At 50.5% G+C, this 54,804-nt stretch carries 57 protein-coding genes, 1 other RNA gene and 1 other annotated feature; of the genes, 18 read left to right on the forward strand and 40 right to left on the reverse strand.

Annotated features, from left to right (window positions below):
• From FEK47_RS20585 to FEK47_RS20655, 15 genes are all read right to left on the reverse strand, one after another.
• Positions 1–1,395 (reverse strand): autotransporter outer membrane beta-barrel domain-containing protein (locus tag FEK47_RS20585; RefSeq protein WP_138183357.1); only part of this gene is annotated, 1,395 nt, incomplete at its 3' end.
• A 622-nt stretch (positions 1,396–2,017) separates the two neighbouring features.
• Entirely contained in the window at positions 2,018–3,556 is a 1,539-nt protein-coding gene (gene emrB, locus FEK47_RS20590; RefSeq protein ID WP_130217219.1) for a multidrug efflux MFS transporter permease subunit EmrB, read from the reverse strand.
• A 16-nt stretch (positions 3,557–3,572) separates the two neighbouring features.
• The gene (gene emrA, locus FEK47_RS20595) at positions 3,573–4,745 is read right to left on the reverse strand and encodes a multidrug efflux MFS transporter periplasmic adaptor subunit EmrA (RefSeq protein WP_001295175.1); all 1,173 of its coding nucleotides are present in this window, start codon (positions 4,743–4,745) and stop codon (positions 3,573–3,575) included.
• Between the two features lie 126 nt (positions 4,746–4,871).
• Positions 4,872–5,402 carry a multidrug efflux transporter EmrAB transcriptional repressor EmrR gene (emrR, locus tag FEK47_RS20600; protein WP_000378441.1) on the reverse strand — a complete coding sequence of 177 codons (531 nt, stop codon included), beginning with the start codon at positions 5,400–5,402 and terminating at the stop codon, positions 4,872–4,874.
• A gap of 90 nt (positions 5,403–5,492) precedes the next feature.
• On the reverse strand, positions 5,493–5,828 hold the full coding sequence (gene ygaH / locus FEK47_RS20605) for an L-valine transporter subunit YgaH (protein ID WP_130210894.1): 336 nt from the start codon (positions 5,826–5,828) through the stop codon (positions 5,493–5,495).
• Entirely contained in the window at positions 5,818–6,555 is a 738-nt protein-coding gene (gene ygaZ, locus FEK47_RS20610) for an L-valine exporter subunit YgaZ (protein ID WP_130210896.1), read from the reverse strand. The genes ygaH and ygaZ overlap by 11 nt, the downstream gene beginning before the upstream one ends.
• Before the next feature lie 123 nt (positions 6,556–6,678).
• A complete protein-coding gene (locus FEK47_RS20615) occupies positions 6,679–7,863 on the reverse strand; it encodes an MFS transporter (protein WP_135487402.1) in 1,185 nt (394 codons plus the stop codon).
• A gap of 452 nt (positions 7,864–8,315) precedes the next feature.
• Positions 8,316–9,308 (reverse strand): glycine betaine/L-proline ABC transporter substrate-binding protein ProX, encoded by a 993-nt coding sequence (gene proX, locus FEK47_RS20620; protein ID WP_001216525.1) that lies wholly within the window; start codon positions 9,306–9,308, stop codon positions 8,316–8,318.
• 56 nt (positions 9,309–9,364) lie between these two features.
• Positions 9,365–10,429, reverse strand: coding sequence for a glycine betaine/L-proline ABC transporter permease ProW (gene proW / locus FEK47_RS20625; protein ID WP_130208067.1), 1,065 nt, complete (start codon positions 10,427–10,429; stop codon positions 9,365–9,367).
• Positions 10,422–11,624 carry a glycine betaine/L-proline ABC transporter ATP-binding protein ProV gene (proV, locus tag FEK47_RS20630; RefSeq protein ID WP_130221558.1) on the reverse strand — a complete coding sequence of 401 codons (1,203 nt, stop codon included), beginning with the start codon at positions 11,622–11,624 and terminating at the stop codon, positions 10,422–10,424. The genes proW and proV overlap by 8 nt, the downstream gene beginning before the upstream one ends.
• Before the next feature lie 356 nt (positions 11,625–11,980).
• A complete protein-coding gene (gene nrdF, locus FEK47_RS20635) occupies positions 11,981–12,940 on the reverse strand; it encodes a class 1b ribonucleoside-diphosphate reductase subunit beta (protein WP_135487403.1) in 960 nt (319 codons plus the stop codon).
• A gap of 138 nt (positions 12,941–13,078) precedes the next feature.
• Positions 13,079–15,223, reverse strand: a complete 2,145-nt coding sequence (gene nrdE / locus FEK47_RS20640) for a class 1b ribonucleoside-diphosphate reductase subunit alpha (protein ID WP_135487404.1) — start codon at positions 15,221–15,223, stop codon at positions 13,079–13,081.
• Entirely contained in the window at positions 15,196–15,606 is a 411-nt protein-coding gene (gene nrdI, locus FEK47_RS20645) for a class Ib ribonucleoside-diphosphate reductase assembly flavoprotein NrdI (RefSeq protein WP_000080944.1), read from the reverse strand. The genes nrdE and nrdI overlap by 28 nt, the downstream gene beginning before the upstream one ends.
• Positions 15,603–15,848, reverse strand: a complete 246-nt coding sequence (gene nrdH / locus FEK47_RS20650; protein ID WP_001223227.1) for a glutaredoxin-like protein NrdH — start codon at positions 15,846–15,848, stop codon at positions 15,603–15,605. The genes nrdI and nrdH overlap by 4 nt, the downstream gene beginning before the upstream one ends.
• Positions 15,849–16,055: 207 nt before the next feature.
• Positions 16,056–16,487 (reverse strand): carboxymuconolactone decarboxylase family protein, encoded by a 432-nt coding sequence (locus FEK47_RS20655; protein ID WP_000209788.1) that lies wholly within the window; start codon positions 16,485–16,487, stop codon positions 16,056–16,058.
• A gap of 87 nt (positions 16,488–16,574) precedes the next feature.
• On the opposite strand from FEK47_RS20655, the gene FEK47_RS20660 reads away from it, so the two are divergent.
• Complete coding sequence (locus FEK47_RS20660) at positions 16,575–17,909, forward strand: PLP-dependent aminotransferase family protein (protein ID WP_135487405.1); 1,335 nt, start codon at positions 16,575–16,577, stop codon at positions 17,907–17,909.
• Positions 17,910–17,964: 55 nt separating this feature from the next.
• Here FEK47_RS20660 and FEK47_RS20665 read toward each other — a convergent pair whose 3' ends face one another.
• Positions 17,965–18,294 (reverse strand): DUF883 domain-containing protein, encoded by a 330-nt coding sequence (locus tag FEK47_RS20665; RefSeq protein WP_001295174.1) that lies wholly within the window; start codon positions 18,292–18,294, stop codon positions 17,965–17,967.
• A 151-nt stretch (positions 18,295–18,445) separates the two neighbouring features.
• Between FEK47_RS20665 and FEK47_RS20670 the strand changes: the two genes are divergently transcribed.
• Positions 18,446–18,790, forward strand: coding sequence for a DUF2002 family protein (locus tag FEK47_RS20670; RefSeq protein ID WP_130221564.1), 345 nt, complete (start codon positions 18,446–18,448; stop codon positions 18,788–18,790).
• A 37-nt stretch (positions 18,791–18,827) separates the two neighbouring features.
• On the opposite strand, the gene alaE is transcribed toward FEK47_RS20670, so the two are convergent.
• The gene (gene alaE / locus FEK47_RS20675) at positions 18,828–19,277 is read right to left on the reverse strand and encodes an L-alanine exporter AlaE (RefSeq protein ID WP_064529915.1); all 450 of its coding nucleotides are present in this window, start codon (positions 19,275–19,277) and stop codon (positions 18,828–18,830) included.
• 662 nt (positions 19,278–19,939) lie between these two features.
• Here alaE and stpA point away from each other — a divergent pair.
• On the forward strand, positions 19,940–20,341 hold the full coding sequence (gene stpA, locus FEK47_RS20680) for a DNA-binding protein StpA (RefSeq protein ID WP_064529914.1): 402 nt from the start codon (positions 19,940–19,942) through the stop codon (positions 20,339–20,341).
• 46 nt (positions 20,342–20,387) lie between these two features.
• Here the strand turns inward: stpA and FEK47_RS20685 are convergent, their stop codons facing one another.
• Both FEK47_RS20685 and FEK47_RS20690 read right to left on the reverse strand, forming a co-directional pair.
• The gene (locus tag FEK47_RS20685; RefSeq protein ID WP_135487406.1) at positions 20,388–20,912 is read right to left on the reverse strand and encodes a rhodanese family protein; all 525 of its coding nucleotides are present in this window, start codon (positions 20,910–20,912) and stop codon (positions 20,388–20,390) included.
• A 9-nt stretch (positions 20,913–20,921) separates the two neighbouring features.
• Complete coding sequence (locus FEK47_RS20690) at positions 20,922–21,221, reverse strand: metalloregulator ArsR/SmtB family transcription factor (RefSeq protein WP_130208087.1); 300 nt, start codon at positions 21,219–21,221, stop codon at positions 20,922–20,924.
• 182 nt (positions 21,222–21,403) lie between these two features.
• Here FEK47_RS20690 and FEK47_RS20695 point away from each other — a divergent pair, with 182 nt between their 5' ends.
• Positions 21,404–21,562 carry a YqaE/Pmp3 family membrane protein gene (locus FEK47_RS20695; RefSeq protein ID WP_000508177.1) on the forward strand — a complete coding sequence of 53 codons (159 nt, stop codon included), beginning with the start codon at positions 21,404–21,406 and terminating at the stop codon, positions 21,560–21,562.
• Between the two features lie 82 nt (positions 21,563–21,644).
• Positions 21,645–22,091 (forward strand): potassium binding protein Kbp, encoded by a 447-nt coding sequence (gene kbp / locus FEK47_RS20700; RefSeq protein ID WP_064529911.1) that lies wholly within the window; start codon positions 21,645–21,647, stop codon positions 22,089–22,091.
• Positions 22,092–22,097: 6 nt separating this feature from the next.
• On the opposite strand, the gene csiR is transcribed toward kbp, so the two are convergent.
• The 8 genes from csiR to smpB all read right to left on the reverse strand — a co-directional run bounded on the left by csiR (position 22,098) and on the right by smpB (position 31,302).
• The gene (csiR, locus tag FEK47_RS20705) at positions 22,098–22,757 is read right to left on the reverse strand and encodes a DNA-binding transcriptional regulator CsiR (protein ID WP_130217237.1); all 660 of its coding nucleotides are present in this window, start codon (positions 22,755–22,757) and stop codon (positions 22,098–22,100) included.
• Between the two features lie 20 nt (positions 22,758–22,777).
• Positions 22,778–24,178, reverse strand: coding sequence for a GABA permease (gabP, locus tag FEK47_RS20710; protein ID WP_130217239.1), 1,401 nt, complete (start codon positions 24,176–24,178; stop codon positions 22,778–22,780).
• Positions 24,179–24,504: 326 nt separating this feature from the next.
• Positions 24,505–25,785 (reverse strand): 4-aminobutyrate--2-oxoglutarate transaminase, encoded by a 1,281-nt coding sequence (gene gabT, locus FEK47_RS20715; protein ID WP_135487407.1) that lies wholly within the window; start codon positions 25,783–25,785, stop codon positions 24,505–24,507.
• Between the two features lie 13 nt (positions 25,786–25,798).
• On the reverse strand, positions 25,799–27,247 hold the full coding sequence (gene gabD / locus FEK47_RS20720) for an NADP-dependent succinate-semialdehyde dehydrogenase (protein ID WP_000772848.1): 1,449 nt from the start codon (positions 27,245–27,247) through the stop codon (positions 25,799–25,801).
• Positions 27,248–27,269: 22 nt separating this feature from the next.
• Positions 27,270–28,538 (reverse strand): L-2-hydroxyglutarate oxidase, encoded by a 1,269-nt coding sequence (gene lhgO / locus FEK47_RS20725; RefSeq protein WP_135487408.1) that lies wholly within the window; start codon positions 28,536–28,538, stop codon positions 27,270–27,272.
• A gap of 19 nt (positions 28,539–28,557) precedes the next feature.
• Positions 28,558–29,535: a glutarate dioxygenase GlaH gene (gene glaH / locus FEK47_RS20730; protein WP_135487409.1), complete on the reverse strand. Its 978-nt coding sequence runs from the start codon at positions 29,533–29,535 to the stop codon at positions 28,558–28,560.
• Between the two features lie 707 nt (positions 29,536–30,242).
• Positions 30,243–30,605: a transfer-messenger RNA gene (ssrA, locus tag FEK47_RS20735) on the reverse strand.
• 214 nt (positions 30,606–30,819) lie between these two features.
• Complete coding sequence (smpB, locus tag FEK47_RS20740; protein WP_000162574.1) at positions 30,820–31,302, reverse strand: SsrA-binding protein SmpB; 483 nt, start codon at positions 31,300–31,302, stop codon at positions 30,820–30,822.
• A 170-nt stretch (positions 31,303–31,472) separates the two neighbouring features.
• Here smpB and ratA point away from each other — a divergent pair, with 170 nt between their 5' ends.
• Both ratA and FEK47_RS20750 read left to right on the forward strand, forming a co-directional pair.
• Positions 31,473–31,910, forward strand: coding sequence for a type II toxin-antitoxin system toxin RatA (ratA, locus tag FEK47_RS20745; protein ID WP_001339419.1), 438 nt, complete (start codon positions 31,473–31,475; stop codon positions 31,908–31,910).
• Entirely contained in the window at positions 31,900–32,190 is a 291-nt protein-coding gene (locus FEK47_RS20750) for an RnfH family protein (protein ID WP_064529893.1), read from the forward strand. The genes ratA and FEK47_RS20750 overlap by 11 nt, the downstream gene beginning before the upstream one ends.
• Positions 32,191–32,248: 58 nt before the next feature.
• On the opposite strand, the gene bamE is transcribed toward FEK47_RS20750, so the two are convergent.
• From bamE to nadK, 3 genes are all read right to left on the reverse strand, one after another.
• The gene (gene bamE / locus FEK47_RS20755; protein WP_064529892.1) at positions 32,249–32,593 is read right to left on the reverse strand and encodes an outer membrane protein assembly factor BamE; all 345 of its coding nucleotides are present in this window, start codon (positions 32,591–32,593) and stop codon (positions 32,249–32,251) included.
• Positions 32,594–32,741: 148 nt separating this feature from the next.
• Positions 32,742–34,403 carry a DNA repair protein RecN gene (gene recN, locus FEK47_RS20760; RefSeq protein ID WP_135487410.1) on the reverse strand — a complete coding sequence of 554 codons (1,662 nt, stop codon included), beginning with the start codon at positions 34,401–34,403 and terminating at the stop codon, positions 32,742–32,744.
• An 85-nt stretch (positions 34,404–34,488) separates the two neighbouring features.
• Positions 34,489–35,367, reverse strand: a complete 879-nt coding sequence (gene nadK, locus FEK47_RS20765; RefSeq protein WP_001059169.1) for an NAD(+) kinase — start codon at positions 35,365–35,367, stop codon at positions 34,489–34,491.
• Positions 35,368–35,489: 122 nt separating this feature from the next.
• Here nadK and grpE point away from each other — a divergent pair, with 122 nt between their 5' ends.
• Complete coding sequence (grpE, locus tag FEK47_RS20770) at positions 35,490–36,083, forward strand: nucleotide exchange factor GrpE (protein WP_135487411.1); 594 nt, start codon at positions 35,490–35,492, stop codon at positions 36,081–36,083.
• A 54-nt stretch (positions 36,084–36,137) separates the two neighbouring features.
• On the opposite strand, the gene FEK47_RS20775 is transcribed toward grpE, so the two are convergent.
• Together FEK47_RS20775 and FEK47_RS20780 are read right to left on the reverse strand one after the other, a co-directional pair.
• The gene (locus tag FEK47_RS20775; RefSeq protein WP_010723175.1) at positions 36,138–37,424 is read right to left on the reverse strand and encodes an HlyC/CorC family transporter; all 1,287 of its coding nucleotides are present in this window, start codon (positions 37,422–37,424) and stop codon (positions 36,138–36,140) included.
• 20 nt (positions 37,425–37,444) lie between these two features.
• On the reverse strand, positions 37,445–38,236 hold the full coding sequence (locus FEK47_RS20780) for an inner membrane protein YpjD (protein WP_138183358.1): 792 nt from the start codon (positions 38,234–38,236) through the stop codon (positions 37,445–37,447).
• A 166-nt stretch (positions 38,237–38,402) separates the two neighbouring features.
• Between FEK47_RS20780 and ffh the strand changes: the two genes are divergently transcribed.
• The 5 genes from ffh to rplS all read left to right on the forward strand — a co-directional run bounded on the left by ffh (position 38,403) and on the right by rplS (position 41,903).
• Positions 38,403–39,764 (forward strand): signal recognition particle protein, encoded by a 1,362-nt coding sequence (gene ffh / locus FEK47_RS20785; protein WP_000460035.1) that lies wholly within the window; start codon positions 38,403–38,405, stop codon positions 39,762–39,764.
• Between the two features lie 136 nt (positions 39,765–39,900).
• Complete coding sequence (gene rpsP, locus FEK47_RS20790) at positions 39,901–40,149, forward strand: 30S ribosomal protein S16 (protein WP_000256450.1); 249 nt, start codon at positions 39,901–39,903, stop codon at positions 40,147–40,149.
• A gap of 18 nt (positions 40,150–40,167) precedes the next feature.
• Entirely contained in the window at positions 40,168–40,716 is a 549-nt protein-coding gene (gene rimM / locus FEK47_RS20795) for a ribosome maturation factor RimM (protein WP_000043335.1), read from the forward strand.
• A gap of 30 nt (positions 40,717–40,746) precedes the next feature.
• A complete protein-coding gene (gene trmD / locus FEK47_RS20800) occupies positions 40,747–41,514 on the forward strand; it encodes a tRNA (guanosine(37)-N1)-methyltransferase TrmD (RefSeq protein WP_000264781.1) in 768 nt (255 codons plus the stop codon).
• 41 nt (positions 41,515–41,555) lie between these two features.
• Complete coding sequence (rplS, locus tag FEK47_RS20805; protein WP_000065253.1) at positions 41,556–41,903, forward strand: 50S ribosomal protein L19; 348 nt, start codon at positions 41,556–41,558, stop codon at positions 41,901–41,903.
• Positions 41,904–41,979: 76 nt separating this feature from the next.
• Here the strand turns inward: rplS and FEK47_RS20810 are convergent, their stop codons facing one another.
• The 4 genes from FEK47_RS20810 to FEK47_RS20825 form a co-directional block, all read right to left on the reverse strand.
• Positions 41,980–42,462: an OmpA family protein gene (locus FEK47_RS20810; protein ID WP_064529888.1), complete on the reverse strand. Its 483-nt coding sequence runs from the start codon at positions 42,460–42,462 to the stop codon at positions 41,980–41,982.
• Between the two features lie 15 nt (positions 42,463–42,477).
• A complete protein-coding gene (gene dgcN / locus FEK47_RS20815) occupies positions 42,478–43,701 on the reverse strand; it encodes a diguanylate cyclase DgcN (RefSeq protein ID WP_130217283.1) in 1,224 nt (407 codons plus the stop codon).
• Positions 43,694–44,212, reverse strand: a complete 519-nt coding sequence (locus FEK47_RS20820; RefSeq protein ID WP_130221575.1) for a YfiR family protein — start codon at positions 44,210–44,212, stop codon at positions 43,694–43,696. The genes dgcN and FEK47_RS20820 overlap by 8 nt, the downstream gene beginning before the upstream one ends.
• Before the next feature lie 150 nt (positions 44,213–44,362).
• Positions 44,363–44,725 (reverse strand): DUF2799 domain-containing protein, encoded by a 363-nt coding sequence (locus FEK47_RS20825; RefSeq protein ID WP_135487412.1) that lies wholly within the window; start codon positions 44,723–44,725, stop codon positions 44,363–44,365.
• Positions 44,726–44,936: 211 nt separating this feature from the next.
• Between FEK47_RS20825 and aroF the strand changes: the two genes are divergently transcribed.
• On the forward strand, positions 44,937–46,007 hold the full coding sequence (gene aroF, locus FEK47_RS20830) for a 3-deoxy-7-phosphoheptulonate synthase AroF (RefSeq protein WP_130217289.1): 1,071 nt from the start codon (positions 44,937–44,939) through the stop codon (positions 46,005–46,007).
• Positions 46,008–46,017: 10 nt separating this feature from the next.
• Positions 46,018–47,139 carry a bifunctional chorismate mutase/prephenate dehydrogenase gene (gene tyrA, locus FEK47_RS20835; RefSeq protein WP_135403821.1) on the forward strand — a complete coding sequence of 374 codons (1,122 nt, stop codon included), beginning with the start codon at positions 46,018–46,020 and terminating at the stop codon, positions 47,137–47,139.
• Positions 47,140–47,180: 41 nt separating this feature from the next.
• Here tyrA and pheA read toward each other — a convergent pair whose 3' ends face one another.
• The 4 genes from pheA to bamD form a co-directional block, all read right to left on the reverse strand.
• Positions 47,181–48,341 (reverse strand): bifunctional chorismate mutase/prephenate dehydratase, encoded by a 1,161-nt coding sequence (gene pheA, locus FEK47_RS20840; RefSeq protein WP_130208153.1) that lies wholly within the window; start codon positions 48,339–48,341, stop codon positions 47,181–47,183.
• Positions 48,342–48,363: 22 nt separating this feature from the next.
• Positions 48,364–48,489, reverse strand: a sequence feature (Phe leader region).
• Positions 48,441–48,488, reverse strand: coding sequence for a pheA operon leader peptide PheL (gene pheL / locus FEK47_RS20845; RefSeq protein WP_100229775.1), 48 nt, complete (start codon positions 48,486–48,488; stop codon positions 48,441–48,443). It overlaps the preceding feature by 48 nt.
• A 102-nt stretch (positions 48,490–48,591) precedes the next feature.
• Complete coding sequence (gene raiA, locus FEK47_RS20850; protein WP_000178461.1) at positions 48,592–48,933, reverse strand: ribosome-associated translation inhibitor RaiA; 342 nt, start codon at positions 48,931–48,933, stop codon at positions 48,592–48,594.
• A gap of 270 nt (positions 48,934–49,203) precedes the next feature.
• Positions 49,204–49,941, reverse strand: a complete 738-nt coding sequence (gene bamD / locus FEK47_RS20855; RefSeq protein WP_000197686.1) for an outer membrane protein assembly factor BamD — start codon at positions 49,939–49,941, stop codon at positions 49,204–49,206.
• 134 nt (positions 49,942–50,075) lie between these two features.
• Between bamD and rluD the strand changes: the two genes are divergently transcribed.
• The 3 genes from rluD (at position 50,076) to clpB (ending at position 54,487) form a co-directional block, all read left to right on the forward strand.
• Entirely contained in the window at positions 50,076–51,056 is a 981-nt protein-coding gene (rluD, locus tag FEK47_RS20860) for a 23S rRNA pseudouridine(1911/1915/1917) synthase RluD (RefSeq protein ID WP_115438707.1), read from the forward strand.
• Positions 51,053–51,784 (forward strand): purine nucleoside phosphorylase YfiH, encoded by a 732-nt coding sequence (gene yfiH / locus FEK47_RS20865; RefSeq protein WP_135487413.1) that lies wholly within the window; start codon positions 51,053–51,055, stop codon positions 51,782–51,784. Before rluD ends, yfiH begins: the two co-directional genes overlap by 4 nt.
• Before the next feature lie 129 nt (positions 51,785–51,913).
• A complete protein-coding gene (gene clpB / locus FEK47_RS20870; RefSeq protein WP_135487414.1) occupies positions 51,914–54,487 on the forward strand; it encodes an ATP-dependent chaperone ClpB in 2,574 nt (857 codons plus the stop codon).
• The last annotated feature ends 317 nt before the right edge of the window (positions 54,488–54,804 follow it).

Consider the following 54,804-nt stretch of genomic DNA (forward strand, 5'->3'; position numbering starts at 1 on the left):
GACAATTTTTATCCCTTCAAGCGTACTGGCCCCCTGACCACCGGCATTGTGAACACTCACGCGGGTATGACCAGACGTGTTGCCTTTTACAATTAATTTATCGGTCGCGGAATTATCATCACCGAGTTCGGTACGCATAACTAATAACCCATTATTGGCGGTGTAATCTCCATTAATGGTGAGTGTGGCAGGTGTCAACTTGTCGCCATTTTTTGAGGAAGATAGTGTTGCTGTACCCGCCAAATCCAGTGTATTTAAGGTTTGTGAAAAACCGTCTAAATCGATATTCCCTCCGCTGGAGACGACATAACTGGAGTTCGGACTAAAGGTATCGTTGATACCGGCGCGCAAGGTGCCTTTATTTATATTCGTTTGGCCAGAGTAGGTATTTGCGCCAGTCAACGTCGTGACTCCAGAACCTTCCTGGTTAACTTCGCCTTTGCCAACTATATCTGCAGCCAGGATAAAATCTTCGCTGGAGTGGTTAAAATTAATTTGTGCAGCACTATCCCCGACATCGCTTCCCATATGGATAATCGGCGTCTTAATTGCCCCCGCTTTCTGTTCGGCTTCTCCCTTCGCTCCACCAATGTTTAGAATACCGGTGCTGGTTTCGTCCATTCCAAGCCAGATAAATTGATTCGCGCTGACCGTGGCATTATTACTAACGGTAAGAGTACCCTTTGCATCGTTCTGCAATGAGCCCAATCCACCAAGGGAGATAAACTCATTCACGGCTAATGAAGAATTGTCACCATCAACCAGGGTTTCGCCGTATCCCGTTCCCTGAAAATTCTCCATATTTCCATTAAAGCCAATGATCATATCTTTTGATGCTGTAAGACGACCGCCATGAGTTATTTCGAGTTTACCCGTCCCCTGATCGCCGACCACCACATACGTTGCAGAAACGGAAGAACCCGCACCGTCAATAACAACTTGACCCTGTGCCTGGTAATTAAATTCACCGATTCTGAATTCATTTAAATCGGTGATAGTACTGCCGCTAAGCACCATTAAGGTTCCTGAACCACCATTCGTACCTAAATAAACATCGCGTTCATTAGGCGATGCATGACTAAGCGTTAGATGAGTATTATTTTCTAATTTCATTACCCCGGAGGTAGCATTGCCGATTACGATTTTTGACGTAGTCAGATCCCGCCCGTCTATATTCAATGTTCCTTCACTTTTTGAACCAACATTAAGATAATGAAATTGATCCCAGGCTGATGAATTATTTTCGGATGAGGATAGCGTTACAACATCATTATTGTCGATGGTAACATCACTGTTGATGGTCGTGGGTGGTGTCCATGCCAGTGAAACGGGTATTGATAACACGGTTGAAATAGCTATTGCCAGCGTTGACAAGGGATGCTTTTTGATATTCATAAAGTTCCTTCTCATCCTTATGATTTAATTTTAGATAAATAATGAACTCACAGTAACTACGTAAGAAAATTAGGTTTTAACGTCTTTGGAACAGGTTACTGTTTTATCAAATGAAGAGTAGTGCGTGAAACCAATGTTTATAAATCAGTTTAATTTATGGTTAATTTAATATTAATTTGTTTTGATGATTTAGGAGTTGAGCTAAAAAATAAGCTGCATAGTTTTCTGTAGCAAAAATCTTTAAATATCTTAAATGGTAAAAAATGATAAAAAGAAAAGCGAGGAAAATCATTAAGATGTGTGACGTCGATGTTTTTTAATTTAATATAAATGACGAATTAATTGCATGTTTATTGTTTGCACATCTTCTTAGAAGGGGGTAAATACCAGGATTTTTATCAAAAAAATAATATAAATGTGATTTCTGTGTATCGATGAAATGAATAAAAATATGAGATAAAACACACGATTCTTAAGAAGAATATAAACACATTGTCTATTTTTTCTGATTGCAGAACTGTTTATTAAGCAACCCTCAATAATGGCATAATTTGGCGTTGATTAAACAACTGTTTACAGAATGAGCATATAAAAAAGGGAGCCGCAGCTCCCTTGAACAACCTTAGTGCGCGCCGCCTCCGCCGCCACCTGCGCCAAATGGCGGTTTAGCGAACCACACCAGCCCCAGCAAGACGAGGAATATCCCGGCTGACATCCAGAAGATCTCATTGGCAGAAATAATCAGCCCCTGATTGGTGATCTGCTGAGCAATCCAGCCCGATGCCTGCTGTTGCGTCATCCCCAGACCTTCCAGTTGACTGTACATCGCCTGGGCGTTCGGGTTATACGGGTTCACCGATTCGGTCAACTGAGCATGGTGCATCGACTCGCGGTTAGTCCACATCGTCGTCGTTATGGACGTACCGATAGACCCCGCCAGCGTTCGCGTAAAGTTGGAGAGGCTCGACGCCGCCGCCAGTCGTTCCGGTGGCAGACCAGACAGCGTAATGGTGGTCAGCGGCATAAAGAAGCAGGCCACCGCGAAGCCCTGAATAAACTGCGGCCAGGCCGACGCGCCGAAATCCATACCCGGTTCAAAGGTATAGGCACGCCAGTAGAAGCAGACGGCATACATAATAAAGCTGAAGGTTACCAGTCGGCGCATATCCAGTTTATGCGCGAAGCGGCCGATAATCGGCGACAGGATCACCGGAATAATCCCTACCGGCGCAGAGGCCAGCCCTGCCCACGTCGCCGTGTAACCGTAGACCTCCTGCAACAACTGCGGCAGCAGAACAATCGCGCCGAAGTAGAGCATATAGGCGAGGCTGATACACAAACAGCCGATGGTGAAGTTGCGCGACTTAAACAACGACAGATCGACTATCGGGTTATCATCCGTTAGCTCCCAGACAATCAGGAAGCAGATAGCCACCACTGCCACCACGGTAAGGATGATAATTTCCTGTGATGAGAACCAGTCCAGCTCTTTACCCCGGTCGAGCATAATCTGTAGGCTGCCGATACCAATCACCAGCAGCGCCAGCCCTACGGCATCAATCCGCCGCCGCTCGGTACGGGTTTCACGTCCGCGCAGGGTTTGCAGTGTCATCAACACAACGGCTACGCCAATCGGTACGTTGATGAAGAATATCCAGCCCCAGTGGTAATTATCGCTGATATAACCGCCGAGGATTGGCCCGCAGATAGGCGCGACAATCACCGTCATCGACCACAACGCCAGCGCGATAGAACGTTTGGCAGGTGGGTAGTTATTCAGTAACAGACTTTGCGAAAGCGGGATCAATGGCCCGGCGACAATCCCCTGAATCACGCGGAAGAAGATCAGCATATTCAGACTGCTGGAGACACCACATGCCCACGAAGCAATGGCGAAGGCGATGGTCGACCAGAGGAACAGTTTCACTTCCCCGAAGCGCTTTGCCAGCCAGCCGGTAAGCGGGATCGAGATGGCATTCGCCACCCCGAAAGAAGTGATTACCCACGTTCCCTGGCTGAGCGATGAGCCCAGATTCCCGGCGATAGTGGGGATCGCCACGTTAGCAATGGTGGAGTCCAGCACCTGCATGAATGTCGCCAGCGACAGCGCAATCGTCATAATGACCAGTTGCGCGCCTTCCAGCGGTTTTTGCTGTTGCATCACACGCACCTCTGGATTAGCCAGCGTTAGCTTTTACGATGTCGTCGATCAGTTTATTGACAGGTGCCAGGCTGATTTCACGCGCGGTGCTTACCGCGACCGGTGTGGAGCGTACTTTGTTTGCCAGTACCTGACCGTCACGGTTAGTGGTATTGACGCTCACCAGCGTGGACAAACCGATACGCAGCGGGTATTGCTCCAGCTGTTTCTGGTCCAGTTCGATACGAACAGGCAGACGCTGAACGACTTTGATCCAGTTACCGGTGGCGTTTTGCGCCGGAAGCAGCGAGAACGCGCTACCCGTACCCATATCCAGACCAACCACTTTACCGGTGTATTTCACATCATCGCCGTAAATATCGGTGGTGATGGTGACCGGCTGACCGATACGCATATTGGCAATCTGCGTCTCTTTAAAGTTGGCATCCACCCACATATTGGTGGCTGGAACGACTGCCATCAGCGGCGTCGTTGGGCTAATTTGCGCCCCAGGCTGTACTGCGCGACGGGAGACATAACCAGTCATCGGGCTGACAATACGGGTACGCTCCAGCGCCAGCCAGGCATTACGCACTTCAGTGGCAGCCTGTTGCACGGCAGGCTGATCTTCCAGTTTAGTCCCCAGAATCATCGCCTGATTGGCATTGTATTGTTGAATGGCGACATCCAGCTGCGCCTGGGCGCTGGTGACGGCGTCGCGGGCGTGTTGCAGCTCTTCGCGGCCAATCAGGTTGGCATTGCCCAGTGGCACGCGGCGGTTGTAGTCACTCTGAGCTTTGGCGAGGGCGATTTTCTGCACCTCAATATTTGCCTGCAACTGTTTGCTGTTGATCATCAGTTGGTGGGTTTGACGTACGCTGGAAGCCAGCGCAGTTTTGGCTTTTTCAAACGCCTGGCGAGCATCCGTCGGGTCGAGAGTGACCAGCACATCGCCTTCTTTTACAAAATCGGTGTTATCGGCCCAGACTTTCGTCACACTGCCTGACACCTGAGACATAATTTGAATCTGATTTCCTGCCACGTATGCGTCATCCGTTTCTTCGAAATGACGCAGTACCAAAAACCAATAAATCCCTATCGCTACGGCAATAATAATAAAGAGCAAGGTGAGAAGGAGGAGCAGACGCTTACGTTTGCCGCTCTTCTTTACCGGTTGCTGCGGGGTTTGAGTCTCCGCATTTGCGCTCATAGTATTCTCCACGATCTTCTTAACTCATCGGCTGAGCCGACCTGCTTGCCAAAAAGGCCAGCACGTTGCGATGCTGGCCGGTCAGTTTTTCTTTTATAAGTCTGGATTTTTGAGCGAGATGACGCGTTAGCTCATCGCTTCGAGAACAGCACCGTCTTGTTCCATCTGATCGAGACGGGAGAGCAATTTGCGGGTGATTTGCTCGAGCTGATCTTTTTCTGTTGTGCTGAGCGCGGACCAGAGTTGATGCAGGCAGTTATGCTGCGGCGGTAAAACCTCGCGCAAAAACTCGTGACCTTTTTCCGTTAATTGCAGATGCAGGCAGCGGCGATCGTTATCGCTTTCACGACGTTCGATCCAGCCACGTTTTTCCAGTTCATCGGCAATACGCGTCGCATTGGTACGGGATGATCCAAGAGCACAGCTCAATTCAGAAGGCTGAATACTGTGGTTTTCCTGAGACTCCAGCGTAATCAACGCCATAAACAACGTCTCGTTAATCCCCTGAGCCTTCAGCATTTTATTGCGGTTCTCCAGCAGCTTGCTTTGCATATGCATGCAAAGACGGGTCAGAAGGATCTCCTGATAAGGAAAATCTTCGTGGCGGCTGGCGCGAAATTTTAGCATTTGTTCAATGGGCGTAAACGAACTATCCATTTGGGTATGACCTCATTAATTTCAGCCGATATAGTAACGACAGTGACAAATAAAGTAAATGTATTGTTTTAGAAAAATGATTCTTGTGGTCTATAGAAACGTCATCACTTTCCACGTCAGCCCGTAGGCCAGCGCACTCAATAAAGTGGGAATAATGATGCTGCGTGTTTTATAGAAACTGGCTCCCAGTACCGCAAAACCGACCAGCGTGGGTACGAAACGGCGTGAATCGTGTATCACTTCTGGTGCGGTAGAGACAACCAGCAGAGCGCAAATCGAGGCGATGCCAATGGTGTCGAGCAAAATACCCACTGCGCCACGCTTGGTTGGGCGGGCATTGCCCACTCGCAGGCGTAGGGGTAAATAGCGGAAGCAGTAATTCGCCGCGCCAACCAGTAATCCAAGCAGCAGAACCTCATAGCTCATCAGGTGCTCCTTGCCAGAATGACTGGATTAACGCAGTGAGGCAGCCAAAGACAATGCCTGCCAGAATGGCGACGGGAATAGAAAATAGCGTTACGCCAGCAAGGGCACCAACTAACGCTGCGGTAACGCAAAGAGATTGTTTGCGCTGGAAAGAGGCGAGCAGAAAACTCATAAAGAGTGCCGGCAGCATAAAGCCTAATGCTGCTTCGACGGCTGGATAACCTTGCAGCAAACCGCTGCCCGAAAATGCCCCTATTACCGTACCAAATACCCACGATGACCATGAACTGAAGGCAATGCCGATCATCCAGTTTTCGCTCCAGCGGCGATTATTACGTACTAGTTTTGCCGTTGCTGCGGCAAAAACTTCGTCCGTCAGGCCAAACGCCCACAGTGCGGTTTTCGATTTTTGCAGGCGTTGAACAATGCGGCTACGCAACGATGGACCATACAGTACATGGCGAACATCCATTGCCATAACGGTCAATGCGGCTACCCACAAGCTACTACCAGCTGCCAGCATTGCGGTGATGACAAACTGGCTCGCTCCTGCATAAATAATGCAGGAGAAAAAAACGCTTTCCAGGGGAGAGAATCCCAGACGGGTCGCATTCAGACCAAATGCAAAGGCCACCGGAATATAACTAATAACAATCGGTAAACTGTCTTTGCAGCCTTCCATGAAGGTCGCCGAACCAGAAGCAGGCAGTGGAGTAGGGCTTACCATAGAGTGTACGCTTAACGATTGTTAATATTATTAATAGTCTGGATGAATATCCTAACCTTATCAGACTGATGGGATTCTTAACACCCTTATAAGTGTAAAGCCACGAAAACGGTTGCTGATTGCTTAATTTGCGACTTCCTGACGATGAAAACCTCGCCACCAGACCAGTAAGTTAACCAGGGCAATCGTCGCGCCAGCCAGACAAACGCCAGCCCAACCGGCATGTTGCCAGGCTGAGGCTGAAATTAGCGAACCGGCGGCACCGCCAATAAAGTAGCTGGTCATGTAACCTGCGGTCAGGCGATTACGCGCATCAGGATGAATACGATAAATCACGGTTTGATTGGTGATATGCACGCCCTGCACGGTGAGATCCAGTACCAGAATGCCGATAATTAGCGCCAGTACGGAAGTGTGGCCAAACCAGATCGCCAACCATGAAAGTAACAACAGCAGCAGACCAAACGTTGTTGTGAGATGCGATTTGCCCTTATCGGCAAAACCGCCCGCCGGGCGAGCGCCCAACGCCCCGGCAGCTCCCGCAAGTCCAAACAGACCAATTACGCCATCGCTGTAATTAAAAGGCGGCGCGGCGAGCAAAAAAGCCATTGATGTCCAGAGAATGCTGAAGTTGGCAAAAGTCAGGCAGCCCAGTATCGCGCGGGTGCGCAGGATCTTATCGCTGATAAACATGCTGAAAACGGAACCAAGCAACTGTGGGTAGTTGAGGTGGGTTTCAGATTTCATTTGTGGCAGGCCGCGCCATAACGCCAGTGCCATCAGTGCCATTAACACCGATGCGACCCAAAAGACGGTGCGCCAGCCGCCGAGATTCGCCAGTAGCCCGGCAACGGTTCGTGCCAGCAAAATCCCCAGCAGCAGGCCACTCATAATGGTGCCAACCACCTTGCCGCGTTTGTCCGGTGAAGCCAGCGTCGCCGCCAGCGGAACCAGAATTTGTGCCACGACCGAGAATAAACCGGTTAATGCCGTACCGAGGATCATCATCGCCAGCGACTGACTGCTGGCGGTAATCAACATACCGCCTGCTGCCAGTAAGGTCATGGTGACAATCAGGCGGCGGCGTTCAAACATATCACCGAGGGGAACAAGAAACAGCAGACCTGCGGCATAGCCTAACTGCGCGGCGGTAACAATAAAGCCTGCCGAACTGGCGGAAAGAGAAAAGTTACGCGCGATGGTATCGAGCAATGGCTGTGCGTAATAGTTGCTGGCGACCGCCAGACCGGTGGCGATCGACATTAGCACGATCAGCGCCGGGCTAAGCTCATGATTGGGTTTAGTCATTATTTTTGTTCATCAGGTGATGATTAAGCTGGAAATCAATAATAGCGGATGTTGATGAATATGGGATGAAAGATAGATTGTTGAAATGTGCGGGTAATGGGGAGAGGGTATTTGAAGGTGAAATATGCCACTAAGGCAAATGTTACGTTCACTTTCAGACTATAGCTACTTTGTCACTATTTTGCTGGTGAACGTGCCAGGGTGGCTCAGTCGCCACCACCCTGGCGACCCAGGCTTTTGGCACAAAATCGCCGCTACGCGGTACATTCGACTTATTTCTTACGGCTATCGGGTACGGGCGCGAGGTAACATCCCTGTAAGACGCGCCCTCGCCGCGCATCCCTGCGCGTCGCCCCGGCCTTCAGAAAACGTCTCATCGATTTTCAGCCGGATTAAAACCATCGCTGTAATTGTTTTACTCACATGAGCATTATCTGCGCGGTTATCAATATTTACTTCTGCGCTGCCAGCGCCTCATTCACCCAGCCATCGAACTGCTGCTGGTGGGCTTTGATCCAGCCATCAACGTGGCCCTGAATATCGCCTTCTGAGGCTTTGCCGTCATGCATAATGGCGTTCTGGGCGTTAATATCTGCCACTGGTAACTGCATAATGGCAAACAGTTTCGCTGCTGCCGGGTTTTTCTCGGCCCAGGCTTTGTTGGCAACGATATGCATGGTGCTGACCGGGAAGCCGTAATTCGCACCATTCGGCAGTTTGGTATCGGCATTTTTATCGCCCGGCAGTGCAGAGAACGGCACCTGCAACCAGACCACATCTTTCCCTGGCTTCAGCTCATTACTCACCCAGTACGGCGTCCAGGTGTAGTAAAACACCGGTTTGCCCTCTTTGTAGCGACTGATGGTGTCGGCCATCATCGCCGCATAGTTCCCCTGATTATGCGTCACGGTGTTGGTCAGTTCATACGCAGCAAGCTGGTGGTTGATGGCACCTTCGCAGCCCCAGCCTGGGTTACAACCGGTTAAATCCGCTTTGCCATCGCCGTTGGTATCGAACAGTTTAGCGATCTTCGGATCTTTCAGTTGCGCGATGTTGGTGATTTTGTACTGGTCGGCGGTTTTCTTATCGATCAGGTAACCCTGCGCCGCGCCGTTAACAAATACCCCTTCACGATAAAATTTCTTATCGCCACCGGCAGCTTCGTACATGTTGTCATGCAGTGGCGTCCAGTTCACGGCGGTGAAGGTTGCATCGCCGGAAGCAAGCGAGGTGTAGCCAACGTTGTAATCTACTTCGCTAGGTTTGTTGACGGTATAACCTAATTTCTCCAGCGCACGGCTGACCAGCAGCGTCTGGAAAGTTTCTTCGGTGATGGTGCTCTGAACTGGATTAACAGTAATGCCTTTGCCCGGCAGATCGGCAGCAAAAGTTTGTGTAGAGATAAGCGTGGCAAACGCTGTCGCAAAAAGTACGCTATGTCGCATTGTTATTCCTTTTTTTGGCAGGGTGATATGCCCGGCGTCACCGGGCAAGTGCAGAGTTACTTAATGAATGGGCGGGTCAGCAGACCAACAGGGCCAGTGGTGTACCAGCGACGGTTGCCGCGACTGCGTGAGTCGCGCCCAACGGCCTGCGTCAGGCGGTCGAGGATAATGGCGAGGATCACAATCCCGACGCCGCCAACGGTGGCAAGCCCCATATCCAGACGACCGATACCGCGAAGTACCATCTGACCCAGCCCGCCGACGGCAATCATCGAGGCAATGACCACCATAGAAAGGGCCAGCATCAGCGTCTGGTTGACGCCCGCCATAATGGTTGGCATCGCCAGCGGTAACTGAACTTTGAACAGCATCTGGCGCGGGCTGGCACCGAATGAGCGCGAGGCTTCAATCAGATCCGCCGGAACCTGGTTAATCCCCAGAATAGTCAGGCGGATAATCGGCGGCAGAGCAAAGATGATCGTCACCACCACCCCCGGCACGTTGCCGATACCAAACAGCATGACGATTGGCACCAGATAAACAAACGCCGGCGTGGTCTGCATGGCATCAAGCAGTGGACGAATAATTTTCGCCGCTCGCGGACTTCTTGCCAGCCAGATCCCCAACGGCAAACCGATGACGATACAGAACAGCAGGGCGGTTAACACCAGCGCCAGGGTAACCATGGCCTGCGACCAGGCACCGATTGCGCCGATGGCAATCAGTGAAACCAGCGTCGCAACACCCATTCCTACCCCGGAAATTTGCCAGGCGATGAGAGCGAAAACGATAATCGCCACCGGCGCGGGCATACCCAGCAGCAATTGCTGGAAACCGTTGAGGATATAATCAACCGGAACGCGCACGCCCTGGAAGACGGGACGGAAATGGGTAACGACCCAGTCGATCCCTTCAGTGACCCAACTGTCGAGTGGGATCAGCGTTTTATGGAACGGATCGAGAATGTTAAAATGCTCGGCGTTTGGCGCAGGCGTGCTGGTCAGCCAGTCGGCGCCGCCACCGTCAGTCGGTGTAGCAGCCGGTGTACCCCAGGCATCTGCGGATTGTGCGGCACTGTCCGCCGCTGGTGTGGTATCCCACGGATTATTTTGATCAGCCATTATTTACCCCTTCACGATCTAAAGCGCGCAGCAGCATTCCTTTCGAAATGATGCCGACATACTGTTGGTCCTCGTCGACCACTGGCACCGCACAGGGCGCCTGTCCGACATGAGAGAGCAACTCGCTAAGAGGCGTTTGCGCATCGACCGCTAACGGCGCATCAATCAGTGCTGCATCAAGACCTTGCTGCTGTGTTAATGCGGTTTTAAGCGAATCGATAGACACTGCGCCGACAAACTTATTACCGCGTTCGATAACGTAGCCATATTCGCGATCTTCATCCTGCAATAATTTCAGTGCCGAACGCGGGCCGAAGCCAGGGGTTTTACGAATTAAGCCATTAGGGCTGCGGCGGGCAATATCTTTCGCACTGAATACCTGACTAATATCAACGCCACGGAAGAAGGTACGGACATAATCATTCGCCGGATTATTGAGAATTTCATCCGGTGTGCCGACCTGTACCACTTCACCATTTTGCATAATGGCAATTCGGTCGCCAATACGCATGGCTTCATCGAGATCGTGGGAAATAAAGACAATGGTGCGCTGATGTTTCGCCTGTAATTTTACCAGCTCATCCTGCATCTCGGTGCGAATTAATGGATCGAGCGCCGAGAAGGCTTCGTCCATTAATAATATATCCGGATTAATTGCTAACGCGCGGGCTAATCCCACTCGTTGACGCATCCCGCCCGAGAGTTCATCCGGGTAGCTGTGGGCATAATTTTCCAGCCCGACCTGACGCAGTGCATCAATGGCTTTTTCCCGGCGTTCTTCGGCATTAATTCCGGCCAATTCCATACCAAACGCAGTATTGTCCAGCACGGTCATATGTGGCATTAAGGCAAAGGACTGGAAGACCATCGCAATCTTTTTTCTGCGCACCTCACGGAGTTCGGCGTCGGATATTTTGGCAATATCCACACCATCAATCAGCACTTGCCCGCGGGTGGGTTCAATCAGGCGATTGAGAAGGCGTACCATTGTGGATTTACCCGAGCCGGATAATCCCATGATGACAAATATCTCGCCTTCTTCAATGGCCAGACTGGCGTCTTTTACGCCAAGCGATAGCCCAGTTTTTTCCAGAATTTGTTCTTTTGAAAGTCCTTGTTCGATATATTTGAACGCTCGCTGTGGATGCTCGCCAAATATTTTATAAAGATTTTTAATTTCTAATTTAATTGCCATGCAATAGAAAGATTCCTGTTATTTGTTTATGTCGATATATTACCCAATGGAAATAGTCACTTTTTTCTACCCTAACATACTGAGAATCTGAGGCAACCCCTGATGGCAAATGTGGCATGAATATTGATGCAAGCAAATTGCCGGAATTTCCCGTGATATAAGGGCTGAGAGCAAATCGAGAAAAGTTGATATTTTTTGTTATAGATAGCGAAAAATCGCCTGAATATTGTAGTTTCAGGCGAATAATGCAACAGAGAGTCAGTGTAGATCACCACAAATTATTTGCGTGATATAAAGCTATTTGGCAGGAATTATTTCCCTGCTGCGGATAGTGATATTTTTGAAAAATAACCCCGTCAGAAATTCCAGTCTTCATCTTCTGTTTCGACCGCTTTTCCCATCACATAAGAGGAGCCAGAGCCGGAAAAGAAATCGTGATTTTCATCGGCATTCGGCGAAAGCGCTGCGAGGATTGCCGGATTCACTTCCGCCATTTCTGCGGGAAATAACGGTTCGTAGCCCAGATTCATCAACGCCTTATTGGCGTTGTAACAGAGAAACGCTTTCACATCGTCAGCCCACGGAGTTTCGGCGTACAGCTCATCGGTGTATTGCAACTCGTTGTCATAGAGTTCCAGCAACAAATCGAAGGCGAAACTCTTCAACTCTTCACGTTGTGCCTGGGAGATCTTTTCCAGGTTTTTCTGATATTTATAGCCGATGTAATAACCGTGGACTGCTTCATCGCGGATAATCAGACGGATCAGATCGGCGGTATTGGTCAGCTTTCCGCGGCTGGAAAAATACATCGGCAGCCAGAAACCGGAATAGAACAAAAATGATTCAAGAAACACACTGGCGATTTTCTTTTTCAGCGGATCATCACCGCGATAATGTTGCTGAATAATCTGTGCTTTTCGCTGCAACGGTGCGTTTTCTTCACTCCAGGTGTAGGCGGCATCGACATCTTTGGTCTGGCACAACGTCGAGAAAATCGAACTGTAAGAGCGGGCATGAACCGCTTCCATAAAGCTGATATTCGATAATACCGCCTCTTCATGAGGCGTGAGTGCATCGGGCATCAGCGAAGGCGCGCCGATAACATTTTGCAGCGTGTCGAGCAGCGTCAGGCCAGTAAAAACGCGCATCGTCAGTTGTTGTTCTACGGCACTTAATGTCTGCCAGGCGGGAATATCGTTCGACAGCGGCACCTTTTCTGGTAGCCAGAAATTGCTGGTCAGGCGATTCCACACCTCCAGATCTTTATCGTCAGATATCTTGTTCCAGTTGATGGCGCTGATACGTGAGAGTTTCATAGATATTCCTTAAAGCCGGACTCATCAGACTCCGATTTTTGGCCATGTGCGCTTTGTTCCTGCCGGATGCGGCGTGAACGCCTTATCCGACCTACAAAATCATGCAAATTCAATATATTGCAATTATTTTTCAGTCTCTTAGAGCGAGCAGGAGACGCAGCCTTCAATTTCAGTGCCTTCCAGCGCCATCTGACGCAGGCGGATGTAGTAGAGCGTTTTGATGCCTTTGCGCCAGGCGTAAATCTGCGCTTTGTTGATATCGCGAGTGGTGGCGGTATCGGGGAAAAACAGCGTCAGCGACAGCCCCTGATCGACATGGCGAGTCGCTTCCGCGTAGGTGTCGATGATCTTTTCTGCGCCGATTTCGTAAGCATCCTGATATAGCGCCAGATTCTCGTTAGTCATAAACGGGGCAGGGTAGTAAACGCGTCCTGTTTTGCCCTCTTTGCGTATCTCTACTTTCGCCACAATCGGATGAATACTCGACGTGGCATGGTTGATATAAGAGATGGAACCGGTTGGTGGCACCGCCTGGAGATTCTGGTTGTAAATGCCGTAGCGCATCACGTCGTCGCGCAGCTGCGCCCACATCTCACGGGTAGGTAACGTAATTCCGCTGCGGGCAAACAGTTCGCCAACTTTCGCCGTTTTCGGCTGCCAGTTACCTTGCAGATATTGGCTAAAATATTCACCGTTGGCATAGCGTGACTGTTTGAACCCGGCGAAGGTTTCACCGCGTTCGCGCGCCAGCAACATCGAGGTACGCAGTGCGTGCCAGGTGATGGTATAGAAATAGAGATTGGTGAAATCCAGTGCTTCCGGCGAACCATAAGCGATGCCTTCTCGCGCCAGATAACCGTGTAAATTCATCTGCCCCAGACCGATGGCGTGTGAGGCGGCATTTCCGGCTTCGATGGACGGCACGCTGCGGATATGACTCATATCTGACACCGCCGTTAAACCGCGTACGGCAGTCTCTACCGTGCGGGCAAAGTCGGGGGAATCCATGGTGTGGGCAATATTCAACGAACCTAAATTGCAGGAAATATCATGGCCTGTACGGGCATAGTCGAGATTCTCGTCATACTCTGAGGCACTGTTAACCTGCAAAATTTCTGAGCAGAGATTGCTCATATTTATGCGCCCGGCGACAGGGCTAGCACGGTTAACCGTGTCTTCATACATGATGTAGGGATAGCCGGACTCGAACTGGATTTCTGCCAGTCGCTGGAAGAAATCACGGGCGTTGAGGTATTTTTTGCGGATGCGTTCATCGGCAACCAGTTCGTCATAGTGTTCACTGATGGCGATATCGGCAAACGGCTTGCCATAAACCCGCTCAACGTCATAAGGCGAAAACAGCGCCATCTGCGCATTCTCTTTTGCCAGATGGAAAGTGATATCCGGGATCACCACGCCCAGCGACAGTGTTTTAATGCGGATTTTTTCGTCGGCATTTTCCCGTTTTGTATCGAGAAAACGCAGAATATCGGGATGATGGGCATGTAAATAGACTGCGCCAGCGCCTTGACGAGCGCCGAGCTGGTTGGCATAGGAAAATGCGTCTTCCAGCATTTTCATCACCGGAATTACGCCAGAAGATTGATTTTCAATACGTTTAATTGGCGCGCCCGCTTCCCGCAGATTCGACAGCAAAAATGCCACGCCGCCGCCGCGTTTCGACAGTTGCAGTGCGGAATTTACCGCCCGACCAATCGACTCCATATTGTCTTCAATACGCAGTAAAAAACAGGAAACCAGTTCGCCGCGCTGCTGCTTACCGCAGTTGAGGAATGTCGGTGTGGCAGGCTGAAAGCGTCCTGACAGCATCTCATCGGTCAGTTGCGTCGCCAGTGCTTCATCGCCTTGTGCCAGCGTCAGCGCCACCATCGTGACTCGATCGGCAAAATCTTCCAGATAACGTTTACCGTCGAATGTCTTCAACGTATAGCTGGTGTAAAACTTCCATGCCCCGAGGAATGTCTGGAAACGAAAACCGCTGGTGTGTGCGTGGGCAAACAGCGTAATGACAAAGTCGCGAGAGTAGCGATTAAGGACGCTTTCATCATAGTAACCTTCGTTGACCAGCCAGTTCAGGCGCTGCTGCTGGCTACTGAAGGTCACACTGTTCGGACGCACATGCGTCGCCATAAAGGCGTCAACGGCCTGGCGGTCTTTATCGAACTGAATGCGACCTGCGCTATCGTAGAGGTTAAGCATCGCATTCAGCGCGTGGTAATCCATCGTTTCCTGCGTCAGGCATTCTGCGGTTGTCGTTGCCAAAATTCGGTTACTCCTTTACGAACGTTTTCGATATCGCTTTGCGTACCCATGAGTTCAAAGCGGTACAGCCACGGCACGCCGCATTTCTGAGCAATCACATCTCCGGCGCGGCCATACGCCTCACCAAAGTTGCGATTACCCGAAGCAATCACGCCGCGAAGCAACGCCCGGTTATGCTCGTCGTTTAAAAAGCGAATTACCTGTCGAGGTACCGCGCCAGCCGTACCGCCGCCGCCGTAAGAGGGCACGATCAGGATGTAAGGCTCGTCTACCTGAATCCGCTCCCGCTCATTAAGCGGGATGCGCACCGCGGGCAGCCCTAAACGTTCGATAAAACGCTGCGTATTTTCGGAGCTGCTGGAAAAGTAGACGAGCTGGCTCATGCACTGGCCGCGTGTGGCGCTGGATGCAGACGGTTGATCATGTCCGGGCGGAAACCAGACCAGCTAAGATCGCCTGCAATTACTACCGGCAACTGACGAAAGCCCTGAGCACGCAACGCTTCCGCCGCTTCAGGAACGCGATCGACATTAATCATTTCAAAATCAAAGCCCCGGTTTTCCATCGCCCGTTTGGTGGCGTGGCACTGAACGCAATCGTTACGAGTGTAAATAGTAATGCGCATGATTCGTATTTCCGTTTAAAATGAAGATACGGCGCGATGATACGCGTCGGGTTGTCTCTCTGTTGATACAGAGATACTAGATGTAGTTGAAAAAAGATTCAACCACACAATATATAGCAAATAGTGGTCAGGATTGCCCTGGATATGAGCGTGACGGGGTAGGGGTATTGTTGTTCTATAGCCGGGCGAATACCCGGCATCAAGAAGTTACATGCGCATGGAAACGGCCAGACGGTTAAAACAATTCATCAGCCCGATGGCAAATGTTAAGTCGCTGATCTCTGCTGCGCTGAAATGCTCAAGCAAAGGTTGATAAACCTCGTCTTCCGCATGGGTTCGGGCAATATCGGTTACCGATTCCGCCCATGCCAGCGCCGCCCGCTCGCGATCGTCAAAATGATGGCTTACGCGCCAGCCTGCCAGGGCGTCCAGTTTGTGCTGCGGCACACCGGATTTGCGTAATGCTTTGCTGTGCATCTCCAGACAAAATGCGCAGCCGTTGATTTGCGAGACGCGCAAATAAATTAACTCCATCAGCGTGGTATCCAGCGCGCTATTTTCCAGTGCCGTTTTGGCCTGCACCAGTGCGTTATACACTGCCGGGCTAAGTTCGTAGTAAGGCTGACGTAATGTAGTCATACAGTTTCTCCTCTTATTAACGCCCGCAATGTAGCACTATAATGGACTGCTAAAGAGAGCCATAAATTACGTAAAAAAGCAGACCATATGCCACGTTATCAGGATATCGCCCGTCAGTTAAAAACGGCTATTGAGCAAGGGGAACTGAAACCTGGCGCAAGGCTACCTTCGAGTCGTACCTGGTCGCAGGAACTGGGTGTCTCTCGATCCACTGTCGAAAATGCGTATGCTGAGCTGGTGGCGCAAGGATGGCTGGTCAGGCGGGGACAGGCTGGCACATTTGTCAGTGAGCAGATACATCCGCAACAATCTGCTGTGGATGTCGTGGCTTTTGCTGGTGAAAGTCAGCAGCCACTGCCATTTCAATTGGGATTACCCGCACTCGATCTCTTTCCGCGAGAGCAGTGGGCGCGGGTGATGGGCCGCCGTCTGCGTACCCAGACGCGCTTTGATTTGGCATTAGGTGATGTCTGCGGCGAGGCAGCCTTGCGTGAGGCAATAGTTGATTACTTACGCGTTTCACGTGGGATTGATTGTCAGCCAGAGCAGGTCTTTATCACTCACGGTTATGCGGCCTCAATGGCTTTAATTCTGCACGCGCTGGCGAAACCGGGAAACGGGATCTGGATGGAAGATCCCGGCTTTCCACTGATTCGCCCGATTGTCACTCGCCACGGTGTGGAAATTTTACCGGTGCCGGTTGATGACAACGGACTGGATGTCACAAGCGGAATACAAAATTATCCTGATGCGCGTTTTGCTCTGATTACGCCGGCACACCAGAGCCCGCTGGGTGTGGCGCTCTCTTTAGCGCGCAGGCACCAGATGCTGGAATGGGCAGAGCGTAGTCAGGCATGGATTATTGAAGATGATTACGACAGTGAGTTTCGCTATCACGGTAAGCCGCTACCGGCGCTGAAAAGTCTCGACGCGCCGCAGCGGGTAATTTATGCCGGAACATTCAGCAAATCGCTATTTCCTGCACTGCGCTGTGCGTGGCTGGTGGTGCCGGTGGAGCAGATTACGCAATTCCGCCAACAGGCGTCACTGGAGCCATGTGCGGTACCCGTACTGTGGCAGAACACACTGGCAGATTTCATTCGTGAGGGGCATTTCTGGCGGCATCTGAAGAAAATGCGTCAGCAATATGCTCAACGTCGGCAGTGGATTGAGCAGGCGTTGACGCAGCAGGGATTTCAGGTTGTGCCGCAAAAAGGCGGTATCCAGATGGTTATCAGCATGGTGGGCGACGATATTGTCCACGCGCGTAAAGCCAATGCTGCTGGCCTTGCGGTGCAGGCACTTAGCGACTGGCGTATCCGCTCAAATGGGGAAGGAGGATTGCTGCTCTCGTTTACCAATATCGTTAGCGAAAGTATGGCGCAGCAGGTGGCACAACAATTACGCAGTGCCTTAAGTTAAAAACCCCGAAGTCAGGCTTCGGGGCCAGGGACGTGTATTTATTATCATTGTTTCACTACGATTTACGCATGCTTAACAACGCGCCGATAAAAATACCTACCGCAGCAGCTGTTCCCACACTACACCAGGGTCTTTCACGAACAAAAGAGTCTGCGCAGCCAACAGCATCGCGCGCGGCTTGCTGGACGCGAGTTCGACCATGCATCCGCGCCCTGGTTTCTTTCAGTAAAGCCTGAGCTTTACTGCGTGCGGCTTCGGCTTCCCCTTTAGCGTCGCTGCCCCAGGACTTCAATACAGATTCCAGGCTGTCAGCTAATTGATTGACATCATTCTGAATATCCTGCACGCCATCATCGACGTCGTTGCGGTTCGGTCTGTTAAACATATGATCTCCCATCAGGATTCAATGTAATTTTCAGTGTAGACCATAATTTTCTTAACAGAGATTCATCGTGGCTTTATGGACTTTTCTGAAAGCGTTGTGAATGCTCAATCAGGTAAGGTAGGGCCGCGGTAGATAATAACGAGGATAAAATATGTATTTACGACCAGACGAGGTGGCGCGCGTACTTGAGAAAGTCGGTTTTACCGTCGATGTGGTAACCCAGAAAACTTATGGTTATCGCCGTGGGGAAAATTATGTCTATGTTAATCGCGAAGCGCGAATGGGACGTACCGCACTGGTAATTCATCCCACGTTAAAAGAACGTAGTTCGACACTGGCAGAACCGGCTTCCGATATTAAAACTTGCGATCATTACCAGCAGTTCCCGCTCTATTTAGCGGGTGAGCGTCACGAGCATTACGGCATTCCACACGGTTTCAGCTCGCGTGTTGCGCTTGAACGTTATTTACATGGATTGTTTGGCGAAGCCAATTAAAGACGCGACTGGCATTGCCAGTCGCGACAAAGAAGGGTCAGGCTTTTACCTGCTGGTAACTGCTGACTTTGAACAGGCGGCGGCAGTAATCAAGGAAGTAGCCATAGACCGCACCCATCAACATCGAAACGACGATGTTTGAACTGACCGCGGCCATAATCTGGTGCCAACCCGCGCCCACGACGAGTAAGATTGCCATATATACCGGTGACTGGAACGTCACATAAGCCAGAATATCTGCAAGATTTTTTACCCAGCCCGACGAGCCAACTTTGCGTGCCATTCGCATAAATAGATCGCGGTACATACCGTATGGCCATGCAATTAAGATGTTCACCGGAATCGCTACCAGTCTGGAATAAAGGGACTGTTCGAAGCTCATTCCGGAGAGAAATACTTCGATAAACATGTTCACGACAGAACAGTAAACAACCATCGCGAACGTATCTGCTACTGCATGACGCAAGCGTGACTGCGGTGAGAACATGCCCATGCTCCTTAATAAACGCGAAATCGGATGAATGTGAATGCAGTGGTTTAAATTACCGTTTGCACTTTCGCATAGCGTATATCGCTGGCTATGACTTATCAATTAGTGAAAAATTTTTATTTCCTTGGTTTTTGTAGATAAAATATTCCGTAGTGGCGCATTTTTTGTACATTCTGGATTTTTTTATGTCTTAAAAGATAATGTTATTTTAAATCATTATGTTATGACGTGGTTTTGATATTTTTTAGCAGAGTGTACAAGGTGTGTTTACGCAGCAAAGCGTAGAGAATTCGGCTTAGGGGCGCGCCTGGCCTCATTCAGCATCTTTTATGTTGTAAAGCCTGTAATGGCAGCACAAAGTTTCAAATTGACATGGCTAATATGTATTCTTTTTATGTGCATATTTATGCTAATTGTGTGTTCCGTTATCGGCCGGGAGGTTGTATCGTACGCCGGAACACTCACCAGTAGCTGTAATAAGTAAGTTAAATGGCTGCTATATAATTTGCATATAAGCATTAATGTGTCAGTAAATAACGCACGAAATAATATCCCTTCGCGATTGTAAATATATTAAATTTTGTGGAAATATAATAAGTGATCGCTTACACTACGCGGCGAAATACTTTTTGTTTTGGCGTTAAAAGGTTTTCTTTATTATGTCTGTAATGTTACAAAGCTTAAATAATATCCGCACCCTTCGTGCAATGGCTCGCGAATTCTCCATTGACGTTCTTGAAGAAATGCTCGAAAAATTCAGGGTTGTCACTAAAGAAAGACGTGAAGAAGAAGAACAGCAGCAGCGCGAACTGGCAGAACGCCAGGAAAAAATTAGCACCTGGCTGGAGCTGATGAAAGCTGATGGTATTAACCCGGAAGAGTTATTGGCTAACGGCACCGCTGCTCCGCGTGCAGGTAAAAAGCGTGAACCGCGTCCAGCAAAATATAAATTCACCGACTTCAATGGTGAAACCAAAACCTGGACCGGTCAGGGCCGTACGCCGAAGCCAATTGCTCAGGCGCTGGCAGAAGGTAAATCTCTCGACGATTTCCTGATCTAATCCCTGGCGCCGGATGCCGCCTCCTTGGCGCATCCGGCGTTGCTTCTCAAGTTCGCTGATTCCACGGCATCTTGTCTAATAGCCTTGCCATCCCGCAAAAACCGCTGATTCCTGCAAACATTAATCCTGCGCCGACAAATCCACTTAATAAGAAGAAGCTGCTATTAATGGCATAACCCAGTACGACGCCGATTAATATTAAGCCGCCAGCGGCGATCTGTACCTGACGCATTAATGGCAACGGTTGAGATTTATTTTCTGCTACCGGCAATTCCGCTTTTTTCCAGCCATCAATCCCATCTTCCAGTAAAAAGACCTCTGCGGGGGCGGCAATCACTGCTAATTTATCAGCGTTATTACGGGTGCGTTTACCCGCCTGACAGTGGAATATAATTTGTTCGCTACGTAATTTATCTGGAAGACCGGACTGTTCTATCACGGATAATGGTGCCAGAGAGGCTGCTGGAATATGTTCACGAAGATATTCGTCGGCATCACGAATATCGATTAACTTTGCACCACGCGCGATTAATTCTTGCGCGTCATGCGGTGAAATTGTTATCAAAGCCATCGTCACTCCTTACGGACAATAGATATTTTTCAGGGTGGCGATAATGGCATTTACCGCCTCATTTTTAATGGAATAAAGGATGCGTTGGGCGTCCCGTTGGCTGTCAATAAGCCCCTCGTCACGCATGCGAGCCAGATGCTGTGACGTGGCGGAGGCGCTAAGTCCGGTAATGCGAGCCAGTTCTCCGGCGCTGGTCCCAGGTGACCCGCAAAGCATGCACAGAATCAACAACCGTTTGGGGTGACTCATTGCTTTCAGTAAGGCCGCAGCCTGTTCGGCGCTGGCCTGTAGTTGGGCGAGTTCAGTCATAGTTATTTAAGTGTTTTCTAAATTAAGTAAATTCTAAACTAAAAGTTCAACGTATACCAGCGTCAGCAGCGTAAATGAGGGTAAACGCGTAGGCTGAAACTGGCAGGTTCCGCTAAAATTATTTCGCTTAGGAGATAAAATCTCTTTTTAAACAATGGTTAATTTTCTTATAGGGAGTACATATGGGGTTCTGGAGAATTGTCATCACTATCATTTTGCCGCCGCTCGGCGTGCTGCTGGGCAAAGGATTTGGTTGGGCGTTCATCATTAATATCTTGTTGACGCTGCTTGGGTATATCCCTGGTTTAATTCACGCTTTCTGGGTGCAAACCCGCGATTAACTCTGTGCTTACTCCGCGGCGTTAGTGCGCCGCGTTCCTCTGCTACACTTTCTGAGTGTTTCCGTTAACGAACGAGGTAACTATGGGTCTGTTCAATTTTGTGAAAGATGCCGGAGAAAAACTCTGGGATACAGTTACTGGTCAGCATGATAAAGACGATCAGGCGAAGAAGGTGCAGGAGCATCTGAACAAAACCGGCATTCCAGATGCCGATAAAGTAAATATCCAAATTACCGATGGCAAAGCGACGGTGACTGGTGATGGTTTGAGCCAGGAAGCGAAGGAAAAAATCCTTGTTGCGGTGGGGAATATTTCTGGTATCGCCAGTGTAGACGATCAGGTAAAAACTGCGACACCAGCCACTGCCAGCCAGTTTTATACCGTTAAGTCTGGCGACACTCTTAGCGCCATTTCCAAACAGGTCTACGGCAACGCCAATCTGTACAATAAAATCTTCGAAGCGAATAAACCGATGCTGAAAAGCCCGGATAAAATTTATCCGGGACAAGTGTTGCGTATTCCAGAGTAATAGCGGTTAGTCCGCCATCGCCTGCTGGATAATGGGAATCGGCGTCAGCAAATGCTGGCGCATTAACTCACTGGCGCGCGCGGCATCCCGCGCCAGCACAGCTTCGGTTAAAATTTGATGTTGGTTGTGTTTATCTTCCAGCATTTCCACGGAAAGCACCGTTCGCCGCAACCAGATGAAGCGATAGCGCGCCGCCAGATCAAACAACCGTTCACGCATTTGCAGCAAATAGTGAGAACCACAGCCTGTCACAATTGCAGTATGAAACGCCTGATGACGCAGATCCCACTCATCAAGCATTTTCTCACTGGCGTCACAGGCCTCAAGCTTACTGAGCAGATGTGCCTTCGCAAGAACGTCAGCCTCCCACTCATCGCCACCGCGGGCAATCGCCAGACTCACCAGCATTGCTTCCATATTGGCGCGGGCATCGAAAATATCGAGCAACTCCTGCTCTGACATAGACGCCACCCGATACCCTTTTTGATTCACCACCGTGACCAGTCGTTCTGCCACCAGTTGCGAAAGCGCTTCCCGCAACGGCCCGACGCCAAGTGCATAACGCGATGTCAGCAAACTCATCCGTAATTTTTCATCCGGCTGAAAATTGCCGCGAATAATATCGTTCTTCAGCCAGCGATAGCCATCCAGAGAGGTAATGGTCATGGTGTGACTCCTGATCATTATCAGCGCGTATTATGAATGGGTGTTTTTTGCCACATTATCAGCTTTTTCCAGCGAGCCATAATTGGTACGGTACAGATAATCCCTATCGCTAATAAGCCGGTAGAGATCACTTCTAACTGTTGAGCCGGACGGAATAGCATCACCACCAACACAAAAGTAATAAAGCCAATCACCAGCCAGGTGAGCCACGGATAAAGCCACATGCGCAGGCGAATATCGCCGCCTTCCGCCAGCAGGATTTTACGCATCCGTAATTGCGAAACGGCAATGACTAAATAAACCAGCAAGGCGATAGCGCCGGAGCTGTCGATCAGGAATTTAAACACTTTCGCAGGCGCGTAATAGTTCACTACCACCGTTAAAAATGCCGCACCGGTGGAGAGTAATACTGCCACGTACGGGGTTTTACTGCGGTTGATTTTACCCATTACCGCGGGCGCATCACCGCGACGGCTTAAGGAGTAGAGCATCCTTGACGCAGTATACAGCGCTGAGTTCAGACAACTGGTTACTGACAGCAAAATAACGCAATCCATAATGAATTTGGCGTGCGGAATATTCAGCAACTCCAGCACGGAACGGTAGGAACCCACGGTTTTCAGTCCTGGCATATTCCACGGAATAAGAGCCACGACGACAAAAATAGAACACAAATAGAAAATAGAGATACGCCAGATAACCGAGTTGGTGGCGCGAACAATATGTTTATCCGGCGTGTCGGATTCTGCGGCGGCAATGGTGACAATTTCTGCGCCCATAAACGAGAACATGGTGATCAGCATCGCGCTTAATACCGCCCCGAAGCCGTTGGGCATAAAGCCGCCGCTATCCCATAATCTTGAAATACCGCTCACTTCTGCATATGGGTAAAAACCGCTAATCGCCACTGCGCCGAGGAAAATAAATGCCAGGATGGCAATCACTTTGCATATCGCCAACCAGAACTCAAATTCACCGTAGTTTTTAACGCTTAATAAATTACTGCCGGTTAAGGCGAGGGTAATGACGAGGGAAAATAACCAGATGGGAATGCCGGGAACCCACGAGTGCAGGATCATGGCGGCGATGTTGGCTTCCAGTGGGATAACCAATACCCAAAACCACCAGTACAGCCAGCCGATGGTATAACCCGCCCAGCGGCCAATGGCTTTATCGGCATAGGTGGAAAAGGAACCGGTGTCGGGCGTGGCTACTGCCATTTCCGCCAGCATCCGCATAATCATAACCACCAGTAGCCCGGCGAACAGATAGGCCAGCAATACCGCCGGGCCCGCTTCGGCGATGGCGACGCTGGAACCGACAAACAGACTTGCGCCGATAACACCGGCAATAGACAACATGGTGACGTGGCGTGACTTCAGCCCGCCGCCTAACTCATGTGGTTGCGATGATTGCCCCATCCTGAATCCTCTCGAAAGTGTGTCACTTGGGAGAGCGCCCCGACATTTCCCGCGTCGGGTCACGCGTTTAATTGTTATTGATTCTTTTTGCCGGAGAGCGGCTCCGCCTTATCCGGCCGACATAGATTTATTCCTGTTCACGTACTGATTGTCGGATGCGGCGTAAACGCCTTATCCGACCTGGATTCTCGTAGGCCGGACAAGACGCGAAGCGTCGCCTCCGGCATGGTGTGCCGATTGTCGGATGCGGCGCAAACGCCTTATCCGACCTGGATCCCCGTAGGCCGGACAAGACGCAAAGCGTCGCTTCCGGCATGGGTACGGACCTACTGTTTCGCCTCAGCAAAACACTGGCTGATGATCTCCAGACCCTGATGGATCTGAGCGTCTTCAATGGTGAGCGGTACCAGGATGCGCAGCACGTTGTAATACGGGCCGCAGGAGAGAAGAATCAGGCCCTTATCGCGGGCGCGAGCCACGATCTCGGCGGTGAGTTTGGCGTCCGGTTTGTTGTGATCGCCATCTTCAAACAGCTCGATGGCGATCATCGCCCCCAGCCCGCGTACGTCGCCGATCTCCGGGTGTTTTTCGGCGATCGCCAATAACCCTTCTTTCAGCTTTTGCCCCAAGTCGTTGGCTTTTTGCAGCAGATTTTCCTGCTCGAACACCTTCAACACTTCCAGCGCCGCCACGCAGGCAATCGGGTTACCCGCATAGGTGCCGCCCAGCCCGCCCGGTGCGACGGCGTCCATCACTTCCGCGCGCCCGGTGACGCCCGCCAGCGGGAAACCGCCTGCGATCGATTTCGCAAAGGTGGTGAGATCCGGTGCTACGCCCATTTGCTCCATCGCAAACAGCGTGCCGGTACGCCCCGCGCCGCTCTGCACTTCATCGGCAATCAGCATGATCCCGTGCTCGTCACACAGCGCGCGTAAACGCTGCATAAAGGCTGGCGTTGCGGCGTAGAAACCGCCTTCGCCCTGAACCGGCTCAATCACGATGGCGGCGATATCTTCCGGCGCCGCATCATTTTTGAAGATTCGGTGGATACTGGCGATAGCGTCATCTTCACTGATGCCATGCAGCGGGCAAGGATAAAGCGCGCGATAAACATGGCCCGGCATCAGGCCCATGCCCGCAGAGTACGGATTCACCTTGCCGGTCAGCGCCAAAGTGTAATGCGTGCGCCCGTGGTACGCACCGCTAAAGGCGATAGTACCGCTACGTTTGGTGGCGGCGCGGGCGATTTTCACCGCGTTCTCTACCGCTTCAGAACCTGTGGTGACCAGCAGCGTTTTTTTGGCAAAATCGCCTGGCACCTTCTGATTCATTATTTCGCACAGCTCAAGATACGGCTCGTAGGCCAGCACCTGGAAGCAGGTGTGCGACAGTTTTTTCAACTGCGCTTCCACCGCCGCAACCACTTTCGGATGCAGGTGCCCGGTATTGAGCACCGCAATCCCACCCGCAAAATCAAGATACTCACGGCCTTCAACGTCCCACACCCGGCAGTTTTCCGCGCGGTCAGCGAAAATCGGGTGAATTTGCCCAACGCCACGGGGAATCGCCTGACTGCGGCGCTGCATTAACTCTTTATTGCTGCTCATTCGCGTTCTCCAGTTAAAGACCGATGCACATATATTTGATTTCTAAGTAATCTTCGATGCCATACTTCGAACCTTCACGACCCAGACCCGAGGCTTTGATACCGCCGAACGGGGCGACTTCATTGGAAATAATGCCGGTATTGATGCCAACGATGCCGTACTCCAGCGCCTCGCCCACGCGGAAGACGCGGCTTAAATCACGGGCGTAGAAATAGGCGGCAAGGCCAAATTCGGTGTCATTGGCTTGCGCAATCACATCGGCTTCATCTTTAAAGCGGAACAGCGGGGCGAGAGGGCCGAACGTCTCTTCTTTCGACACTTTGGCGTTAGCCGGAACGTCCACCAGAATGGTCGGCTGGAAGAAGTTGCCGCCGCGTTCGTGCGCTTTACCGCCGCAAACCACGCGCGCGCCTTTCTCCAGCGCATCGGCAATATGCTCTTCCACTTTTGCTACCGCTTTTTCATCGATCAGCGGCCCGATGGTGACGCCTTTATCCAGCCCGTCGCCGATGTGCAGTTTGCTCACCGCCTGCTGCAATTTTTCGGCAAAACGGTCATACACGCCGTCCTGCACGTATAAACGGTTGGCGCAAACGCAGGTTTGCCCGGCGTTGCGGAATTTCGAGGCCAGCGCGCCTTCCACGGCTTTGTCGAGATCGGCATCGTCAAAGACGATAAATGGCGCGTTACCGCCCAGCTCCAGCGACACTTTTTTGATGTCTTTCGCGCACTGTTCCATTAACTGGCGGCCAATTTCGGTCGAGCCGGTAAACGACAGTTTGCGCACCAGCGGGTTGCTGGTCAGTTCGTTACCAACTGCGCCCGCCGAACCGGTGACCACGTTAAACACGCCAGCCGGAATGCCCGCGCGAATCGCCAGCTCCGCCAGCGCCAGCGCAGAGAACGGCGTCTGACTGGCGGGTTTCAGCACCATCGTGCAGCCTGCCGCCAGCGCCGGACCGGCTTTGCGGGTAATCATCGCTGCCGGGAAGTTCCACGGCGTGATGGCGGCGGTAACGCCAATCGGCTGCTTGATCACAATCAGGCGTTTATCGGCCTGATGACCGGGAATGGTGTCGCCATAAATTCGTTTGCCTTCTTCGGCAAACCACTCAATAAAGGAGGCGGCGTAGCTGATTTCGCCTTTCGCTTCAGCCAGCGGTTTGCCCTGTTCGAGGGTCATCAGACGCGCTAAATCGTCCTGATGCTCCATCATCAAATTGAACCAGTTGCGCAGAATGTTGGCGCGTTCTTTGGCGGTGAGCGCACGCCAGGCGGGCAGGGCGCGGTTGGCGGCGTCGATAGCGGCGCGGGTTTCATCAGCGCCCATTTTCGGCACGCTACCCAGCTTGTCGCCGTTGGCCGGATTGGTGACGTCGATGACCTCGCCATTGTTGGCGTCCAGCCATTCCCCGTTAATCAACGCCTGCTGGCGGAATAAGTTACTGTCGTTAAGTTTCATTGTTACGTCCTGTTTTCAAAGGTTATTGATTAAATGCGGCGTGTAAGGCATCCACACTACGTGCCGCTCGCAGCGTGCGTCCGGGGTTACTCTGGCTTGCCAACAGCGTTTGTACCTTGCTGACAATATGCGCACCAATAGGAATTGCTGATGTCGCTGCCGGGGAGGGCGCATTGCAGGTGTGGATCGTGCGCGGGGTGGTGACAAACAGAAAATCGTCAATCAGCTTGCCGTCCGGCGATACCGCCTGCGCCCGCACACCGGCGGGCCAGGGCTGGAGATCGCTTAACGAAAGCCGTGGACAATACTTTTGCACCAGCCGCAGATAGCTGCTTTTGCACAGCGAGTTTTTCATCTCGCCCAGTCCTGAGCGTAGATGGTTTTGCAGCACCCGGCGAATCCCCGACGAGCTCAAAATCTCCAGCGTGTCGCTAAATGAGAAGTCGCGCTTGCGATAGCCTTCGCGTTTGAATGCCAGCACCGCGTTTGGCCCGACGGTGACGCTGCCGTCGATCATGCGGGTGAGATGCACGCCCAAAAATGGCATTGCCGGGTCGGGAATGGGGTAAATAAGATGGTTAACAATCTGGTTATGCTCCGGCGCAAGGCGGAAATATTCGCCACGGAACGGGCAGATGATAAAGCCCGGTTCGAGGCCGAGCATTTTCACCAGCCGGTCAGCCATCAGCCCGGAACAGCTAATCAGCGTCGATGCTTCATATTCGCCGCCCTGGCGGGTACGTATCACCACGCCGTTTTTATGCTCACTGAGGCCGCTGACTTCGGCGTTATAGATAATCTCACCGCCCCTGGCCTGGAAGATTTTTGCCATTGCCGCCGTGACTTCGCGGTAGCTGACAATGCCGCTGGACGGCACAAAAATGCCGCCAAGCCCGGTGATATTCGGTTCGCGCTCGTGCAGTTCGTCGGCGTTTAACCACTCGCGCTCAATACCGTTCGCCGCCGTGCGTTCCCATAAGGCGCGCATCCGTTCCATTTCGAGTTCAGAGGTGGCGACCAGCATCTTGCCGCAGTTGTCATAGCGAATGCCGTTTTGATCGCAAAAGGCTTTAGTGGCGCGGTTCCCCGCCAGGCAAAACTGCGCCTTCAGGCTACCGGGCGTGTAATAAACCCCGGCATGGATCACGCCGCTGTTGTGGCCCGTCTGATGACAGGCAGGGCCGGACTCTTTTTCCAGCAACGCAATGCGGGCATCCGGATAGACATCAATCAGTTGCATGGCGGTCGACATGCCGATGATGCCGCCGCCAATAATCACAAAATCATACATCCGCTCAATTCCTTTGCGCTTACTGATGCGTCTGGTAGTGGTGAGTGGCGTAAGCGAAATAGCCGCGCTGGCGCATCAGTTCACGACGCAGATCCGGATGCGCGGTAAAGCGGTCGCGACCGTGCAGCCAGAACAGGTTGTTAATCAACAGGAATTTGCCAACGGGAACGGGCACAGAAAGAATGCCTTTGCTGGTTTCAATGGCATCGGAAAGCTCGCTCAACCACACACCTTCTTCGAAGTCTTTTGGCTGGACGAACTGGTCGATATAGCGCATCACCGGGCGACCCTGCTGATCAACGTCGAACACCGGATGGAAAACATCTTTGCTGACTTTTTTGCTCGGCGGCGCGGCAAAGCGCATCGGACGGCGCGCCACCGGGTGGCGGAAAAAGTGGTCCAGATGTTCCCAGTCATCGAGATGCAGCAGCAGCGAATTTCCGCCCTGCATGTTCTGCTCGTCGATTTTCATCATCAGCACATAGTCGGTGATCTCTTCGACGTAGGTGCCGTCGTTGTGCAGCTCCATTACGCGGTGCGGCTGACGCAGATAGCTGTCTGAGTTATCGACATTTTTCACTACAAAACGCGCATAATACTGACCGCTCATGGCATCGAAATTGGAACGGCCAATCAGATGCGCCACCGCCGTCGCCAGCTTTACCATCTCATCTGCCTGCGCGACATCATCGACGCCCACCGCATTGATCAACAGCGCACCCTCAGCGCGGTTTAGCAGCGTTTTCAACAGCAACGGTTGCAGCTGGTTCGCACAGAGATCGTCAAGAATTTTACCCACACGAAAACGCAGAAACGATTTGTACTCCAGCGCCTGCACGGGCCACTCGGCAACCTGTTCGAGAAACTGTTTGGTCGTCTGTTCGGTGAAGGTAAGTTCCAGCAGACGCGGGGATTGCGCCGACGGGATGAGAGTGAATCCGCTATAGTCCTGGCCTGAATCGACAGCGTTATTTTGTACGGCGGTCAGTGCATTCATCAGAAGCGATCCTCTTATGAGATGTAGGGTGACATGGCGATGCTCATTTCGTAGCCATAATCTAAAAATATCTACATTTCTGAAAAATGCGCACAAAAGTTACATATTGTTTTCTTATTGTGATCAAAAACAACAAATTAATAACAAAAAATGTAAGGGATAAGAATTGGGATGAACATAAATATATAATTAAAACAATATATTAATTTCAGTTTTATCCAATTTTCGACCGGATGGCATTTGTTTGCTCATTTGTTGAAATGCTATTTAAACTGCTTTTTCAGAGTTCGGAGTTACTTCAACTTACTGAGTTCCGTATCGACCAATGTGGGTAAGAACACTCCCATTCAACCGATGTTATTTGATGACATCGATAACAATCTTAATGAACAAACAGATTCCGGGAAGACTGGCTATGGAGGCTAATTTTTCTATTTCTGGCAACGGGTTAATGACAGTTACCATTTTTCGAGAAGCTGATACTGACCTGAGGGATGCTGTATATGTCTGAGCTGTAATTGAATGGGGTTTACACACGATGGAATCCGGACCAATAAAAAAGCCCGCATCAGCGGGCTTTAATGTCACAGGGAGTCGCGACTCCGTTGCGTATCCTTTTTTGTCTCCTCACCGTCTGGTCGGTGTCCTGATGAGACTTCTAACTTCCTGTTTTTGTTGGTGTTGTGATAACACCATCCAATCATGATTGGTGGAGCTGGCGGGAGTTGAACCCGCGTCCGAAATTCCTACATCCTCGGTACTACATGCTTAGTCAGTCTTTACATTCGCTTGCCAGCTGCGGACAGACACGCCACTAACAAACTAGCCTGATTAAGTTTTAACGCTTCAACCCCAGGCAGGGCTTCCACGCGATCTCTTTTGGGTTTGACCTCTCTTGATCCCCGTCCTAAGAGCGGAGGCTAGGGAGAGAGGGCTCTAAGCAGGTTATTAAGCTGCTAAAGCGTAGTTTTCGTCGTTTGCGACTATTTTTTGCGGCTTTTTACGAGGCCAACCGCCCCTCGGCATGCACCTTGGGTTTCGCAAATCCCGTCGAATCCAGAATCAGCCCCAATGTGTAACGTTAAGTATACCAGATTTTTGAGCGCCATGACTAGCCCCAAAGGCGTTATCATCCTGGAATTAGCGCCTGCATAGTATGATTTTTCTTCGATTAAGCAATGGGATGGCTACATCAGTGTCAGATTTGACAGTCGACAAGATGTTCATTCGCGCCACCGGATAGGGAGGCGCGGTGAAGATTTGATTAGTATCGCTTATATAGGTTTAACGGTGCGCGTTTTTCATGATACGTGCTTTATCAACCTGCCATTCACGTTCTTTGATATCAGAACGTTTATCGTGTTGTTTCTTACCTTTCGCGACGCCGATTTTTACTTTGCACCAGGCATTTTTCCAGTACAGGGAGAGCGCCACTACGGTATAACCTTCACGGTTCACTCGGCCATAGAGAGAGTCAAGTTCGCGCTGGTTGAGAAGCAGTTTGCGGGTGCGAGTAGGGTCGCACACCACGTGCGTGGAAGCCACTGCCATCGGCGTGATGTTTGCTCCAAACAGGAACGCTTCTCCGTCGCGCAGAAGGACATAGCTGTCGCTAATATTGGCTTTTCCTGCGCGCAGGGATTTAACTTCCCAGCCTTGCAGGGCAAGTCCCGCTTCGAACTCTTCTTCAATAAAGTATTCGTGACGGGCGCGCTTGTTAAGCGCGATGGTCGCTGAACCAGGTTTATGTGCTTTTTTCTTCGTCATAAGCGTCGTGAATCATCGGTAATCTGAAATCGAAAATACCCCATATCAATCCTGCGGGGGACAAGGCTCTATCTTAGCATGAACCGGATGTTACCCAGCGTCGGGATAGCGTTTTTTTTACGGCAGGATAAATGATATTATTTGTTGGATTTTTGTTGATGGAAATTGTTATGCCTCAGATTAGCCGGACCGCACTGGTACCCTACAGCGCGGAGCAAATGTATCAGTTAGTGAATGACGTTCAGTCTTATCCTCAGTTTTTACCAGGGTGCACTGGAAGCCGGATTCTGGAGTCCACTCCTGGGCAGATGACCGCTGCGGTAGATGTGTCTAAGGCTGGGATCAGCAAAACGTTTACTACCCGCAACCAGTTGACCAGTAACCAAAGTATTCTGATGAGTCTGGTTGATGGACCGTTTAAGAAATTGATCGGCGGCTGGAAGTTTACGCCGTTGAGCCAGGACGCGTGCCGTATTGAGTTTCATCTCGACTTTGAGTTTACCAATAAGTTGATTGAACTCGCCTTTGGTCGCGTGTTTAAAGAGCTGGCAGCTAATATGGTGCAGGCTTTTACTGTTCGTGCAAAAGAGGTCTACAGTGCCAGGTAAAATTGCCGTAGAGGTTGCTTACGCATTACCCGAGAAACAATACCTGCAACGGGTAAGATTGCAGGAGGGCGCGACGGTTGAAGAAGCAATTCGCGCCAGTGGCTTGCTGGAATTGCGTACCGATATCGATTTAACTAAAAACAAAGTCGGCATTTACAGCCGTCCGGCAAAACTGAGCGATACCGTGCATGATGGCGATCGGGTGGAGATTTATCGTCCTCTCATTGCCGATCCGAAAGAGCTTCGCAGGCAACGAGCAGAAAAATCAGCGAATAAATAACAGACAGAAAAAAGGTGCTCATTGAGCACCTTTTTTTAATCGCTATAAACAGCAAATTTTATTCGTTGCCAGTCAGCGCGGGTTTGTTATCAATGTTGGTCAACACACCGCTACTGTTAAAGGTCAGCGTCAGCGTTTGCTGCGTTACACCTTCATGACCTGGTTGCTGACGGAACACATAGAACCAGGTATTCGTACCAAATGGATCGGACATCAGCGGTGTACCCAATGCGTACGCAACTTGTTGTTGCGTCATGCCAACACGTATTTTGGATACGTCGTTAGCGGTCAGATAGTTCCCCTGGTTGATGTCAGGACGGTAAACCACTCGCTCCAGAGTGGAACAGCCTGCGGTCAACATCAATAGTACTGCTGCTGCAGCAGTCAGCGTTTTACAGCGCATAGTGATTTGATTCCTTTTCGGGCCCGAGCAGTACGTGGCTCATCTGTAATATGCCGATGATAATAGACCTTTCATCACTTTAAAACCTTTTGCTTTCCGGTCTTACGGCGTTTTGCTGTTTACTCTGACCGTGAAGCAGGAAAAAAGTTTACGCCGCAAGCAGTTCTTTCGCATTCGCCAGTGTGTTACGTGTGACTTCACTGCCACCAAGCAGGCGCGCCAGCTCTTGTAACCGCGCTTTTTTGTCCAGCGACTCCATATGAGTTTCGGTCATCGCGCCATCGGTTTCTTTGCTGACAAAATAGTGTTGATGACCGCATCCTGCGACTTGCGGCAAATGGGTAACACACATCACCTGGGTTGATTCGCCAAGCTGACGTAGCAGTTTGCCGACAACTGCCGCTGTTGGACCGCTAATCCCTACATCCACTTCATCAAAAATCAGTGCCGGGGTTTCCATTTTACGCGCGGTAATGACCTGAATTGCCAATGCGATGCGTGACAATTCACCACCGGATGCGACTTTGGCAATAGGCTGCATTGGCTGACCTGGGTTGGTGGTTACCCGAAACTCAATACGATCGGCACCGTCAATGCCCAGGTGATGCTCGTCAAATTTAACATCAATCGTAAACTGCCCATGCGGCATAGAGAGTGCATGCATACTATCGGTGATCAGCTGTGCCAATTCATTTGCATAATGCTGGCGTTGCTGGTGTAACGCGCGTGCCGTTTCCAGTGCTTGCTGATGATGTTTCGTTACCGCCAGCACTAGCGTTTCTTGTGAGTCGGCCTGATCGTCCAGTTGCTGCTGTTCTTCCAGTAGCGACTGGTAATACTGTGGCAATGCCTCAGGGCTGACGTGATGTTTACGTGCCAGCGAAATCTGTTTTGAGATGCGCTGTTCAAGTTCAAACAGTCGGTTGGGATCGAGATCCAGACGATCGCAGTAGTGGCGCAGTTCGTCGCTGGCTTCAGCAATCTGGATGGTAGCTTCTTCCAGCATATCAAGTACGCCGGACAGTTTGCTGTCCATGCCAATCAATTCACTCACCAGCTGTTTAGCCGTGTAAAGCTGACTTTGCAGGTTTGCGTCTTCACCGTCGGCCATTAATGCCAATGCATTCTGGCTGGTAGTCAGTAATTGACCGCTGTTCGCCAGACGTTTGTACTCTTCGTCAATTTGCTCAAACTCTCCGGGCTGCGGATTAAATTCGTTAAGTTCTTTTAATTGGTATTGCAGCAGTTCCGCACGGGCCGCGCGTTCCTGACTTAGTTGTTGATGGTGCGCGAGGTCGCGGCAGCTTTGATGCCACAACTGATAACGTACGGTCATTTCCTGGAGCAGAGAGGTTTCATTGGCATAGCCATCAAGCAGGAATTTTTGGTGCTCGGATTTGGTGAGTAATTGATGAGCGTGCTGACCATGGATCTGAATCAGCAACTGACCCAGTTCGCGCAGTTGTGACAGAGGAACAGCTGTACCGTTGATGAAACCACGGGAGCGACCATCGCTACTGATTACGCGACGAAGCAGGCATTCACGGCCATCTTCCAGTTGATTTTCTTCCAGCCAGCGCAGAGCCGCTGGCGTATCTTTCAGTGAAAAACGGGCGCACAGGTCAGCGCGAGCAGCGCCGGTACGCACCATGTCGGCTTCAGCGCGACCACCGAGACAAAGGCCGAGGGCATCTATCGCAATAGATTTACCCGCGCCGGTTTCACCGGTTATTACGGTCATGCCGCTGTGAAAATCAATCTCAAGCTCACGAACGATAGCAAAGTTGCTGATGGTCAGTTGTGCCAACATAGTCGTTTTCCTGTATGAAAAACCATTACTGTTATTGTGTACAGTATAAACTGGTTTTATATACAGTAAAGAGGCTGGCGTAAAATTAGAATAATTTTTTTGACCAGCCGAGCTTGGTGCTTAATGTATTGAAATAGCTGTAATCTTTCGGGTGAATCAGATTCAGATGATAATCACAGCGACGAATCAGGACATCTTCACCTTCCTGAATCGGCAGCGCTATCTGACTGTCGCAACTGATTTCCAGGTCGTTACGGCGATGCGAAAAACGCAGACGGATCGTGCTGCTGCTGTTTATGACCAGTGGTCGTGCTGACAACGTATGCGGGAACATGGGCACCAGGGTAATTGCATCCAGAGAGGGTGTCAGAATAGGACCGCCCGCAGAGAGGGAATAGGCAGTGGAGCCTGTTGGCGTTGAAATAATTAGTCCATCAGATCGCTGAGAAAACGCAAAGATCTCGTCGATATACACTTCGAACTCAATCATATGCGCCACTTTGCCTGGATGAAGTACAACTTCATTTATCGCTGTGCTGATGCGTTTCTGGCAATCTTGCTGGCAGACTTGCGCTTCCAGCAAAAAACGTTTCTCGCTGATGTAGTGGCCTTCCAGCACATCGGCTAATTGTTGCTGGGCGTTATCGGGGTCAAGGTCAGTCAGGAAACCCAGGTTGCCACGGTTGATTCCAATAACTTTAATATCGTAGCGGGCGAGTGTGCGCGCCGCGCCCAGCATATTACCGTCGCCGCCAACGACTACCGCGAGATCAGCCAGTTGCCCAATCTCCGCGAGCGTGCCAGTTTTCACATTCTTCAGTTGCAGTTCGTGAGCGATTTGTTGCTCAACGATGACCTCGTAACCTTTTGTGCACAGCCAGCGGTAGAGCATTTCATGTGTTGTCAGTGCAGTAGGGTGCCGTGGGTGTCCCACAATGCCAATACACTTGAAATGATTATTCATTTTTCCGAGGTCCTTGTTGCGAAGATTGATGACAATGTGAGTGCTTCCCTTGAAACCCTGAAACTGATCCCCATAATAAGCGAAGTTAGCGAGATGAATGCGAAAAAAACGCGGAGAAATTCATGAGTAGTAAAGAACAGAAAACGCCTGAGGGGCAAGCCCCGAAAGAAATTATCATGGATCAGCACGAAGAGATTGAGGCAGTTGAGCCAGAAGCTTCTGCTGAGCAGGTGGATCCGCGCGATGAAAAAATTGCGAATCTCGAAGCTCAGCTGGCTGAAGCTCAGACCCGTGAACGTGACGGTATTTTGCGCGTAAAAGCCGAAATGGAAAACCTGCGTCGTCGTACTGAACTGGATATCGAAAAAGCCCACAAATTCGCGCTGGAGAAATTCATCAACGAATTGCTGCCGGTGATCGATAGCCTGGATCGTGCGCTGGAAGTGGCTGATAAAGCTAACCCGGATATGTCCGCGATGGTTGAAGGCATTGAGCTGACGCTGAAGTCGATGCTGGATGTTGTGCGTAAGTTTGGCGTTGAAGTGATCGCCGAAACTAACGTCCCACTGGACCCGAATGTGCATCAGGCCATCGCAATGGTGGAATCTGATGACGTTGCGCCAGGTAACGTACTGGGCATTATGCAGAAAGGTTATACGCTGAACGGTCGTACGATTCGCGCGGCGATGGTTACTGTAGCGAAAGCAAAAGCTTAATTTCTGTTTTCGTAATAAATCACGGCCCAGCATGCGAATGCCGGGCCGTTTTTTTTACTCCGCCACACTCTCGCGCAGCGGTTTTACAGGAAAAACTTTTACCTGCTTAATCATATTGTCCTGAACGTCGAGAATATCGATATCGTACTCGCCAATACGTACGCGGGTGCCTGCAACAGGGATCTCTTCCAGCGCTTCCAGAATGACGCCGTTAACAGTTCGAGCATCATCTTCCGGTAGATGCCAGTTAAAGGCTTTGTTAATTTCTCGCACGTTGGCGGTGCCATCGATAATCACCGAACCGTCGTTTTGCGGAGTGACTTCTTCGGCAAGTGTTGGCGACATGGATGTGGTGAAATCACCAACTATCTCTTCGAGAATATCTTCGACCGTCACCAGCCCCTGAATGTCTCCGTATTCGTTGACGACCAGGCCGACTTTCTTTTTGTTGCGCTGAAACTTTACCAACTGCGTGCTGAGCGGCGTACCTTCGGGCACAAAATAGATCTCGTCCGCGGCGCGCAGCATGGTTTCTTTGGTGAACTCTTTTTTCTCCGACATCAACCGCCAGGCTTCACGTACTCGCAGCATACTGATGGCGTCGTCCAGCGAATCACGGTAGAGCACGATGCGCCCGTGAGGTGAGTGGGAGAGTTGGCGCAGAATCGATTTCCAGTCATCGTTGATATCAATACCGATAATTTCACTGCGCGGCACCATGATGTCATCGACGGTCATTTTTTCCAGATCGAGCACCGAAAGCAGCATATCCTGATTGCGACGGGAAATTTGTGAGCGCGATTCGTGCACGATGGTGCGCAACTCTTCTTTGCTCAAAGAGCCGCTAACCACGATATCGGTTTTGATGCCCATCATGCGCATTAACATGCGGGTAATAGCATTCAGCAACCAGACCAGCGGCATCATCAAAATTTGCAGCGGTGCTAACAGAAAACTACTCGGATAAGCGACTTTTTCCGGGTACAGCGCAGCAATGGTTTTCGGCAATACTTCAGCAAAAACCAGTACGACAAAAGTCAGCACACCAGTCGCAATTGCCACGCCAGCATCGCCGTACAAACGCATCCCGACAATAGTGCCGAGCGCGGAGGCAAGAATATTGACCAGGTTATTGCCGATTAACACAAGGCTAATCAGGCGGTCTGGCTTACGCAGCAATTTTTCGACGCGTTTGGCCGAGCGATTACCCTGTTTCGCCATATGTCGCAGACGATAGCGGTTGAGGGTCATCATTCCGGTTTCGGACCCGGAAAAATAGGCTGAAATGACCACCATGATGATCAGAATAATGATCAACGTAGTAGTAGAAATGTGTTCCAGGGGAAACTCCTTTTCTGGGTTTAGCTGATTAACTGCTGGACAATTCGGCTGCCGAAATAGGCCATCGTCAGAATGACCGCGCCCGCGACGTTAAACCAGACGACGCGTCGTCCACGCCATCCTTCATGATAATGTCCCCACAGCAGCACAATATAGACAAACCACGCCACGATAGAGAGCACGGCCTTGTCGATATTTTCCATGCTAAATAAGTTGTGCATGTAGAACAGGCCAGTGCAAAGAGTAAGCGTTAACAGCACCACGCCAATCTGCGTAATGTGGAACATTTTACGCTCGATACTCATCAATGGCGGCATTTCCTGACTGAATGCCAACTTTTTGTTCTTCAGTTGGTAATCAATCCACGCCAGTTGCAGCGCGTACAGGCCGGCGATAATTAGCGTGGCATAGGAAAAGAGCGATAAGCCAATGTGCACCAGCATCCCAGGCGTGGCTTCCAGATGGGTGATGTATTCATTGGGCATGAAGGTCGCCAGCGCCAGGTTGATAAGCGCAAAGGCATAGACAATGGGTAGCAGCAACCAGCCACGATTGCGAGAAGCCACAATGGTCATTACCGTACAGATCATCAAACTGACCAATGAACCAACGTTCAGCAGGCTGAGGTTTTGTCCGCTATCACCGTCGGGCAGGATGCGGGCTTCCAGAGCGATTGCGTGGCAGACCAGCGCAATGACCGCAGAAATAATAGCCATGCGCCGCCAGCCGCCGTTTTTTTGCAGCAGACCGGGAACAATCAGCGCAAGACTGACGGAGTAGGCGACAAGCGCGAGCAGAGCAAAAACGGGCATAGTAATGTCGACAGTTTGAGCAATAAGAAAGAGAAGCAGTATAGCGTCAGGTGAACGCTGCTCCAACCGTTGCATAACAACAAAGACGCCTTCATGTTATACTGCGGCAAAATACTGATGATGTGTCGCGATTGCGGCCAACCGTTTCCACCCCAGGCGAGAGACAATGTTTGATAATTTAACCGATCGTTTGTCGCGCACGCTGCGCAATATCAGTGGCCGTGGACGCCTCACTGAAGACAACGTAAAAGATACGCTGCGCGAAGTGCGCATGGCGCTGCTGGAGGCGGACGTCGCTCTGCCGGTAGTGCGTGAGTTTATCAATCGCGTAAAAGAGAAAGCGGTTGGTCATGAAGTTAATAAAAGCCTGACGCCGGGGCAGGAGTTCGTCAAAATCGTCCGTAACGAACTGGTTGCGGCGATGGGCGAAGAGAACCAGACCCTGAACCTGGCTGCGCAACCGCCTGCGGTCGTGCTGATGGCGGGCCTGCAAGGTGCCGGTAAAACAACCAGCGTGGGTAAACTCGGTAAGTTCCTGCGCGAGAAGCACAAGAAGAAAGTGCTGGTGGTTTCTGCCGACGTCTATCGCCCGGCGGCAATCAAACAGCTTGAGACGCTTGCAGAGCAGGTGGGCGTTGATTTCTTCCCTTCTGATGTTGGTCAGAAGCCGGTAGATATCGTTAACGCCGCGCTGAAAGAAGCCAAACTGAAATTCTACGACGTGCTGCTGGTGGATACCGCTGGTCGTCTGCACGTTGATGAAGCGATGATGGACGAGATCAAACAAGTCCATGCGTCGATTAATCCGGTTGAAACCCTGTTTGTGGTTGACGCCATGACCGGTCAGGATGCCGCGAATACCGCGAAAGCCTTCAACGAAGCGCTGCCGCTTACCGGCGTAGTGTTGACCAAAGTGGACGGCGATGCCCGCGGCGGTGCGGCGCTCTCTATTCGTCACATCACTGGCAAACCGATCAAGTTCCTCGGTGTTGGCGAGAAAACTGAGGCGCTGGAGCCGTTCCATCCGGACCGCATCGCGTCGCGTATTCTCGGCATGGGCGACGTACTGTCGCTGATCGAAGATATCGAAAGCAAAGTTGACCGCGCGCAGGCGGAGAAATTAGCCAGCAAGCTGAAAAAAGGCGACGGCTTCGATCTCAACGACTTCCTTGAGCAGCTGCGCCAGATGAAAAATATGGGCGGCATGGCCAGCCTGATGGGCAAACTGCCGGGCATGGGGCAGATCCCGGATAACGTCAAGTCGCAGATGGACGATAAAGTGCTGGTGCGTATGGAAGCCATCATCAACTCGATGACGATGAAAGAGCGCGCTAAGCCAGAAATCATCAAAGGTTCGCGTAAACGTCGTATCGCTGCCGGTTGCGGTATGCAGGTGCAGGACGTTAACCGCCTTCTGAAGCAGTTCGACGACATGCAGCGCATGATGAAGAAAATGAAGAAGGGCGGAATGGCGAAGATGATGAGAAGCATGAAGGGTATGATGCCGCCGGGATTTCCTGGTCGCTAAATGACCTTATGCGACAGAGTTATTAACTGCTGATTGCATTTTCTCCAGAAATCAGTAAAATTTTCGGGCTTTTAATATGACACCGGACTCCGTTCCTCGATGGGGTCCGGTTGTTTTATTCACACAAGAGGATGTTATGGTAACTATTCGTTTAGCACGTCACGGCGCTAAAAAGCGTCCGTTCTACCAGGTTGTTGTCGCTGACAGCCGTAATGCACGCAACGGTCGCTTCATCGAGCGCGTTGGTTTCTTCAACCCAATCGCTAGCGAAAAAGAAGAAGGCACTCGCCTGGATCTGGATCGCATCGCTCACTGGGTTGGCCAGGGCGCAACTATTTCTGATCGCGTTGCTGCGCTGATCAAAGAAGTAAACAAAGCAGCTTAATCTGTCACGGTGGTCATGATGAGCAAACAACTCACCGCGCAAGCACCTGTTGATCCCATCGTTTTGGGAAAAATGGGTTCGTCTTACGGTATTCGTGGGTGGCTCAGAGTGTTTTCTTCCACCGAAGACGCCGAAAGCATTTTTGACTATCAGCCCTGGTTTATCCAGAAGGCGGGTCAGTGGCAGCAAGTCCAGCTGGAAAGCTGGAAGCACCACAATCAGGACATGATCATCAAGCTGAAAGGCGTTGACGATCGTGATGCGGCGAACCTGCTGACGAATTGTGAAATTGTCGTGGATTCATCGCAACTGCCTCAGCTTGAAGAGGGTGACTACTACTGGAAAGACCTGATGGGCTGCCAGGTAGTAACCACTGAAGGCTACGATCTCGGTAAAGTCGTCGATATGATGGAAACCGGATCTAATGACGTTCTCGTCATTAAGGCAAACCTGAAAGATGCGTTTGGTATCAAGGAACGTCTCGTACCGTTCCTCGATGGGCAGGTTATCAAGAAAGTCGATCTCACTACTCGTTCAATCGAAGTAGATTGGGATCCTGGTTTTTAAACCACCGGATAAACGGTAAAAGACGGCGCTATGTGGATTGGCATAATTAGCCTGTTTCCTGAAATGTTCCGCGCAATTACCGATTACGGGGTAACTGGCCGGGCAGTTAAAAATGGCCTGCTGAGCATCCAGAGCTGGAGTCCTCGCGACTTCACGCATGACCGGCACCGTACCGTGGACGATCGTCCTTACGGCGGCGGACCGGGGATGTTAATGATGGTGCAACCCTTGCGGGACGCCATTCATGCAGCAAAAGCCGCGGCGGGTGAAGGCGCAAAGGTGATTTATCTGTCACCACAGGGACGCAAGCTTGATCAAGCGGGCGTCAGCGAACTGGCAACGAATCAAAAATTGATTCTGGTGTGCGGTCGCTACGAAGGTATAGATGAGCGCGTAATCCAAACCGAAATTGACGAAGAATGGTCAATCGGCGACTACGTTCTCAGTGGTGGTGAGTTACCAGCAATGACGCTGATTGACTCCGTTTCCCGGTTTATTCCGGGAGTACTGGGACATGAAGCCTCAGCAACGGAAGATTCCTTTGCTGAAGGATTGCTGGATTGCCCGCACTATACGCGGCCTGAGGTGTTAGAAGGGATGGAAGTTCCGTCAGTGTTACTGTCGGGCAACCATGCCGAGATACGTCGCTGGCGTTTGAAACAGTCGCTGGGCCGTACCTGGCTTAGAAGACCTGAACTTCTGGAAAACCTGGCTCTGACTGAAGAGCAAGCAAGGTTGCTGGCGGAGTTCAAAACGGAACACGCACAACAGCAACATAAACATGATGGGATGGCGTAAGCCCCCGAGATATCAGTTTACCCAGGATAAGAGATTAAATTATGAGCAACATTATTAAGCAACTTGAACAAGAGCAGATGAAGCAGGACGTACCTTCCTTCCGTCCGGGTGATACCGTGGAAGTGAAAGTATGGGTTGTTGAAGGTTCCAAAAAACGTCTGCAGGCATTCGAGGGCGTGGTTATCGCTATTCGTAACCGCGGTCTGCACTCTGCATTCACTGTTCGTAAAATTTCCAACGGCGAAGGCGTTGAGCGTGTCTTCCAGACTCACTCTCCGGTAGTTGACAGCATTTCTGTCAAACGTCGTGGTGCTGTTCGTAAAGCTAAACTGTACTACCTGCGTGAGCGTACTGGTAAGGCTGCTCGTATCAAAGAGCGTCTTAACTAAGATTTCGCTTAAGCGACATCCTGTTAAGAAGGGCTGGCCAATTGGCTGGCCCTTTTTTTATTTATTGAAATTGCGTTTACGGTGCACTAATCACCACAGCGACGCGACGGTTCTCGGCGCGACCCTGTGCGGTCTTGTTACTGGCGATGGGGTATTTTTTCCCTAAGCCCTGAGTGGTGAGATTGCTGCGAGGAATTTGTCCACCTTCTGCCCACGCATCGGCGACGACATTTGCCCGCTTCAGCGATAAAGCTTCGTTGTAACTGTCCTCGCCGTAATTGTCGGTATGTCCATCCATACGGGCATGGGTTAAGCCTGTGGAGGTCAGTTTTGCGGCCATGGTCTGGATCTGTTGCTGACTTTCCGGGAGCAGTTTGTAGTCATTTTTAGCAAACAGAATGGTATCAGATAAGCCCAGCGACCAGTCGCCAGCGGATTCAGTAAAACCATAAGACTGCATAGCGGCGACTTGTTCTGGAGTAAACTTCCCTTGTGGTGACTGGCAGCCAGTCAGTATCAGTGAAGAGAACACCAGGGGAACTACCAGTTGCTTTATCATGTAGATATTTCCTTGTTATTTCACCAGCTTTTTAGCGCGCTGGTGTTTGGCCTGATACATATTATGGTCGGCCAGCTCTTGTAATTTTTCGGCGGAGACGTGCTCAATGGTCATCGCGTAACCAATGCTTAATGTCATAGTGGTTTGATGGCCATTATTAAGATCGAATGGTCGATTAAAAATTTGTGTCAGTGCCGTGCAAATCCGCTGCACTTCAGATTCCGACTGCACGCCATAGAGGACCATAGCGAATTCATCGCCGCCAATGCGGTATGCCTGATGTCGCAGCCCACCAAATTCAGCTAATCGTTTTGCCACTTCAATCAAGACCTGATCTCCCGTCGCATGACCCCAGGTATCATTGATATATTTGAAATTATCGCCATCAAGAAACAGTAATGCCGACGTTTTTCGGGCATCGGAACTGTTCATCAACGTGTTGATGCCGCTACGAAACGCTGCGCGGTTAGCCAGCCCGGTTAATGGGTCATGTAGCGCGGTACGTAGAAGCTGCGCATTTTTGGCCTGTAAACGAAGCTGCCACTCTTCCATTTCATCCAGCAGACTGTTGAAGTCGAGAGCGAAGCGGTGAAACTCTGCGATACGCTCTTCCGAAACTCGTCGGGAAAAATTGCGGTTGGAACGCACATCATGTACGACATCGGTGATGTTTTTTAACGCTTCAACCAGACCATTGTGCAAATGGCGGGTGAGGGTAATCGCGATGCCTGATGCCAGCAGAATACATGCAGTCAGGACAGCGAGTGAAAACCAGATAAAATGGCTAATTGAGCTGTCGCGTGCGGTTAACTGCACTTCGCCAATGGTTTCGCCATTGTGGCGAATCGGCTGAATGACGGGAGCCGGAAAGAGCCAGTGGCTAATGAAATTACTGAAGGTATCTCCCGGTTCTCTGGCAGTGTAGTGCCAGGAGGCAATAATGTTTTGCTGATTATCACGCACTTCTGCGGTTGAAAATTGGCCTTGCTGACCTAGTGCGGCCAGAGTTTCTGTTGCTGCAGGACCATCGGCAAAAACGACCGCAGCTTCCAGGCTGTAAGTCATTGTTGCAGCGGTTAGTGCCAGATTTTTTTGCGCGTATTGTTTCAGGGTTAGTACTGACGTCACGGAAAGCAGCAGCCAGATCAGCGTCATAGTGATAAATATGCTGGTCATGCTGATGTTGCGTAATGCTCTTTTAAACGTGGGGCGCTTATGAAGAGAATTATCGTTATCCATCGTTTTTCTTCCGTGCGAGCATTAAGACATCCGGGTTGACCTTAACACCACTACGCGATAAGGCATCCAAGTTTACGGCAAACCTGACGTTATTATTGTTGATGACCAGACAAAATGCGCTGCCAATAATGCACTCGGTATTTTGTTCGGCAATTAATAATAACGCCTTAGACGGATATTGTTCGATTAATTCTGTCTGGAATGTCGGTGACTCGCTGCCGAAATAAAAACCATTGCAGCCTGAAATCATCGCCTCTTGTTTGTTGTTAACGATGACAGGCAGATAAGGCAAAGGCGTCGCACCTTTCTCTTGCAGGGCGGTGCTAAATCGTGAAGATGAAAAAATACATAGTCTTGGCGGACCAGATACCGTCGGCCAGCGAGTGTAGCTTACGATACCGGAAACCATTAAACGCACATTTTTCGCAACGTCAGTGGTTTCCTGAGCGAGTAATGGCGCGCCTGCCAGAAGGAATAGCAGCAGTAAGAACAGTAGGTGAGAAAAGCGCATTCAGGGATCCTCACCATCTTCGCTCGAAACGTATCGAAAATTTTTCAGAATGTTCATTAAAATATCATTCTTTTGTGTGGTCGTCATCCAGAAGAGAATTAAAAATCGAATAAGTTAAATCTTATGATTAATTTTGTGGTGGGATTTAAATTAATTAAGTCTCATCGTGCGGGCATTTTCCTCAGCTCCTTTTTGCCATACTTCATGCAATTGGCTGGCATTTTCTACATTGTTGCAGCTGGCAGGGAAACTTTTACCGGAAAGCCCTCGGGCATAAGTAAAATCGACCTGGCAGGTTTTCTTTTGCCCTTCGGCATATCCTTTAAGATATATCCCCCGATCAGCCTGTGAATCGTTAAAAGCATCGTCATTTTTTATAGCAACGCCTGATATCGCATCTTCCATACCAACATCATACCAGTCAGTACTGGTCAAGGTTGGTGCGTGAGTATAGGGATCAATCTGACAGCCGCTAACAACCAAAGCTAACAAAGAGGCGATAAAGTGTTTCATTGTTTTTTCTCCTTTTTCAAAGCATAGCGGATTGTTTTTATTGTGTGTGTAAATTTATTTGTACATCTATTGGTGGTCAAAACGTATATGAATTGCTTGTGTAAACTATTATTTACGAAATATGGATTGAAATCTTTACTCGTTGTGGTATCGTTGCGTCATCCTCGCTGAGGATCAACTATCGCAAACGAGCATAAACAGGATCGCCATCATGCAAAAAGACGCGCTGAACAACGTACATATTACCGACGAACAGGTTCTGATGACCCCGGAACAGTTGAAGGCAGCTTTTCCATTAAGCCGACAACAAGAGGCCCAGATTGCTGATTCGCGTAAAACTATTTCAGATATCATCGCCGGGCGCGATCCCCGGCTGCTGGTGGTGTGTGGTCCTTGTTCCATTCATGATCCTGAAACTGCACTGGAATATGCTCGTCGATTTAAAGCCCTTGCCGCAGAGGTCAGCGATAGCCTCTATTTGGTGATGCGCGTCTATTTTGAAAAGCCCCGTACCACTGTCGGCTGGAAAGGGTTGATTAACGATCCACATATGGATGGCTCCTTTGATGTTGAAACAGGATTAAAGATTGCACGTAAGTTGCTGTTGGAACTGGTAGATATGGGATTACCGTTGGCGACGGAAGCGTTAGATCCAAACAGCCCGCAATATTTGGGTGATCTATTTAGCTGGTCGGCAATTGGTGCTCGTACCACGGAATCGCAAACGCACCGTGAAATGGCATCCGGGCTTTCCATGCCGGTTGGTTTTAAAAACGGCACTGATGGCAGTCTGGCAACGGCAATCAATGCTATGCGTGCCGCTGCACAACCGCATCGCTTTGTTGGTATTAATCAGGCAGGACAGGTGGCGCTGCTACAAACTCAGGGTAATCCGGACGGACATGTGATCCTGCGTGGCGGAAAAGCACCGAACTATAGCCCGGCGGATGTCGCGCAATGTGAAAAAGAGATGGAACAGGCGGGACTGCGCCCCTCACTGATGGTAGATTGCAGCCACGGTAATTCCAATAAAGATTATCGCCGTCAGCCTGCGGTGGCAGAATCCGTGGTTGCCCAAATTAAAGATGGCAATCGCTCAATTATTGGTCTGATGATCGAAAGTAACATCCACGAAGGCAATCAGTCTTCCGAGCAACCGCGCAGTGAAATGAAATACGGTGTATCCGTAACAGATGCCTGCATAAGCTGGGAAATGACCGATGCCTTGCTGCGTGAAATTCATCAGGATCTGAATGGGCAGCTGACGGCACGCGTGGCTTAAGAGGTTTATTATGGTTGCTGAGTTGACCGCATTACGCGATCAAATTGATGAAGTCGATAAAGAGCTGCTGAATTTATTAGCAAAGCGTCTGGAGCTGGTTGCTGAAGTCGGTGAGGTGAAAAGCCGCTTTGGGTTGCCCATTTATGTACCGGAGCGCGAGGCATCCATGCTGGCCTCGCGGCGCGCAGAGGCGGAAGCCCTCGGCGTTCCGCCAGATCTGATTGAAGATGTTCTGCGTCGGGTAATGCGTGAGTCCTACTCCAGCGAAAACGACAAAGGATTTAAAACGCTTTGTCCTTCACTACGTCCAGTAGTTATTGTTGGTGGCGGCGGTCAGATGGGGCGCTTGTTCGAGAAGATGTTGACGCTCTCTGGCTATCAGGTGCGGATTCTGGAGCAACATGACTGGGATCGCGCGGCTGAGATTGTTGCCGATGCCGGTATGGTGATTGTCAGCGTGCCGATTCATGTTACAGAACAAGTTATCGGCAAATTACCACGTTTACCGCAAGACTGTATTCTGGTCGATCTGGCATCAGTGAAAAATGGGCCTTTACAGGCCATGCTGGCGGCGCATGATGGTCCAGTGCTGGGGCTTCACCCGATGTTTGGTCCGGATAGCGGCAGCCTGGCGAAGCAGGTCGTGGTCTGGTGTGATGGACGTCAGCCAGAAGCGTACCAATGGTTTCTTGAACAAATTCAGGTCTGGGGCGCGCGACTGCATCGCATTAGCGCCGTCGAACATGATCAGAATATGGCGTTTATCCAGGCGTTGCGCCACTTTGCCACTTTTGCTTATGGCCTGCATCTGGCAGAAGAAAATGTTCAGCTTGAGCAGCTTCTGGCACTCTCTTCGCCCATATATCGTCTTGAGCTGGCGATGGTCGGGCGACTGTTTGCCCAGGATCCGCAGCTTTATGCCGATATTATTATGTCTTCAGAACGTAATCTGGCGTTGATCAAACGTTACTATAAGCGTTTTGGTGAGGCGATTGAGTTGCTGGAGCAGGGCGATAAGCAGGCGTTTATTGACAGCTTCCGCAAGGTGGAGCACTGGTTCGGCGATTACGCACAACGCTTCCAGAATGAAAGCCGCGTATTATTGCGTCAGGCGAACGATAGCCGCCAGTAATAACCCTGTGCCGGATGATTCACATCATCCGGCTTTTTTCATCAGGTTGGATCAACAGGCACTACGTTTTCACTTGGGTAACAGCCCAATACCTTCATTGAACGGGTGATTTCCCCTAACTCTTTTAACGCCTTTTGCATTTCCACGGATTCAAGATTGGCCTGAATATCCAGATAAAACATCTCTTCCCACGGATTACCGTGAATCGGGCGTGATTCCAGACGGGTCATAATCAGATTGTGGTTGCGCAATACCAGCAACGCTTCAACCAGAGCACCAGCTTGTTGTCCGGTAGCCATTAACAGTGTGGTTTTTGCCGGAACCTGGTCAGACACGTTAATGGCTTTACGTGCCAGCACCACAAATCGGGTGAAGTTTTGTCGTTGATTCGCCTCAATGCGCTCCAGTACCTGTAAACCGTACAAGGAACCGCCAGCTTCGCTCCCCAGCGCAGCGACATGTGGTGATTTTGCCTGTGCAACTTTTTCCATTGCCGCAGACGTACTCTCGGTATATTCAATCTTCCAGTGCGGGTAACGGTTAAGGAATTTGCTGCATTGCTGGAACGGCTGCGGGTGGCTGTAGACCGTGTTGATAGTCGATAAATCGGTGGTGCCGGAAACCAGCAAACAATGGTCGATAGTTAACGTCATCTCGCCAACAATCGACAAGCTGGTATGTTGCAGCAGATCGTAAACGTCGTTTATGGCACCGGAGCTGGTGTTTTCGATCGGTACGACGGCATAGTCGGCCTGACCGGTTTCCACCTGATTAAAAATATCGGCAAATTTGGCGCAGCCGCTTTCAATGAATTGCTCAAAGTGACGGGCAGCGTACTGGCGCGCCGCAAGATGTGAATAAGAGCCTTTGGGCCCGAGAAAAGCAATGCGGGCTGAGTGCGGATTAATTTTATTGAGATGCTGCTGGAGTAAAGCCTGCTGAGTTAATACGGAATCTTCAATGATGAGCTGGAACAGGCGAGTAATGTAGTGGGCATCCAGATGGTGTGTCTTACCAAGCGTAATTAATCTTTCCAGCAAATCGCGCTCACGATCGATATCACGTACCGGGCGATGAGAAAGCAGTTTGGCTTTTCCCACCTCAACGGCTAGCTCGCGCCGCTCTGCCAGTAACGCCAGCAATTTTTCGTCCAGCGTGCTAATTTTCTCGCGCAGCGCCAGTAACGGGTTTTCCGATGTCATAGTGTTGCCTTTTTTGTTATCAATAAAAAAGGCCTCCCGATTTGGGAGGCCTTATTGTTCGTCTTCGCATTCTGTTTCACACGACGAAACGCCTCCCATTCAGGGGAAGGTAAAAAAGAATGCGAAGAAAAACGGCGTTTGTTTCATGTTTGTTTCCTTAAGCAACTTCAGTACAGTACCCGTACTGTTTTCATGCTGTCAACAAAAAACGCGCCCGAAGGCGCGTTGGCGATACACTCAATATAAAGGACTACTCTTCTTCAACTTCTTCGACGAAGTTGGCGTCTTTCACCGACGTTGCGGCACGACGTGCTTCGCCTTTGTGCTGCAGTTTATTGAGCTGCCGTTCCAGCTTGTTGATCAATTCGTTAATTGCAGTGTACATATCTTCATGTTTACCACTGGCAACCAGAACGCCGTTAGGTGTATTGATAGTGGCGTCAGCAACGAACCCTTGTGGTTCCTTGGACAGAATGATATGCGGATTAATCAGGTGCGTTTGCCATTTTTCCAGTTTGGCGAGACGGTCTTCGACATGTTGGCGGATTGCCGGAGTAATTTCCATTTGTTTGCTGGTAATGTTCATTGTCATAAATTTTACCTCTTGTCTTCCCGTCTTGGTGAATTCAGCATACCGCTCCTGATGTCAAAATGTGTGATGAAAATCTCATAATTTTGTCACTTTTTGTCAACGAAGTTTTTTTGTGAGAAATCGCAGGAAGAGGTGTTTTTTTACTTGAGGAATGTCTCAAAGCGAGCCATATTTGATAGGATCAGTCGCGACTGAATCGCTTTAGTTAGCGTTCAAATCGAATAAAAAAACGGCAGCTCCAGGGCTGCCGTTTTGCGTATATCACACCAGTTAAGTGTTGCTGCTGTTAGCGGCAATAATTTTCGCGACTTTTTCAGCCTGAGCGTTCATCTGCATCTGGCGGTAAGCATTTTCCATCAGCGGCAGCGCATCACGCGTAGCCTGGGTATCCGGGTAGTCACGCAGCATGCCTTCGACGCGGTTGACGACGGCAACCCATGCGCCACGTTCGGTGTAGTACTCTGCAACGGAGTATTCATATTTCGCCAGACGATCTTTCAGGAACACCAGACGTTTGGTTGCATCAGTGGTGTACTGGCTGTTTGGATAGCCGCGTACCAGTTTGGAAAAGTCACTAAATGCAGCTCGAGCATGTTGAGGATCGCGATCGCTACGGTCAACGCCAAAGAACCCTTGCAGCGCACTGTCATCCAGCGCCATATTGGTCAGGCCACGCATGTACATGACATAATCGATATTCGGATGGGTCGGGTTGAGGCGAATAAAACGATCGATGGCAGCCTGTGCTAACGGCAGATCGGCGTTTTTATAGTAGGCGTAGATGAGATCCAGCTGCACCTGCTGCGAATACGGACCAAACGGATAGCGATTATCTAACGCTTCCAGTTGCGTTATTGCCTGTCTCCAGTTACCGTCCTGCAGCTTTTGTTGTGCAGTCGCGTAAATTTCATTTGGCGGATTATCAGGTACTTCTTCCTTTGACCCCGAGCAACCCGCCAAAAACAGGCTTAGTGTGGCGGCTGCCACCAGATATTTCATGCGCGTCATGACGTTTTGACTTTCCTCAAAATGTAATACGGGAGATTCTCTGTTCCTGCTCCCGGTTAAGACCAGCTACAATAGCACACTATATTAAACGGCAAAGCCGTAAAACCCCAACGATAAACGAAGAAGCAGTATATATGGCACAACGAGTAGAACTCACTGCAACAGTGTCCGAAAACCAACTCGGTCAACGCTTAGATCAGGCTTTAGCCGAAATGTTCCCGGATTATTCACGTTCGCGAATAAAAGAATGGATCCTCGACCAGCGCGTGCTGGTTAACGGCAAAGTTTGTGATAAGCCGAAAGAAAAAGTATTAGGTGGCGAGCTGGTGGCCATCAACGCCGAGATTGAAGAAGAAGCGCGTTTTGAACCGCAGGATATCCCGCTGGATATCGTCTATGAAGATGAAGACATCATCGTCATTAATAAACCGCGCGACCTGGTGGTACATCCTGGCGCGGGTAACCCGGATGGCACGGTATTGAATGCGTTGCTTCATTACTATCCACCCATTGCCGATGTACCGCGTGCAGGTATTGTCCATCGTCTGGATAAAGACACCACTGGCCTGATGGTTGTGGCAAAAACCGTTCCAGCCCAGACGCGCCTGGTGGAATCTCTGCAACGACGTGAAATTACTCGTGAGTATGAAGCGGTAGCAATTGGTCATATGACTGCTGGTGGCACGGTGGATGAGCCAATCAGCCGCCATCCGACCAAACGAACTCATATGGCGGTGCATCCAATGGGCAAACCGGCGGTCACTCATTATCGCATTATGGAACACTTCCGTGTGCACACGCGTCTGCGGCTGCGTCTGGAAACTGGACGTACGCACCAGATCCGCGTGCATATGGCCCATATCACCCATCCGCTGGTGGGCGATCCGGTTTATGGTGGCCGTCCGCGTCCGCCAAAAGGTGCTTCGGAAGCGTTTATCTCCACGCTGCGTAAGTTTGACCGCCAGGCGCTACATGCAACCATGCTGCGTCTTTATCACCCGATCTCCGGCATCGAAATGGAATGGCATGCGCCTATTCCGCAAGATATGGTGGAGCTGATTGAGGTGATGCGCGCCGATTTCGAAGAGCATAAGGATGAAGTGGACTGGTTATGAGTAAGCTGATTGTCCCGCAGTGGCCGCTGCCAAAAGGTGTTGCGGCCTGTAGCTCTACCCGTATCGGCGGCGTGAGCTTGCCGCCCTACGACTCGCTCAACCTCGGTGCTCATTGTGGTGATAACCCGGAGCACGTCGAGGAAAATCGCAAGCGGCTTTTTGCTGCGGGTAATTTGCCTTCAAAACCGGTCTGGCTTGAGCAGGTACACGGCAAAGATGTGCTTAAGCTTACTGGCGAACCTTATACCTCAAAACGGGCGGATGCCTCGTATAGCAACACACCCGGCACGGTTTGTGCCGTAATGACAGCCGATTGCCTGCCTGTGCTGTTTTGCAATCGGGCAGGAACGGAAGTCGCGGCTGCCCATGCAGGCTGGCGCGGATTGTGCGCTGGCGTTCTGGAAGAGACGGTTTCCTGCTTTGCCGATAAGCCCGAAAACATTCTTGCCTGGTTGGGGCCGGCAATTGGTCCACGCGCGTTTGAAGTGGGGCCGGAGGTTCGCGAGGCGTTTATGGCAGTAGACGCCAAAGCGAGTACAGCTTTCATTCAGCATGGTGATAAGTATCTGGCGGATATTTATCAGCTTGCCCGGCAGCGTCTGGCGAGCGTTGGTGTTGAACAAATTTTCGGCGGTGACCGTTGTACATATACGGAAAATGAGACTTTCTTCTCTTATCGTCGCGACAAGACCACCGGTCGTATGGCAAGTTTCATTTGGCTGATATAACCTAAAGAATCAAGACGATCCGGTACGCGTGATTTTCTTTTCACATTAATCTGGTCAATAACCTTGAATAATTGAGGGATGACCTCATTTAATCTCCAGTAGCAACTTTGATCCGTTATGGGAGGAGTTATGCGTCTGGATCGTCTTACTAATAAATTCCAGCTTGCTCTTGCCGATGCCCAATCACTTGCACTCGGGCACGACAACCAATTCATCGAACCACTTCATTTAATGAGCGCCCTGCTGAATCAGGAAGGGGGTTCGGTTAGTCCTTTATTAACATCTGCTGGCATCAATGCTGGCCAGTTGCGCACAGATATCACTCAGGCATTAACCCGTTTACCACAGGTTGAAGGTACAGGTGGCGATGTCCAGCCGTCACAGGATCTGGTGCGCGTTCTTAATCTTTGCGACAAGCTGGCGCAAAAACGTGGTGATAACTTTATCTCGTCAGAACTGTTCGTCCTGGCGGCACTTGAGTCTCGCGGCACGCTGGCCGATATCCTGAAAGCAGCAGGGGCGACCAACGCCAACATTACTCAAGCGATTGAACAAATGCGCGGAGGTGAAAGCGTGAACGATCAAGGAGCTGAAGACCAACGTCAGGCTTTGAAAAAATACACCATCGACCTTACCGAACGAGCCGAACAAGGCAAACTCGATCCGGTGATTGGTCGTGATGAAGAAATTCGCCGTACCATTCAGGTACTGCAACGTCGTACTAAAAATAACCCGGTGCTGATTGGTGAACCTGGTGTTGGTAAAACTGCCATCGTTGAAGGTCTGGCGCAGCGTATTATCAATGGCGAAGTGCCGGAAGGGCTGAAAGGCCGCCGCGTACTGGCGCTGGATATGGGCGCGCTGGTGGCTGGGGCGAAATATCGCGGTGAGTTTGAAGAACGTTTAAAAGGCGTGCTTAACGATCTCTCCAAACAGGAAGGCAACGTCATCCTGTTTATCGACGAATTACATACTATGGTTGGCGCAGGTAAAGCCGATGGCGCAATGGACGCCGGGAATATGCTGAAACCGGCACTGGCACGTGGTGAGCTGCACTGTGTGGGTGCTACGACGCTGGACGAATATCGCCAGTACATCGAAAAAGATGCTGCGTTGGAACGTCGCTTCCAGAAAGTGTTTGTTGCCGAGCCTTCTGTTGAAGACACCATTGCTATTCTGCGTGGCCTGAAAGAACGTTACGAGCTGCACCACCATGTGCAAATTACTGACCCGGCAATTGTTGCAGCGGCGACGTTGTCTCATCGCTACATTGCTGACCGTCAGCTGCCGGATAAGGCCATTGACCTGATCGATGAAGCAGCATCCAGCATTCGTATGCAGATTGACTCAAAACCAGAAGAACTCGACCGACTCGATCGTCGTATCATCCAGCTCAAACTGGAACAACAGGCGTTAATGAAAGAGTCTGATGAAGCCAGTAAAAAACGCCTGGATATGCTCAACGAAGAACTGAGCGACAAAGAACGTCAGTACTCCGAGTTAGAAGAAGAGTGGAAAGCAGAGAAAGCGTCGCTCTCTGGTACGCAGACCATTAAAGCGGAACTGGAGCAGGCAAAAATCGCCATTGAACAGGCTCGCCGTGTAGGTGACCTGGCGCGGATGTCTGAACTGCAATACGGCAAAATCCCGGAACTGGAAAAGCAACTGGAAGCCGCAACGCAGCTCGAAGGTAAAACTATGCGTCTGTTGCGTAATAAAGTGACCGACGCCGAAATTGCTGAAGTGCTGGCGCGTTGGACGGGGATTCCGGTTTCTCGCATGATGGAAAGCGAGCGCGAAAAACTGCTGCGTATGGAGCAAGAACTGCACCAGCGCGTTATTGGTCAGAACGAAGCGGTTGATGCGGTATCTAACGCTATTCGTCGTAGCCGTGCGGGGCTTGCGGATCCAAATCGCCCGATTGGTTCATTCCTGTTCCTCGGCCCAACTGGTGTGGGTAAAACCGAACTTTGTAAGGCGCTGGCGAACTTTATGTTCGATAGTGACGAGGCGATGGTTCGTATCGATATGTCCGAGTTTATGGAGAAACACTCGGTGTCTCGTCTGGTTGGTGCGCCTCCGGGATATGTCGGTTATGAAGAAGGTGGCTACCTGACCGAAGCGGTGCGTCGTCGTCCGTATTCCGTCATCCTGCTGGATGAAGTGGAAAAAGCGCATCCGGATGTCTTCAACATTCTGTTGCAGGTACTGGATGATGGGCGTTTGACTGACGGGCAGGGGAGAACGGTCGACTTCCGTAATACGGTGGTCATTATGACTTCTAACCTCGGTTCTGATCTGATTCAGGAACGCTTTGGTGAACTGGATTATGCGCGCATGAAAGAGCTGGTGCTCGGTGTGGTAAGCCATAACTTCCGTCCGGAATTCATTAACCGTATCGATGAAGTGGTGGTCTTCCATCCGCTGGGTGAACAGCACATTGCGTCGATTGCGCAGATTCAGTTGAAACGTCTATACAAACGTCTGGAAGAACGTGGTTATGAAATCCACATTTCTGACGAGGCGCTGAAACTGCTGAGCGAGAACGGTTACGATCCGGTCTATGGTGCACGTCCTCTGAAACGTGCTATCCAGCAGCAGATCGAAAACCCGCTGGCACAGCAAATACTGTCTGGTGAATTGGTTCCGGGTAAAGTTATTCGCCTGGAAGTTAATGAAGACCGGATTGTCGCCGTCCAGTAAATAAGAAAAGCGAGCCCTTCGGGGCTCGCTTTTTGTCTAATTTCCAACCGGAAATGGTCGTTTTTAAGGTGTTTTGCTTAAGAATTGAACGAACGATAAATTTTTTATATTTTCCGCTTGTCTCTTCAGAATAACTCCCTATAATGCGCCACCACTGACACGGAACAACGGCAAACATGCCGCCGGGTCAGCGGGATTCTCCTGAGAATTCCGGCAGAGAAAAGCGAAAATAAACGCTTGACTCTGAAAGAGGAAAGCGTAATATACGCCACCTCGCGACAGTGAGCTGAAAGCCGCGTCGCAACTGCTCTTTAACA

The organism is Escherichia sp. E3659 (assembly GCF_005781135.1).
GTDB lineage: Bacteria > Pseudomonadota > Gammaproteobacteria > Enterobacterales > Enterobacteriaceae > Escherichia.

Bases quoted from the DNA above. Each gene is read 5' to 3' on its own strand.
- FEK47_RS20660 (WP_135487405.1), top strand. From the start codon at position 16,575: ATGCCACGTTATCAGGATATCGCCCGTCAGTTAAAAACGGCTATTGAG.
- tyrA (WP_135403821.1), top strand. From the start codon at position 46,018: ATGGTTGCTGAGTTGACCGCATTACGCGATCAAATTGATGAAGTCGAT.
- gabP (WP_130217239.1), bottom strand. From the start codon at position 24,178: ATGGGGCAATCATCGCAACCACATGAGTTAGGCGGCGGGCTGAAGTCA.
- FEK47_RS20665 (WP_001295174.1), bottom strand. From the start codon at position 18,294: ATGTTTAACAGACCGAACCGCAACGACGTCGATGATGGCGTGCAGGAT.
- ratA (WP_001339419.1), top strand. From the start codon at position 31,473: ATGCCTCAGATTAGCCGGACCGCACTGGTACCCTACAGCGCGGAGCAA.
- FEK47_RS20810 (WP_064529888.1), bottom strand. From the start codon at position 42,462: ATGATAAAGCAACTGGTAGTTCCCCTGGTGTTCTCTTCACTGATACTG.
- emrB (WP_130217219.1), bottom strand. From the start codon at position 3,556: ATGCAACAGCAAAAACCGCTGGAAGGCGCGCAACTGGTCATTATGACG.
- rluD (WP_115438707.1), top strand. From the start codon at position 50,076: ATGGCACAACGAGTAGAACTCACTGCAACAGTGTCCGAAAACCAACTC.
- yfiH (WP_135487413.1), top strand. From the start codon at position 51,053: ATGAGTAAGCTGATTGTCCCGCAGTGGCCGCTGCCAAAAGGTGTTGCG.
- kbp (WP_064529911.1), top strand. From the start codon at position 21,645: ATGGGTCTGTTCAATTTTGTGAAAGATGCCGGAGAAAAACTCTGGGAT.
- ygaH (WP_130210894.1), bottom strand. From the start codon at position 5,828: ATGAGCTATGAGGTTCTGCTGCTTGGATTACTGGTTGGCGCGGCGAAT.
- gabD (WP_000772848.1), bottom strand. From the start codon at position 27,247: ATGAAACTTAACGACAGTAACTTATTCCGCCAGCAGGCGTTGATTAAC.
- csiR (WP_130217237.1), bottom strand. From the start codon at position 22,757: ATGACCATTACCTCTCTGGATGGCTATCGCTGGCTGAAGAACGATATT.
- nrdF (WP_135487403.1), bottom strand. From the start codon at position 12,940: ATGAAACTCTCACGTATCAGCGCCATCAACTGGAACAAGATATCTGAC.
- stpA (WP_064529914.1), top strand. From the start codon at position 19,940: ATGTCTGTAATGTTACAAAGCTTAAATAATATCCGCACCCTTCGTGCA.
- nrdH (WP_001223227.1), bottom strand. From the start codon at position 15,848: ATGCGCATTACTATTTACACTCGTAACGATTGCGTTCAGTGCCACGCC.
- FEK47_RS20615 (WP_135487402.1), bottom strand. From the start codon at position 7,863: ATGACTAAACCCAATCATGAGCTTAGCCCGGCGCTGATCGTGCTAATG.
- proW (WP_130208067.1), bottom strand. From the start codon at position 10,429: ATGGCTGATCAAAATAATCCGTGGGATACCACACCAGCGGCGGACAGT.
- smpB (WP_000162574.1), bottom strand. From the start codon at position 31,302: ATGACGAAGAAAAAAGCACATAAACCTGGTTCAGCGACCATCGCGCTT.
- bamD (WP_000197686.1), bottom strand. From the start codon at position 49,941: ATGACGCGCATGAAATATCTGGTGGCAGCCGCCACACTAAGCCTGTTT.
- bamE (WP_064529892.1), bottom strand. From the start codon at position 32,593: ATGCGCTGTAAAACGCTGACTGCTGCAGCAGCAGTACTATTGATGTTG.
- FEK47_RS20690 (WP_130208087.1), bottom strand. From the start codon at position 21,221: ATGACTGAACTCGCCCAACTACAGGCCAGCGCCGAACAGGCTGCGGCC.
- proX (WP_001216525.1), bottom strand. From the start codon at position 9,308: ATGCGACATAGCGTACTTTTTGCGACAGCGTTTGCCACGCTTATCTCT.
- glaH (WP_135487409.1), bottom strand. From the start codon at position 29,535: ATGAATGCACTGACCGCCGTACAAAATAACGCTGTCGATTCAGGCCAG.
- FEK47_RS20685 (WP_135487406.1), bottom strand. From the start codon at position 20,912: ATGGCTTTGATAACAATTTCACCGCATGACGCGCAAGAATTAATCGCG.
- pheA (WP_130208153.1), bottom strand. From the start codon at position 48,341: ATGACATCGGAAAACCCGTTACTGGCGCTGCGCGAGAAAATTAGCACG.
- raiA (WP_000178461.1), bottom strand. From the start codon at position 48,933: ATGACAATGAACATTACCAGCAAACAAATGGAAATTACTCCGGCAATC.
- nadK (WP_001059169.1), bottom strand. From the start codon at position 35,367: ATGAATAATCATTTCAAGTGTATTGGCATTGTGGGACACCCACGGCAC.
- ygaZ (WP_130210896.1), bottom strand. From the start codon at position 6,555: ATGGTAAGCCCTACTCCACTGCCTGCTTCTGGTTCGGCGACCTTCATG.
- dgcN (WP_130217283.1), bottom strand. From the start codon at position 43,701: ATGGATAACGATAATTCTCTTCATAAGCGCCCCACGTTTAAAAGAGCA.
- emrA (WP_001295175.1), bottom strand. From the start codon at position 4,745: ATGAGCGCAAATGCGGAGACTCAAACCCCGCAGCAACCGGTAAAGAAG.
- clpB (WP_135487414.1), top strand. From the start codon at position 51,914: ATGCGTCTGGATCGTCTTACTAATAAATTCCAGCTTGCTCTTGCCGAT.
- proV (WP_130221558.1), bottom strand. From the start codon at position 11,624: ATGGCAATTAAATTAGAAATTAAAAATCTTTATAAAATATTTGGCGAG.
- emrR (WP_000378441.1), bottom strand. From the start codon at position 5,402: ATGGATAGTTCGTTTACGCCCATTGAACAAATGCTAAAATTTCGCGCC.
- FEK47_RS20670 (WP_130221564.1), top strand. From the start codon at position 18,446: ATGTATTTACGACCAGACGAGGTGGCGCGCGTACTTGAGAAAGTCGGT.
- FEK47_RS20780 (WP_138183358.1), bottom strand. From the start codon at position 38,236: ATGCCCGTTTTTGCTCTGCTCGCGCTTGTCGCCTACTCCGTCAGTCTT.
- recN (WP_135487410.1), bottom strand. From the start codon at position 34,403: ATGTTGGCACAACTGACCATCAGCAACTTTGCTATCGTTCGTGAGCTT.
- FEK47_RS20825 (WP_135487412.1), bottom strand. From the start codon at position 44,725: ATGAAACACTTTATCGCCTCTTTGTTAGCTTTGGTTGTTAGCGGCTGT.
- FEK47_RS20695 (WP_000508177.1), top strand. From the start codon at position 21,404: ATGGGGTTCTGGAGAATTGTCATCACTATCATTTTGCCGCCGCTCGGC.
- alaE (WP_064529915.1), bottom strand. From the start codon at position 19,277: ATGTTCTCACCGCAGTCACGCTTGCGTCATGCAGTAGCAGATACGTTC.
- trmD (WP_000264781.1), top strand. From the start codon at position 40,747: ATGTGGATTGGCATAATTAGCCTGTTTCCTGAAATGTTCCGCGCAATT.
- aroF (WP_130217289.1), top strand. From the start codon at position 44,937: ATGCAAAAAGACGCGCTGAACAACGTACATATTACCGACGAACAGGTT.
- grpE (WP_135487411.1), top strand. From the start codon at position 35,490: ATGAGTAGTAAAGAACAGAAAACGCCTGAGGGGCAAGCCCCGAAAGAA.
- FEK47_RS20820 (WP_130221575.1), bottom strand. From the start codon at position 44,212: ATGCGCTTTTCTCACCTACTGTTCTTACTGCTGCTATTCCTTCTGGCA.
- lhgO (WP_135487408.1), bottom strand. From the start codon at position 28,538: ATGTATGATTTTGTGATTATTGGCGGCGGCATCATCGGCATGTCGACC.
- rimM (WP_000043335.1), top strand. From the start codon at position 40,168: ATGAGCAAACAACTCACCGCGCAAGCACCTGTTGATCCCATCGTTTTG.
- gabT (WP_135487407.1), bottom strand. From the start codon at position 25,785: ATGAGCAGCAATAAAGAGTTAATGCAGCGCCGCAGTCAGGCGATTCCC.
- nrdI (WP_000080944.1), bottom strand. From the start codon at position 15,606: ATGAGCCAGCTCGTCTACTTTTCCAGCAGCTCCGAAAATACGCAGCGT.
- ffh (WP_000460035.1), top strand. From the start codon at position 38,403: ATGTTTGATAATTTAACCGATCGTTTGTCGCGCACGCTGCGCAATATC.
- rpsP (WP_000256450.1), top strand. From the start codon at position 39,901: ATGGTAACTATTCGTTTAGCACGTCACGGCGCTAAAAAGCGTCCGTTC.
- rplS (WP_000065253.1), top strand. From the start codon at position 41,556: ATGAGCAACATTATTAAGCAACTTGAACAAGAGCAGATGAAGCAGGAC.
- FEK47_RS20655 (WP_000209788.1), bottom strand. From the start codon at position 16,487: ATGACTACATTACGTCAGCCTTACTACGAACTTAGCCCGGCAGTGTAT.